53 protein-coding genes and 4 pseudogenes (2 of these 57 running past the window's edge) are annotated in these 57671 nt (G+C 30.1%); 18 read left to right on the plus strand and 39 right to left on the minus strand.

What is annotated here, in order from left to right:
* From AMN80_RS03580 to AMN80_RS03670, 19 genes and pseudogenes are all read right to left on the minus strand, one after another.
* Positions 1-3671 carry the 5' portion of a type ISP restriction/modification enzyme gene (locus AMN80_RS03580; protein ID WP_075520613.1) on the minus strand. Its footprint begins 1156 nt before the window's first position, so only the first 3671 of its 4827 coding nucleotides appear in the window; it begins with the start codon at positions 3669-3671; the stop codon falls past the left edge of the window.
* Positions 3672-4040: 369 nt separating this feature from the next.
* The gene (locus tag AMN80_RS05665) at positions 4041-4556 is read right to left on the minus strand and encodes a type IV pilin protein (RefSeq protein ID WP_075520614.1); all 516 of its coding nucleotides are present in this window, start codon (positions 4554-4556) and stop codon (positions 4041-4043) included.
* Complete coding sequence (locus tag AMN80_RS05670; RefSeq protein WP_082256552.1) at positions 4535-5014, minus strand: prepilin-type N-terminal cleavage/methylation domain-containing protein; 480 nt, start codon at positions 5012-5014, stop codon at positions 4535-4537. The genes AMN80_RS05665 and AMN80_RS05670 overlap by 22 nt, the downstream gene beginning before the upstream one ends.
* Complete coding sequence (locus AMN80_RS05675; RefSeq protein ID WP_306452533.1) at positions 5015-5557, minus strand: type IV pilin protein; 543 nt, start codon at positions 5555-5557, stop codon at positions 5015-5017.
* 432 nt (positions 5558-5989) lie between these two features.
* Positions 5990-6062 (minus strand): annotated as a pseudogene (locus AMN80_RS05730) (type IV pilin protein); the annotation flags it as partial.
* The gene (locus AMN80_RS05685; protein ID WP_075520615.1) at positions 6059-6574 is read right to left on the minus strand and encodes a type IV pilin protein; all 516 of its coding nucleotides are present in this window, start codon (positions 6572-6574) and stop codon (positions 6059-6061) included. The gene AMN80_RS05685 and the pseudogene AMN80_RS05730, both read right to left, overlap by 4 nt.
* Before the next feature lie 21 nt (positions 6575-6595).
* Entirely contained in the window at positions 6596-7084 is a 489-nt protein-coding gene (locus tag AMN80_RS05690) for a pilin (protein ID WP_082256554.1), read from the minus strand.
* A 470-nt stretch (positions 7085-7554) separates the two neighbouring features.
* Positions 7555-7627 (minus strand): annotated as a pseudogene (locus AMN80_RS05735) (type IV pilin protein); the annotation flags it as partial.
* Positions 7628-7634: 7 nt separating this feature from the next.
* The gene (locus AMN80_RS05700; protein WP_075520616.1) at positions 7635-8108 is read right to left on the minus strand and encodes a pilin; all 474 of its coding nucleotides are present in this window, start codon (positions 8106-8108) and stop codon (positions 7635-7637) included.
* A 442-nt stretch (positions 8109-8550) separates the two neighbouring features.
* Positions 8551-8623 (minus strand): annotated as a pseudogene (locus AMN80_RS05740) (type IV pilin protein); the annotation flags it as partial.
* A gap of 1 nt (position 8624) precedes the next feature.
* Positions 8625-9137, minus strand: coding sequence for a type IV pilin protein (locus AMN80_RS05635; RefSeq protein WP_075520617.1), 513 nt, complete (start codon positions 9135-9137; stop codon positions 8625-8627).
* Positions 9121-9639 carry a type IV pilin protein gene (locus AMN80_RS05710; RefSeq protein WP_075520618.1) on the minus strand — a complete coding sequence of 173 codons (519 nt, stop codon included), beginning with the start codon at positions 9637-9639 and terminating at the stop codon, positions 9121-9123. Before AMN80_RS05710 ends, AMN80_RS05635 begins: the two co-directional genes overlap by 17 nt.
* Before the next feature lie 23 nt (positions 9640-9662).
* Complete coding sequence (locus tag AMN80_RS03640; RefSeq protein ID WP_075520619.1) at positions 9663-10271, minus strand: hypothetical protein; 609 nt, start codon at positions 10269-10271, stop codon at positions 9663-9665.
* Positions 10272-10295: 24 nt separating this feature from the next.
* The gene (locus AMN80_RS03645; protein WP_075520620.1) at positions 10296-10598 is read right to left on the minus strand and encodes a hypothetical protein; all 303 of its coding nucleotides are present in this window, start codon (positions 10596-10598) and stop codon (positions 10296-10298) included.
* A gap of 14 nt (positions 10599-10612) precedes the next feature.
* On the minus strand, positions 10613-10978 hold the full coding sequence (locus AMN80_RS03650; protein WP_075520621.1) for a hypothetical protein: 366 nt from the start codon (positions 10976-10978) through the stop codon (positions 10613-10615).
* A gap of 51 nt (positions 10979-11029) precedes the next feature.
* Positions 11030-13933, minus strand: a complete 2904-nt coding sequence (locus AMN80_RS03655; protein WP_075520622.1) for an Ig-like domain-containing protein — start codon at positions 13931-13933, stop codon at positions 11030-11032.
* Between the two features lie 119 nt (positions 13934-14052).
* Positions 14053-16242: an autotransporter outer membrane beta-barrel domain-containing protein gene (locus tag AMN80_RS03660; protein WP_075520623.1), complete on the minus strand. Its 2190-nt coding sequence runs from the start codon at positions 16240-16242 to the stop codon at positions 14053-14055.
* 102 nt (positions 16243-16344) lie between these two features.
* Positions 16345-19032 (minus strand): phosphoenolpyruvate carboxylase, encoded by a 2688-nt coding sequence (ppc, locus tag AMN80_RS03665; RefSeq protein WP_075520624.1) that lies wholly within the window; start codon positions 19030-19032, stop codon positions 16345-16347.
* 26 nt (positions 19033-19058) lie between these two features.
* Entirely contained in the window at positions 19059-19784 is a 726-nt protein-coding gene (locus AMN80_RS03670; RefSeq protein WP_075520625.1) for a proteasome-type protease, read from the minus strand.
* Positions 19785-19902: 118 nt separating this feature from the next.
* Between AMN80_RS03670 and AMN80_RS03675 the strand changes: the two genes are divergently transcribed.
* The 4 genes from AMN80_RS03675 to AMN80_RS03690 are packed head-to-tail and all read left to right on the plus strand — an operon-like array spanning position 19903 to position 25119.
* On the plus strand, positions 19903-21348 hold the full coding sequence (locus AMN80_RS03675) for a circularly permuted type 2 ATP-grasp protein (RefSeq protein ID WP_075520626.1): 1446 nt from the start codon (positions 19903-19905) through the stop codon (positions 21346-21348).
* Complete coding sequence (locus AMN80_RS03680) at positions 21348-22148, plus strand: HAD-IIB family hydrolase (protein WP_075520627.1); 801 nt, start codon at positions 21348-21350, stop codon at positions 22146-22148. Before AMN80_RS03675 ends, AMN80_RS03680 begins: the two co-directional genes overlap by 1 nt.
* 17 nt (positions 22149-22165) lie before the next feature.
* Positions 22166-23386: a glycosyltransferase family protein gene (locus tag AMN80_RS03685; RefSeq protein WP_075520628.1), complete on the plus strand. Its 1221-nt coding sequence runs from the start codon at positions 22166-22168 to the stop codon at positions 23384-23386.
* Positions 23386-25119 carry an alpha-amylase family glycosyl hydrolase gene (locus AMN80_RS03690; RefSeq protein ID WP_075520629.1) on the plus strand — a complete coding sequence of 578 codons (1734 nt, stop codon included), beginning with the start codon at positions 23386-23388 and terminating at the stop codon, positions 25117-25119. Before AMN80_RS03685 ends, AMN80_RS03690 begins: the two co-directional genes overlap by 1 nt.
* Here the strand turns inward: AMN80_RS03690 and AMN80_RS03695 are convergent.
* Genes AMN80_RS03695 through AMN80_RS03710 form a run of 4 tightly spaced genes read right to left on the minus strand, consistent with a single transcriptional unit; the run spans position 25116 to position 27265 of the window.
* The gene (locus tag AMN80_RS03695; protein WP_075520630.1) at positions 25116-25427 is read right to left on the minus strand and encodes an AzlD domain-containing protein; all 312 of its coding nucleotides are present in this window, start codon (positions 25425-25427) and stop codon (positions 25116-25118) included. The two genes, AMN80_RS03690 and AMN80_RS03695, sit on opposite strands and share 4 nt — an antisense overlap.
* Complete coding sequence (locus AMN80_RS03700; protein WP_075520631.1) at positions 25424-26110, minus strand: AzlC family ABC transporter permease; 687 nt, start codon at positions 26108-26110, stop codon at positions 25424-25426. Before AMN80_RS03700 ends, AMN80_RS03695 begins: the two co-directional genes overlap by 4 nt.
* Positions 26111-26515 carry a gamma-glutamylcyclotransferase family protein gene (locus AMN80_RS03705; RefSeq protein ID WP_075520632.1) on the minus strand — a complete coding sequence of 135 codons (405 nt, stop codon included), beginning with the start codon at positions 26513-26515 and terminating at the stop codon, positions 26111-26113.
* A 6-nt stretch (positions 26516-26521) separates the two neighbouring features.
* Positions 26522-27265: a competence/damage-inducible protein A gene (locus tag AMN80_RS03710; RefSeq protein ID WP_075520633.1), complete on the minus strand. Its 744-nt coding sequence runs from the start codon at positions 27263-27265 to the stop codon at positions 26522-26524.
* A gap of 22 nt (positions 27266-27287) precedes the next feature.
* Between AMN80_RS03710 and sfsA the strand changes: the two genes are divergently transcribed.
* From sfsA to grxD, 9 genes are read left to right on the plus strand one after another with little or no spacing between them, the layout of a single operon-like run.
* Positions 27288-27974, plus strand: a complete 687-nt coding sequence (sfsA, locus tag AMN80_RS03715; RefSeq protein WP_075520634.1) for a DNA/RNA nuclease SfsA — start codon at positions 27288-27290, stop codon at positions 27972-27974.
* Positions 27967-28737 (plus strand): type I methionyl aminopeptidase, encoded by a 771-nt coding sequence (gene map, locus AMN80_RS03720; RefSeq protein WP_075520635.1) that lies wholly within the window; start codon positions 27967-27969, stop codon positions 28735-28737. Before sfsA ends, map begins: the two co-directional genes overlap by 8 nt.
* Entirely contained in the window at positions 28737-30029 is a 1293-nt protein-coding gene (purB, locus tag AMN80_RS03725; protein WP_075520636.1) for an adenylosuccinate lyase, read from the plus strand. The genes map and purB overlap by 1 nt, the downstream gene beginning before the upstream one ends.
* Positions 30029-30817, plus strand: coding sequence for a phosphoribosylaminoimidazolesuccinocarboxamide synthase (gene purC / locus AMN80_RS03730; protein ID WP_075520637.1), 789 nt, complete (start codon positions 30029-30031; stop codon positions 30815-30817). Before purB ends, purC begins: the two co-directional genes overlap by 1 nt.
* Positions 30814-31047: a phosphoribosylformylglycinamidine synthase subunit PurS gene (purS, locus tag AMN80_RS03735; protein WP_075520638.1), complete on the plus strand. Its 234-nt coding sequence runs from the start codon at positions 30814-30816 to the stop codon at positions 31045-31047. Before purC ends, purS begins: the two co-directional genes overlap by 4 nt.
* 1 nt (position 31048) lies before the next feature.
* A complete protein-coding gene (gene purQ / locus AMN80_RS03740; protein WP_075520639.1) occupies positions 31049-31732 on the plus strand; it encodes a phosphoribosylformylglycinamidine synthase I in 684 nt (227 codons plus the stop codon).
* Positions 31729-33924 carry a phosphoribosylformylglycinamidine synthase subunit PurL gene (gene purL / locus AMN80_RS03745; RefSeq protein WP_428844243.1) on the plus strand — a complete coding sequence of 732 codons (2196 nt, stop codon included), beginning with the start codon at positions 31729-31731 and terminating at the stop codon, positions 33922-33924. The genes purQ and purL overlap by 4 nt, the downstream gene beginning before the upstream one ends.
* Entirely contained in the window at positions 33924-34169 is a 246-nt protein-coding gene (locus AMN80_RS03750) for a BolA/IbaG family iron-sulfur metabolism protein (protein ID WP_075520640.1), read from the plus strand. Before purL ends, AMN80_RS03750 begins: the two co-directional genes overlap by 1 nt.
* Positions 34153-34485 (plus strand): Grx4 family monothiol glutaredoxin, encoded by a 333-nt coding sequence (gene grxD / locus AMN80_RS03755; protein ID WP_075520641.1) that lies wholly within the window; start codon positions 34153-34155, stop codon positions 34483-34485. The genes AMN80_RS03750 and grxD overlap by 17 nt, the downstream gene beginning before the upstream one ends.
* A 5-nt stretch (positions 34486-34490) precedes the next feature.
* Here grxD and AMN80_RS05480 read toward each other — a convergent pair.
* From AMN80_RS05480 to AMN80_RS03805, 11 genes and pseudogenes are all read right to left on the minus strand, one after another.
* Positions 34491-34562, minus strand: a pseudogene (locus tag AMN80_RS05480) (30S ribosomal protein S4); the annotation flags it as partial.
* A gap of 15 nt (positions 34563-34577) precedes the next feature.
* The gene (locus AMN80_RS03760; protein WP_075520642.1) at positions 34578-37016 is read right to left on the minus strand and encodes an autotransporter domain-containing protein; all 2439 of its coding nucleotides are present in this window, start codon (positions 37014-37016) and stop codon (positions 34578-34580) included.
* 64 nt (positions 37017-37080) lie between these two features.
* A complete protein-coding gene (rpsD, locus tag AMN80_RS03765; protein WP_075520643.1) occupies positions 37081-37698 on the minus strand; it encodes a 30S ribosomal protein S4 in 618 nt (205 codons plus the stop codon).
* Positions 37699-37738: 40 nt separating this feature from the next.
* Positions 37739-38452 carry an RNA methyltransferase gene (locus AMN80_RS03770; protein ID WP_075520644.1) on the minus strand — a complete coding sequence of 238 codons (714 nt, stop codon included), beginning with the start codon at positions 38450-38452 and terminating at the stop codon, positions 37739-37741.
* A gap of 3 nt (positions 38453-38455) precedes the next feature.
* On the minus strand, positions 38456-39316 hold the full coding sequence (locus AMN80_RS03775) for an urea carboxylase-associated family protein (RefSeq protein WP_075520645.1): 861 nt from the start codon (positions 39314-39316) through the stop codon (positions 38456-38458).
* On the minus strand, positions 39317-40918 hold the full coding sequence (gene cimA / locus AMN80_RS03780) for a citramalate synthase (protein ID WP_075520646.1): 1602 nt from the start codon (positions 40916-40918) through the stop codon (positions 39317-39319).
* Positions 40915-42276, minus strand: coding sequence for a cysteine--tRNA ligase (cysS, locus tag AMN80_RS03785; RefSeq protein ID WP_075520647.1), 1362 nt, complete (start codon positions 42274-42276; stop codon positions 40915-40917). Before cysS ends, cimA begins: the two co-directional genes overlap by 4 nt.
* A gap of 45 nt (positions 42277-42321) precedes the next feature.
* Positions 42322-43059: an NAD(+) synthase gene (nadE, locus tag AMN80_RS03790; RefSeq protein ID WP_075520648.1), complete on the minus strand. Its 738-nt coding sequence runs from the start codon at positions 43057-43059 to the stop codon at positions 42322-42324.
* Between the two features lie 37 nt (positions 43060-43096).
* Entirely contained in the window at positions 43097-44476 is a 1380-nt protein-coding gene (locus AMN80_RS03795; protein ID WP_075520649.1) for a class II 3-deoxy-7-phosphoheptulonate synthase, read from the minus strand.
* Between the two features lie 65 nt (positions 44477-44541).
* Positions 44542-46362, minus strand: a complete 1821-nt coding sequence (gene glmS / locus AMN80_RS03800) for a glutamine--fructose-6-phosphate transaminase (isomerizing) (RefSeq protein WP_075520650.1) — start codon at positions 46360-46362, stop codon at positions 44542-44544.
* A 3-nt stretch (positions 46363-46365) separates the two neighbouring features.
* Entirely contained in the window at positions 46366-46974 is a 609-nt protein-coding gene (locus AMN80_RS03805; RefSeq protein WP_075520651.1) for a DapH/DapD/GlmU-related protein, read from the minus strand.
* A gap of 69 nt (positions 46975-47043) precedes the next feature.
* On the opposite strand from AMN80_RS03805, the gene AMN80_RS03810 reads away from it, so the two are divergent.
* Genes AMN80_RS03810 through AMN80_RS03825 form a run of 4 tightly spaced genes read left to right on the plus strand, consistent with a single transcriptional unit; the run spans position 47044 to position 51248 of the window.
* Positions 47044-47739, plus strand: coding sequence for an HAD family hydrolase (locus tag AMN80_RS03810; RefSeq protein WP_075520652.1), 696 nt, complete (start codon positions 47044-47046; stop codon positions 47737-47739).
* Positions 47726-49228 carry an MmgE/PrpD family protein gene (locus AMN80_RS03815; RefSeq protein WP_075520653.1) on the plus strand — a complete coding sequence of 501 codons (1503 nt, stop codon included), beginning with the start codon at positions 47726-47728 and terminating at the stop codon, positions 49226-49228. The genes AMN80_RS03810 and AMN80_RS03815 overlap by 14 nt, the downstream gene beginning before the upstream one ends.
* Positions 49228-50124, plus strand: a complete 897-nt coding sequence (gene prpB, locus AMN80_RS03820; protein WP_075520654.1) for a methylisocitrate lyase — start codon at positions 49228-49230, stop codon at positions 50122-50124. Before AMN80_RS03815 ends, prpB begins: the two co-directional genes overlap by 1 nt.
* The gene (locus AMN80_RS03825; protein ID WP_075520655.1) at positions 50124-51248 is read left to right on the plus strand and encodes a bifunctional 2-methylcitrate synthase/citrate synthase; all 1125 of its coding nucleotides are present in this window, start codon (positions 50124-50126) and stop codon (positions 51246-51248) included. Before prpB ends, AMN80_RS03825 begins: the two co-directional genes overlap by 1 nt.
* Before the next feature lie 3 nt (positions 51249-51251).
* On the opposite strand, the gene AMN80_RS03830 is transcribed toward AMN80_RS03825, so the two are convergent.
* The 3 genes from AMN80_RS03830 to AMN80_RS03840 are packed head-to-tail and all read right to left on the minus strand — an operon-like array spanning position 51252 to position 54818.
* Positions 51252-51875, minus strand: coding sequence for a class I SAM-dependent methyltransferase (locus AMN80_RS03830; RefSeq protein WP_075520750.1), 624 nt, complete (start codon positions 51873-51875; stop codon positions 51252-51254).
* A gap of 1 nt (position 51876) precedes the next feature.
* On the minus strand, positions 51877-52887 hold the full coding sequence (locus tag AMN80_RS03835) for a ribonucleotide-diphosphate reductase subunit beta (RefSeq protein WP_075520656.1): 1011 nt from the start codon (positions 52885-52887) through the stop codon (positions 51877-51879).
* The gene (locus AMN80_RS03840; protein ID WP_075520657.1) at positions 52878-54818 is read right to left on the minus strand and encodes a ribonucleoside-diphosphate reductase subunit alpha; all 1941 of its coding nucleotides are present in this window, start codon (positions 54816-54818) and stop codon (positions 52878-52880) included. Before AMN80_RS03840 ends, AMN80_RS03835 begins: the two co-directional genes overlap by 10 nt.
* A gap of 156 nt (positions 54819-54974) precedes the next feature.
* Between AMN80_RS03840 and AMN80_RS03845 the strand changes: the two genes are divergently transcribed.
* Positions 54975-56423: a phosphomannomutase/phosphoglucomutase gene (locus AMN80_RS03845; protein ID WP_075520751.1), complete on the plus strand. Its 1449-nt coding sequence runs from the start codon at positions 54975-54977 to the stop codon at positions 56421-56423.
* Here AMN80_RS03845 and AMN80_RS03850 read toward each other — a convergent pair.
* Both AMN80_RS03850 and AMN80_RS03855 read right to left on the minus strand, forming a co-directional pair.
* Positions 56420-57253: a sulfite exporter TauE/SafE family protein gene (locus AMN80_RS03850; protein ID WP_256997984.1), complete on the minus strand. Its 834-nt coding sequence runs from the start codon at positions 57251-57253 to the stop codon at positions 56420-56422. The two genes, AMN80_RS03845 and AMN80_RS03850, sit on opposite strands and share 4 nt — an antisense overlap.
* Before the next feature lie 14 nt (positions 57254-57267).
* Positions 57268-57671: the final stretch of a sulfite exporter TauE/SafE family protein gene (locus AMN80_RS03855; protein ID WP_075520658.1), read on the minus strand. It continues 433 nt past the right edge of the window; the window shows 404 of its 837 coding nt (coding positions 434-837); its start codon lies beyond the right edge, outside the window — the gene reads right to left on this strand; it ends in the stop codon at positions 57268-57270.

Consider the following 57671-nt stretch of genomic DNA (forward strand, 5'->3'; position numbering starts at 1 on the left):
AAAAGATAATTTTTAAAATCTACATCATTTTTGTTAATTGAAATATATTTATCAAATTCTTTGTTGGTTTGGTTAATCCAATCATTATTTTTATCAGGTGTAATTGATACAAAAAGATTCTTATCTTCGATATTCTTTATAGATTTTAAATTAAATATTTTATTTAATTTTTGTTCTTTTGTTAAATAATCTCCAATATCATAATATTTAATATCAGCTTTTTTATTTTGTTTATTTTTATTTTTAACAAGAATTGTAATTGCGACTGGTGTCCTCGAACCCTCACCAAAAACATTACCTTTTTCCTTACGTCTTATTTCACCTTGAGTTCTCGCATTTCCTCTCAGATTAAATATATAAATACTGCTAAATTCTTCTTCAAAACATTTTCTTAATCCATCTGTTGCATTAGCATCTATCCAACTTGCATTGGTAACAAATCCTATAATACCCTCATCTTTTATTCTATCTGATGCCCATCTAAATGCCCTTATATAACTATCATATATCTTATTTTTATTTGAAGAATTTGAGTTCTTCACATAGGTTTCATAGATTTTTGAATCTAAATTTCTATAAGAAACGTTTGCAGCATCATCACTAAAAGATTTTTGACCAGCTGAATATGGTGGATTACCAATTATCACTCTAATATCTCTTTTTTTTTGATTAGTTCTTCTGTTAGAATTATCAGGTAGTAAATCAGCTATTAAATCTCTATCTTGTTCATACAACTGAAAAGTATCAGTCAACACTGACCCACTAAAAGGTCGATACGAGTTCTCTTTAATTATTTCTTGGTAAACAGACTCGATATTAATACCAGCGATATAGTATGCTAATAGAACAATTTCATTACAATGTATTTCGTTTATGAATTTATGTTTTAAATTTTTCTTATCAATCAATTTCGATTGAATTAATCTTGTTATAAAGGTTCCAGTTCCTGCAAACGGATCCAAAATATGTATATTTTTTTCAGATAAAGATGAATTAAAATCTCGAATAAGTACATCATTAATAGATTTTAATATAAAATCTACTACTTCAACTGGAGTATAAACTATTCCAAGTTTATTAGTTGTTATTGGAAATGCATTTTTGAAAAATCTTTCATACAACTCATTAATTAATGTTGTTCTTCCTTTGGATGTTACTATATCTGAAGCTCTTCTTTTTACGCTGTCATAAAATTTTTCAAGTGATTTTGTCTCAACTTTTATATTATAATCATAAATATTTGTTAAAACATTGTGAATTGCTTTTGAAACTGCATTATCTTTTACGAATTCATTTCCTTGAAATAATGTATCAAAAACGGGTTTTGTTATTATATGTTGAGCCAGCATTTCAATTGCATCATTTTCAGATATTTCAGGATTCAAATCGTCTCTAATTTCTCTTAGAAACAGTTCAAATGTTTTCCTTTCTTTAGACTTTTTATTTACTAAAATTGAATTTAATCTTGAAATATGTGTCTGAGCTATTTTGGCGATATCATTTGCCCAATTTTCCCAATAATCTCTTGTTCCGCATTTATCAACTATTTTTGCCTTAATTGCTTTGGATAAATCATTTATTTCAAAAGATAATTGATTTGTTTCTAAATCATCATCTTTTTTATTTTCAATATTTATAAGATTATCATCAGTATCTGGTATTACTTTTGCTGAGGTTTTAATGTCATCAATTTCAGCAGTTAAGGACTCAAGTTCATCATTATAGTTAATTATATCTATTTTATCTGAAACATCTTCGCCTAACTTTATTTTGTTAATTGTACTATCTAGTCTTTCATCATGTGCTCTAAGAGCATTTAAAATTTGCCATACAACACTGTATTTCTCGTTATTATCAAGAGCTCTTTCAGGTGTTACACCTGGTGCGATTGTGACAGGTATCACCACATAACCAATATCTTTTCCCTCTGCTTTTCTCATTACCCTTCCAACAGACTGAACAACATCTACTTGACTTTTTTTGGGGTGAAGAAACATTATTGCATCAAGAGATGGTACATCTACTCCTTCAGATAAACACCTAACATTTGATAAAATCCTACATTGATCATCTGGAATTTCTTCTTTAAGCCAATTTAAATGTTCTGTTCTCCTATCAGCATTAAAGGTTCCATCAATATGTTTTACATCAATATTAAGTTCTATTTTTTCATTTTTGTTCTTGTAGGTATAATCTTTAATTACATTTTTAAATTCACTTTCAAAAATTTTGGAAATTTCTATATTTTGGGAAAAGGCTAGAGCTCTTTTTATTGGGCTATGATTATTATTATCAAAACCAACTTTAGCTAAGGCTTTATAGCAACCAATAATTTTTGTAGCATCGTCAAGTCTAAGCTCTGAGCCGTCTTCAAATGATTTTTGAAGATCTCTACTTACCTTTGTTTCATCTATTGCAAGAATAACTACTTTATAGTCTGATAAAAGATTATTTTCTACAGCCCAATTAAATCCTCTAAAAAAAAGTGTTTCACCATAAATTTTTTTATCATCCATTGAAGCTAACGCAATATCCTCTCCTTTTGCTTTAGATTTAGCTTTCTCTCCATAAATTTTTGGTGTAGCAGTCATGTAAAGTCTTTTTTTTCCTTTAATAACTGCATTGTCATGAATTTTTACAAAATTAGATTCATCTTCATCAAATAAAGTCGCACCTGTAGTTCTGTGAGCTTCATCACAAATAATTAAATCAAAGTCTGGGATATCAAATTGTTTTTGAGCTTTTTCTATAACATCAATTGATTGGTAGGTCGAAAAAATAACTATCATTTTATTTTTTTCACAATTTTTAATTTGTTTTGATAAATCCTCTGAATTTGTTGTCGCTGGAAATGCAAGATCATTCAATGATATTTCAATTTTATCATCTGATGGTTTTCTTTTTCCCACTTTCACATCTGAACAAGCTGAAAAAGCATAAAAATCATCAATAGAATCGTTTTTCCATTCTCTTACAGTTTGAGACATGAGTGCTAAAGATGGAACAATATATAAAATCAATTTATTTTTTGATTTTAATTTTTCAGCGATATTTAAGGCTGTGAAAGTTTTTCCAGTACCACAAGCCATAATAAGTTTACCACGATCTTTTTTATTTAAACCAGATAACACAGCATCCACTGCTTTAATTTGATGGTCCCGTAATTCTTTTTTTTTGTTTAATACAACTTTTTCATCTTTTAAATATGATAACCAATCAATCCGACTCTCTTGTAATTCATTCAATTGAATTCTTTGATATTTTTTGTCTAAATTATTAAATACTTTTTTTGCATTTATTCCTATATCTTGAGAAGAAGTATCTATAAGAATTAGTCTTTCAAAATCATCAGTTGAAGAAGCTGAAATAAAAGAGTCTATATCTGATTTAGAAATAGTATGTTCAGATTGATAACACTTACATTGAATTGCACAAAATTTATCACTTCCATTTATTTTTGCTACTAAATCTATTCCGATGTCTGATTTAGAATAATTTTTGTTTGCTTTTGACCAATCTTTATAATGCCAAATTTTTGAAAATTGTTGTTTTTGTAATGGATCATTTTCAAAAAAAATTTTACACATTTTTTCAAAAACATCCCCTAGATCTTTATCATTTTTAGCTTTTTTTCGGATAATTTTAATAGCTTCTGAAAAATTTGAGTCCATGAAACTATATTATATCTTTAGGTACTGGTTTGGTACTGGTTTTAAAGATCAATATACTGAGATTCTTTATGAAAATGTTTACAAATTATAAAGATGCTAATGTTTAAAAGAATTTAAGACTACGTTAGACTACCACGGACTGACTCACTTGTGAATCCCTCGGCTTTTAAGTCCTTTGTGTCTACCAATTTCACCACGAGGGCATCTGTTATTTTCATTAGTGTTTATGCCAATATTTATAATTGAACAAGGCTAATAAGTAAATTTTTTTTATTTTATCTCCCTAGGTACAAGTCTAGTACAAGTTCTCCTATAAAATCCTATATCTAAAAAGTTCTATTAGAGTGAAGGCTTTGTTATTCATTTTTATTAATTTGTAATTGCTATATAGCCACTCTCTATATATCCTACATCTTTACCTTTGCATGGTTCTAAAAAGCACGTTCCAACTTCCATTGTTGTTGGACCATGATCTCTCAAATTAACAACTCCTCCAGACCCTGTACTTTGATAGTTATATGGTTGACATGTACCGTTACGTGATGAACAAACTGCAGGCAAAGATGGGTTGACTGGATTTTTTAGTTTATTTTTTAAAGCTTTTTCAGCTGCATTTATTATTACCGGAACAGGCGTTGATGTATTTAAGTTACTACAAATTAAGTTTCCATCCATTGCTGAGGTGTCACCTAGATCACATTTTTTTGTTTCTGACATAATGTATTTAATAATATTTGCTTGTTGAGCTTTAACAGCATTCTTTTTTGCACTTGCAGTATATCCATTATAAGCAACCACCCCTACTGCAGCAAGAATACCGATGATTGCTACTACGACTAAAAGTTCTATTAGAGTAAAGCCTTTTAATTTACGTATATTATGCATTGGTCTACATTTTTGGTGTTTGGTGTGGTTTGAGCAGGACATGTGCTGTCCCAACAAGTTCTAACATGTATTTCTTTTTTACTGTATTTACCTATGCCTATATCACCTGGTACATCATTATTATGAAACAAAGTAACTGCTGAGCTTTTATTATCGTAAGCGTTTTTTGCAAAATTAGAAAGGTCTGTTGCTACTGCTCTTGCTACTCTGTCAGAGTTATTTCCAACAGACAAGTCACTACAATTTAAATTTTTATCAAATATAGACTTCTCACCTAAATCACATCTTCTAATTTCAGCTGCAATGTATTTACAGACTGCACTATGATTAGACTTTGAAGTATTTTTTTTGGCACTACTCGTATATCCATTATAGGCAACTACACCTACCGCAGCAAGAATACCAATGATAGCTACCACGACTAAAAGTTCTATAAGTGTGAAGCCTTTTTGTTTCATTTAAAAATTTGGATCAATAATTGCAAAATCTTGCATTTGTTTATTATCCCACCACCACATTACTTTAAATTTGCCAGAGTTACCGGAACAATATGGATTTCTTGGACAGACAACCATAGTAACTTCTCCATCATCCTCACCATCTCCAGCACCTACTCCTTTAGAACCTTTCATTTTGACAGCACAATTTCCGGAGGGATGATTATATGATCTTCCGCTATAACTTTTTGCGTCTGTATCTAGTGGATTTGCTAAACCATATTTATGGGTTAAAGTTATAGCAGCACAACTCCACTGCTTATTTTTAAATATATCATTACAAGGAACTCCTGGATCACCAAATATTCTAGTCGATGTATCAATTCCACACTTTGCAAATTCACCCTGCATATAACTAACAGTTGTTCTAAAATTTTGTTTTACAACCGCTTTTTTTGCTGAAGATGTATATCCATTGTAAGCAACTACTCCCACTGCAGCAAGAATACCGATGATTGCTACTACGACTAAGAGTTCTATTAGGGTGAAGCCTTTTTGATTCATATTAAAATCCTGTTGGCACTTGTAACTGATCTAAAGTTTTTTTAGTTCCGCTTTCATCATAAGAGGCATCTATTAAAAAACAGGGGTCAGTTTTACATTGGTTCCATCCTACTAAAACAATTTCACCAGCATTTCTAGTCGGGCCACTATTTAATAGACCACTTGGGTTGCTAGGAGTTGTATTATAAGGATTTTTAATTTTAGTTTGGAAAACGTCTATGAAATATTGTGCCCAAACATTGCTGTTTAAATTTCCAGCACCTCCAGTTGAACACGAAGTTATATGTTTGCTTACAGTTGGGCCTTCGGTAAGATTTGTTCCCATCTGACATTTAGCAATTTCAGCCATTGCATATTTTTGAATCATTTTTTGATTACTCTCCATCGTTTTCTTTTTAGCGCTAGCAGTATACCCATTATAAGCAACTACTCCCACTGCAGCTAGAATACCTATGATTGCTACTACGACTAAAAGTTCTATTAGGGTGAAGCCTTTTTGTTTCATTGAACTTTGAACTTTGTGATCATACTTTCACTTGGTGAAATATTTGTACCAACTATTATTTCATCATTCTGTTGTCTTGTAATACAAGTTCCACCACCACTTCCATTGTTATTATAAACAGTGTTTCCACTAACAGAGCACACGCTGGTAGCATACCATTGTTGCTCGTAAACATTCTTATATCCTATTGCTTTAAAGTGGTAATCAAATGCCTCAACAACACTATAACTATTATTGCCTTTGGTAATATTGTTAACTTTTGAACATAAATCTGATTGATTGACTACATTTCCTGAAGATATTTTTTTTAAAATCAATGGTTCTGAAACAGTACATTTCATGATTTCAGTTTGGATAAATTTTGCTATTGTCTTATGTTGATTTTTAGCTGCATTTTTTTTTGCACTTGATGTATACCCATTATAAGCAACCACTCCTACTGCAGCTAGGATACCTATGATAGCTACAACGACTAAGAGTTCTATTAATGTGAAGCCTTTTTGTTTTATCATTTTTATCAAATAATAATTAAGTTAACACCAGCTTTCTAAATTAAAAAAAACATTTTTATATACCAGGCTTTGATTATAGTCTTTAGAAACAAAGGTTCTAATACTAATTTGGCATGGTCTATTTCCAGGACTAAGATCTACTGTAATTGCCTCTTCAAGATATCCTCCAGTTATTTCCATGCAGCCTCTATGATCTCTGTAAAGGTTTTCACAAATATGATTGTTAACATGTTCTCGTAATTTATTTGCAAAATCACTTTTGTTTGTCGAATTACATTTATATGTAACTTTTGCACCGGAAGCATTTTTGAATTCAATCTCATCTTTTAATTCACAACTTGCTTTTTGTGCATATAAATATTTGATTACAGTGTCGTGACTTTGCTTTAAAACAGTATCTTTTGCTTTAGCTGTATACCCATTATAAGCAACCACTCCTACTGCAGCTAGAATACCGATGATAGCTACAACAACTAAGAGTTCTATTAGGGTGAAGCCTTTTTGTTTCATTTTAATTTATTCGGGTACAGTTATAATTTCAGTAATTATATCATTAGATCCAGATCCATATCTAGTTGAGATTTTATAACCTTTACCAGTACCTCCATCAAAATTCATATAGGTGTAGCCAACTTTATTTGGGGGTGGTATTGAATAACTAGATACAAAAGCATTACCATTATCTTCAAATGGATTTTTGATCATTGAATAATACTCAAAAGGACATTTGGCGGTGTCAAAGTATGCTCCTGGATTACTTTTAGGACTTCCTATTGATTTCAAACTATTACAATTTTTATTGGTTGAGCAATTCGTGCTTGGATTTGACTGAAAAGTTTTATTAGTGATCGAGTCAAATTCAACATCAAGGTTATAACATTTGTTTATTTCATTAATAATATAATTTTTAACTGTATTATGATTCTTTTTTACTACGCTAATCTTAGCACTAGCTGTATACCCATTATAAGCAACTACTCCCACTGCAGCTAGAATACCGATGATTGCTACTACGACTAGAAGTTCTATTAGGGTGAAGCCTTTTTGTTTCATTTCTAAATCAATCCATGTAAACATAACTGATAGTTCTGTTATTAGCATTACTACATGGAGTCTCGTGACATGTAGCAATTAATACATTGTTCCATGCATTCTGACCCATTAATGTTCTTCCAAGATTAGCATCGTTATTATAATCGTACCAACTAATATTAATAGCGCTCTCATCAGTATTGAAGGGATTCTTAAAAGCTGCGGATATACCTGCTCCAGGTTTGTGAATAGCCTGAATAATTTGACTTGAATTTGTTATTGGACAAGATAATTGACCTGACATTGCAGTTCTTTCTCCTAAATTACATTTTTGAATTTCAGCGGACATAAATTTTACTATTGATGAATGATTTGATTTGGCCGAAGATTTTTTAGCACTACTCGTATACCCATTATAAGCAACTACACCTACTGCAGCTAAGATACCAATAATGGCTACAACAACTAAGAGTTCTATTAGGGTGAAGCCTTTTTGTTTCATTAATAACCAATCCTTTTTTGAAATCTGTTAGCTGAGTCCGAACACGGTGTTTTAAAACAACCATTAAATACTAGATCTCCTCTATTATTGTCCCAACACGCAGTTACTTGACCAACATATTGATCTTTAGTTGTATTTATAAAACACTGAGTTGTAAAAAAATTTCCTTGCGGTTTATAAATATTTAAGATCGGTTGACCAAATCCATAATTATTATTTGCTCCAAAATAGTTTGATATTATTCCTGCTACTCTTGCAACATCACTACTTGAGGAACTTAATAGTACATGACATTGTGTTTTATTCCACATAGCACTTTCATTACCACCTTTTACCTCACATAAGGCTTTTTCATTTAACCAAGTTTTATAAATCACATCCATATTTGCTTTTGATGTATTGGCTTTGGCGCTTGTTGTATACCCATTATAAGCAACAACTCCTACTGCAGCTAGAATACCTATGATTGCTACAACGACTAAGAGTTCAATTAGCGTAAAGCCCTTTTGTTTCATTTTAAGGAATTATATTTAATCTTGTATGATTTGCACTATCTTTACAAGGAGTAGTATGACAACAATATAAATCTATTCCTGTATTGTTATCACTTATAAACACATAACCCAGATGATTGTCGTTAATTGTTCCCCAATTATTAAATACAACCAAGGATTTTTCCTGCTTAAAAGGATTTTTCATTGTGCAAAAAGAACATCTGGAATAACCAACGTAATTAATAAATGCATTTTTCGCAATTCTTCCAGGATTTTGTACTCTTAGAGGACAGAGAAAGTTTAAACTATTGGTTTGATCAAATATATAATCTGTCATCCCTGTGTTACATTTCATAGTTTCAAGACGTATAAATTTTTCAATTGATTTACATGTAGATTTTATGTTTGAGGATTTGGCACTATTTGTATATCCATTATATGCAACAACCCCTACTGCAGCAAGAATACCGATGATTGCTACTACGACTAAGAGTTCTATTAGGGTGAAGCCTTTTTGTTTAATTACACCAACCATCTTTAGCTATTGTTACATTATAGTATTCTTTATGAGTTTTTACCCAAAGAGCTATTTTTTTTTTTGAAGCGCCTGAATAACATTCTGTTTCATCAAATCTCATCCTCCCATCAGTATCATTTCTACCGTTTCTAGCAGTGTGTACAACAACAACATCCTTATCATAAGGATTTGTGTAACCTTGATCTAAAAAATATTGCATAAAAACAGCATTTAAAGAATTAATTCCCGAGGCATTATTTGTTACATTGCAGTTAATAGTTCTTTTATCACTTAACTTTAACGTAGCTGTGCCCTCAACATCACAAAGTTTAAGTGATTGATTTATAAATTTGACTGCTTGTTCATGTTGTTGAAGCGTAGCATTTCTTTTAGCACTAGCCGTATAACCATTATAAGCAACTACTCCTACCGCAGCTAAGATACCGATAATAGCTACAACAACTAAAAGTTCTATTAATGTAAAAGCCTTGAGGTTATCTCTTTCAATTGCTTGCGACATTAGCAGTTTGATATAAGTTTAATTTAAAACTTTATTCTAAATGCTATAGAATTGTATTTACTATCAAATTCGTCAGCATTATAAGCGTCACCATCTGATGTGGTTCCGCTACCACCCTCAACTTCTCCAAAATTAGAATGTTTAAATACTAACTCATAATTGTCAGAACCTAATCCTAATATTAATTGATATGCAAAATTAAAAGTGTTCTGGTCACCATTGAATGTGTTACTTCCAGACCTATAACTAGTATCTACCATTGAATAACCAAAACCAGCACCTCCCCCTATGATACCATAAAACTCACTTTCACCTGGTGTTGCCATAGCATTAAACATTGAAGCAATGGTTGACACATCGACAGTAACATCTGATGTTAATTTTTGTGATACTTCGCTATAGTAATTTGTCTCAATTTCAGTACTTATACCATTAGATCTTTGTCCAAAAGCAATTCCTAAAACAAATCCATTCTCTTCAGGGTCTTTAAAATAAGTTGTGCCACCAGAGTCGTGCGGATCTTCAGCAATATGCTTTGTGTAGCCTAAGGACATCATAGAGTAATTTTCTGCTACAGATACATTTATAGCTGAAAAAAATATTGCAAAAATCGTAATTAACAGTCTACGCATAGATCTATAATATCATAAATTATCTTATCTTTTAAATACTTTTTCAAAGATATTATAAAAAAAGGCAATTAAAAAACCTGCTATAAAACCATGAACAAAACCCCATAAACCAGCTAAAATTGTACTTACAGGGTCAATAGCCCAACCAGGATAAGGTAAACCAAATATTCCTCTAAATATAACAACAGAATTTACAATATTTTCGTGCCAGTTGGAATTATACCCATCTTTTAAAATATACATTGCAAAAAAACCAGTTGAAATTATTGCAATCATCCAAGCTAAACCAATAGCTATACCTAATGCAAACTTAGAAAATTTATTCATAAATTTAAATTTTTTTATTTTACAGGTACTACAAAGTTAGGTGTATATGTTCTATGTTTATCAGTTATAGAGTCTGTAATTCCTAAGTCTATAAGAACACTTCCAGCAAGTTTTGCATCTTCAATTTCGCTTGGTATACTTCCAAAAGAGGTCTTGCCACTTTCGGTTTTGCAATCGTATCTTAAAGCGTCATCTGAACGTCTTACCATTTGTGTTCCAGGTACTTCAACTTCATACTGGGCTCTTTTATTAGAAAGTTTACAAGTTCCAGAGCTACCATCGCTAAATGAGAGTGTAACCGGAACGTCAGGGTCGTTAACTATTGATGCACAGGATGTTAAAAACACTAAAAGTAAAATTGAAGCTAGATGTTTTGCCATTTCATATCATACCACAAATGTAAGTGGTCTGTACATGTTTATTTCAACAATTTAAAACTTTTTAGATAGTGAAATATTAGCATTTTTATCAGATGAGTCCTTAAATGCTTGTCTTGCATTGAAATTTAGATGCAATCCATTAACATTTCTTGTTACATCAACTACAGCGGCTAAATCATTGTTTCCACCAATATTAAATGAATAATCTGTTTTTCTCATTGATCTATAATTAAAACCAAATCTTAAAGCGTCTGTTCTTTCACTCTCATTTCCTTGTATTCGTTTATAGCTTGATGTTAGTTTAATGTTATCTCTAGCCTCAAAATAAAACCCTATTTCTGATGATGCTAAATGTGTAGAACTTACACCTTGTACAAATGTGTATGTCGTTGCTGTATCAGAGGCATAATTCATTTTTACATCAGAAGAGTTACTAAAATCTAAACTATATTCAATTACTCCAAATGGTTTTAATGAACTATCAGAAAACTTAATTACATCATTAATCTCCATTCCAATTGATCCAAGTGCACTTTCAAAAGTCTGTTTAGAATAAGATAATGCGTCTGTTCCTGTTTCAGTATAAGAATCTAATTCAGTATAACCTAAATCAAGCCTTACAATTGGTGTTGCACTAAATTCACCTTGACCATAAGTTTTACCATAATTAATTGATCCAAATAATTGATTACCATTTCTTGAACCTGTTAATGTATTTCCAGAACTTTTTCTAACACTATCAGACTCGATTATTCCAAATCCAATTAGACCTTGCATAAAGTTATTATCATTGAAAGGTTTCGTTCTATATATAGTTAGGCTTAGACTTTCAGTATCAATACCAGTGCCATCACTTCCTATATCAGCATCACTCAATCCATATTGAATAGCAAAACCTAAAAGATCACTCTCATTAATTTTTTTATCAAAACCAAAAGCCACATTTTGACTATCAGTTTCTTTTGGAGAGTTTTCTGAACTACCACCATCACCAATTCTAGAAACACTTATAGAACCTTCGCTCCACAACGACCAATCATCAGGTACAAAATTTGGTTGTGTATAAGTTGATATTGGTATTGTTTCCATCAAAGAAGCCAAAAGAGTATTATCAAAATCTAATTTAATATTATTATTGGTAAAGTTATTGTTAGTTCTATTTTGTCTTAAATAATTTAGTCTGCTTGTAACAATACCAACTGACGTAGTAAATGATGTTTTAACTTGTTCTGTAAGTGATTTAATTGAACCAGTTACTTTTTTATCTGTTGTAGGATCAGTTTTTGAATTTGATGTAAAACTTAGGGCAGTTGTTGAGCTAATTCCTGCATAAGAATTACTTGAGGCATCATCAAAAGCTGTTGCATCTATTAAAACATAATATTCTACACCTGGGTCAAAATCAGATGAAGGATTAACTGTTATTTGACTTGAGCCTGACCCTGTAACCTGACCACTTGTTACATCAATTTGCTCGACAGTACTATCATCGGATGTCTTTTTAATTGTAATATTTCCGCTTTCTGCATCAACACTTTCATTAAAATTTAAAATAATGTTGGCATCGAGCTCTACATCTGTTGCATCATCTGCAGGAATTGAAGATGAAAGTGTAGGATTAGCATTATCAACTGAGGTAAAACTTAATGCTGTTGTGGAACTTATTCCAGCATAAGCATTATTTGCGCCATCTTCAAATGCAGTTGCGTCAATTAATAAATAATATTCAGTGGAACTATCAAAATCACTAGAGGGATTTATTGTAATTTGATCCCCACCTGCTTGACCCATTGGACCTTGGGCCCCATTACCTGTAACCTGACCACTTGTAACACCTATTTGTTCAACTGTACTATTATCAGATGTTTTTTTAATAGTTACATTTCCAGATGTTGCACTAACACTCTCACTGAATGTAAGAACGATATTAGCATTGACTGCAACTCCAGTAGCATTATCAGCCGGTACTGAAGAAGAAAGAGTTGGCGCGATATTATCCTCTGTTGTAAAACTTAATGCCGTTGTAGAGCTTATACCTGCATAAGAATTACCTGTTGCATCATCAAAAGCTGTTGCATCTATTAACACATAATATTCTGTCGATCCTGTTAAATCAGATGATGGGTTGACAGTTATTTGAGTTGAACCTGATCCAGTAACTTGACCCCCTGTAACATCAATTGTTTCAACCGTACTATTATCAGATGTTTTTTTTATAGTTATATTTCCACTCTCTGCATCAACATTTTCACTAAAATTTAAAACTATATTATCTGAAACTGAAACATCAGTTGCATCATCAGCTGGAGTTGATGAGCTTAAAGTCGGAGTAGCATCTGCTGTTCCAAAATATTCAATTTCATTAATTTGGTGCATACCACCACTCACAACTGAGGTAGCGTAATATCTAAAATAAGAGTAAGGAGCAGGAGTATCAAAGTCATCGCCACCGCCAGTCCATTTGATTACTTGATATCTAGTTGAGCCCCATGGAGAGGTTCCATTATTACTATATGAATAAATATCAGTCCAATCACTACCATTGTTTGAACCTTGTATTTTAAAAATATCTGGATCTCTACTTGCAACATCATTACCAGATGTAATTGTAAAATGAGTTAAGACATAGGCTTGAGAAAATCCTACCGATATCCATTGTGTTGGTCCGTTACAACACCACTTATCACTACTACTACCAACCTTATTGTCAAATACGTTGTAAGAACCTTCCGCATGCCAATATTTTTCAGAACTTGCATCTATAGACGACCAATTCCAATTTGTATTAGAACCATCAACACCATTATTTTCAGGATCTGTGAGGTCTCCACCAAGTAAAGCACTAGTACCAGTGCCTAAAACCGTATAAGCTTGCGCTTGATTATTCCAACACCCCAAAATTACTAAAAAAAAAATAATTTTGATAAAATTGCTTATTGAGTCTTTAATGTCCATTTTAGGCTATTTTTAATTTAAAATGACACTTATGTAAAATTATAAACTGCGAGCGAAGGTATAAGAAAAATGTATATGTGTTATGAGTATTTGAGATAAGGCCAGTTATTACTATCTATTTAAAAGGTATTAGATAATTGGAGATTTAAACCATAACCAGGATTTTCATCCATGAAAGAGTAATTGGTATCCAGTTTTAAATCAAAGTAGTTGTAATGTTTAAGATAACTTAAGTTAGCTGTATTATTGGTTAGCGGGTCAAAGTTAAAAGCAATATCGGTATTATTCTCTCTTAGATATCCAAACTTAAAGAAAAGACTTTGAAGATGACTGCTTTCATCAAGTCCTTGAAGTCTTTCAAAATTTAGTCCAAACGTGTGACCGCTCTCAGATACACTTTCCATCCCAAAATTTACTTTAAGATTATGTAATGAGTGTCTTTTAACGGATTTACGTTGAGATGTAAGATCACTGTGACTTTTCACTGTATATCCAATATTAGATGATAAATCTTGTATGTATTCAATACTTCCATTTCTAAATAAATTAAAATTGGTTTTTTCAACTAATTTATCAAATTTTAGACCAGCAGTTATGTTTCCGGTATTAAAAACTAAAGTGTCGTAAATATCTTGAACAGAAGATGTATTGAAATCTGTATAACTTGAAAGACTAGTAATTCCGAACATAAATCCACCTGTTGGTCTGATATTAAATTCTCCGTAACCACTGTCACTATTCATATTTATAGCAGTAAATAGTTGCTTACCATTTCGGTTACCAGTTACTTGGTCAGATGAATTTAGTTGATCAATTTTTAAAAAACTTAATCCTAAAAGTGTGTTTAAATTTAATTTACTGTCTAATTGGTTTGTGCTGTATAAATTTAAAGTTAATGTTTCTGAGTCTAATTTAAAACCATCAGATGTTTTGTTATAAGTATTTCCTTGGCCATATCTAATTGCAGCACCTACAAATTTATTATTTTTAAGTTTTTTATCTACTCCAAACATTAAACCACCAACTTTAAGTGTTTGCGGTGTTGTTGTTGCTTTATCACCTGTCCTACCAATTGAAATATCTCCGTGAGACCAAAAAGATAAATTCTTAAAATTACTTCTTGTTTCTTTTTTCTTTTTTACAGAAGCTTTTGTATATTTTTGATTGAAAGTATTTTTTAGAGTATCACTTAATGCAGATAAAATAGGATTATTTATATTCAGATTAATATTATTAGTATTAAGATTATTGTTACCTTCGTTACGTCTTAACCAATCAAATCTTTTAAATATAACAGAAGAGTTTTGATGTATTACTTGTTTAGCAACATCAACTTGAGCACTAGTATTAGAAACAGTATCTTCTTCACAAATTACAATTCCGTAAGGGCAACTTAGGTCGTACTCATGAACTCTATCACGAGCACCAACTGCGCCATCTTGGTAAGTAACTTGGTAAAGTTTCATTCCATCTTCGGAGAAACCCATACCGAGAGGAGTACCATTAGTTCCATCAGCTCCTAAACTTTCGAATACTTGTTGAACTTTTCCTGCAAACTTTGCTGTCGTTATATCAAATCCTGTGCTTAGTTTATAAACATAGATGAATCTCGCAGCTGCTCCAGTGCTAGATTCGATTACATACATTCTTGTTCCATCATCATCAAATGAAAAATCTTGAAGGATTGTTGATGCAACACTAATTGTAAAACTATTTCCTTCAGTAACTGTGCTGGTGTCATAGGGTGTAGATAAATTAAACTCAATTATTCTTCTACCTGAAGAATTAACCCAAACATCAATTAGAAACATTTTTGTTCCATCATTATTAAATTTAACAGATCTGTTGTTGCCTATATCTGGATCTGGACCAGTTTTAAAATGAAAACCATCATCAGCGATAGTAGTTGCACTTGAAAAATCATAGGGGATTGAAAGCGAATTGGCATTGAAACCACCTCCATCATTGATAGCAAAAACTTTTGTTCCATCGTTATTAAACTCAAAACCTTGTGGTTGCGTTATGTTGTCAACGCCTCCATTAGTAGCTAATGTTACTTTACTATCAAAATCGATTGTAGAAATATTAAAAGGGGTATCAACATCGTATTGTATCAAAACATTTTGTCCAGAACGAAAATCAGAAAAAAAAATTTTAGTTCCAGCTGGATTAAATCGTACATCAGATGGAGATTTTACAATATTATTTAAACTAACTGTTCTTAACAAAGTAGGTTTTACTTCTGCTTTCAAATTTGTAAATTGAAATAAAATTAAAGAAAATACAAAGATTTTTATTAATTTTTTCATGTAATTAATTTATAAAATTTACAAAAAGTTTTTATCAAAAAGAAAAAAAAAATCTATATTTCATAAGTTTAAAAAATGAGTAAAATACCCCTAATGTAGGCATTATCCTGTATTTTTTATAGCTGCCGATATTCCGGCAATACTAGTCATCAAAGCATCGTTTAAATAGTCTTTATTTTCTCTTTTATTATTTTTTTTTGATAGCTTCATCATTACAGTTGCCTGCAGAATATTTAACACTTCAGAATAAAGGTTTCTTATAATTGCTGGACTTCTAAAAATTTTTCTTTGTTGTAAAATTTCTCTCGGTGTAATCTTTTTATTAAGTGTTTTAAGTGCATCAAATTGAAATCTTAGTTTTTTTCCAACTCTTTTTAAATTTTCATCTGCTAAATTTTCTTCATAAATTTTGGAAATTTCAGGATCTACCTTAGAGATTACCATATCTAATAAGTCCATTGTAGAATTAAAGAAAGGCCAATTTTTTTCCATATCTATTAAAGTTTTTCTAAATTTTTTTATTGAGGAATATCTTAAAGCTTCAGCTGTACCTAACCATGCTGGCAACATTAATCTAATTTGTGTCCATGCAAATACCCAAGGTATTGCCCTTAAACTTTTTATACTATCTACTTGTTTTCTTTTAGATGGACGGGATCCAATTGAAAGTTTGCCCAATGCTAAATGAGGTGTAACAGTTTTAAAATATCTAATGAATTCCGAGTTTGATGTTAAATTTTTTCTATATGAGCTTTTAGATATATCAGACATATTTTCTATTAAATTTCTCCAATTATTTTTTGGTTCTGGTGGTGGAATTAATGTTGCAAGCATTACCGAACTTATGTAGCTACATAAATTATATTTAGCTAATGGCTCATAACCATACTTTTGTTGAATTACTTCACCTTGATCAGTAATTCTAATTTTACCATTAACAGATCCAGGAGGTTGAGATCTTAGTGTTGCTTGAATTGGTCCTCCCCCTCTTCCTGCAGAACCTCCTCTTCCATGAAAGAAAGATACATTAATTTTAAATTTTTTTGATAGAGCTAAAATTTCTTCTTGTAATTTATATTGATGCCAGCTTGCACATAATTTACCTGCATCCTTACTTGAGTCTGAGTAGCCAATCATAATTTCTTGATTATGTTTAATTAAATTTCGATACCATCTTAATTTATATAAAGAGGACATAATCTTTCCTCCATTTATTAAATCGTCTAAGGTTTCAAATAAAGGTACAACTCTCAATTTATCTTTTATATTTGCTTCTTTTTGTAAAAGAATAACTGAAAGAATATCTGATGCTGAGGATGTCATTGATATAATATAGGCTCCTAAACATTCTTTTGGTTGACGTGCTAATTCTTTAAAAGTTAACCAAACTTCTAAGTTTTCTTTATCTTTAAATTGAAAATTCTTAAAAAAGTTTTTACCTTTTATTTTTTTTGATAAAAACTTTATTTTCTCTTCCTCTGTCCAAGAATTATAATTCTTTTTAAATTTTCTTTTTACAATTTCAGTAATAAGTTTTGTATGTCTTGAAGATTCTTGTCTAATGTCTAATCTTGCTAAGTTAATTCCAAAACATTTTGCCCTTCGCATTAAATCTAATAATTCACCACTTGCTATATTTTCATTTTGTGTTTCTTCTAAAGACTCTCTAACTACTCTTAATGGTTTTAAAATACTTTCCCTAGAGGAAATTAAATCTTTTTGGTTCAGTGGTTTTTTATTAACTAAATGTTGCTCAATCATTCTATGGGTTTTTCTCATTTTATCTCTAAGGGGTCTTAAATAAACTCTATAGGGTTCATATGAAAAGCCAGTATATTTTAAAATCTTTTTTGAACATTTTTGCATTGAAAAAGATCTAATTAATTTTGTTAAGGATTTTTCATAAAGTTTTGCAGCTTCCCATCTAGATAAGAGTAAAACCTCTTTTGTAACTTCTGATGTAACAAATGGATTTCCATCCCTATCACCTCCCATCCATGAACCAAATTCAATTGGATTAAAATTCTTAGGTAAGTTTCTGTTCATATTTTTCACAAATATTTCATTTAATCTTCTGTAAACTTTTGGAATTGTTTCCCATAAACTATCTTCAATAATTGCCAAACCCCATCTTGCCTCATCAAAAGGCGAAGGCTTAAATCTCTTAAGTTCATCAGTGTTCCAAATAATAGTTATTTCATCGAACATTTTTTTATCTAAAACTTTTAATTTAGATGGATAATTTTTAAGTAAATTTCTTTGTTCTAATATTTCAGTTAAAGTATGGTATTTCTGAATTAAAGTTCTTCTTTTAACTTCAGTTGGGTGTGCAGTTAAAACTATTCCAATATTAAGCTTTTTAGCAAGGTCATAAATTTTATTATTAGAAATATTTTTATTTTTGAAAAAATTTTCAAATATTTCCTCAATAAAAATATTCTTATTTTTTTTATTTTTATCGGAGTTTTCATATTGATCTAATGTTCTTGAGGCATCAACAGACTCTGCTAAATTATATAAATTCATAAAGTGACTGTAAGCTCTACTTAATTTGAGTAGATCTTTAGGATTTTGTTTTTTTATTTCTTTAGATAAACTTTTAAAAGGGTTTTTGAGATTTTTATTAGCAATATTTGCTTTAGAAATAAGTCTTGTTTTTTCAACTAATTTAAAAAATTTAACTCCTTCCTGTTCCTTTATAACTTTTCCTAATATATTACCAAGGTATCTAACATCATCTCTTAAGCTTTTTGTTGGAATTCTTTCATAATAGAGATCTCTTTTTATCATTTAAAAGTTATTTTATTAAAACTCAATTATTTTTCCCAATCAAATCTTGGAAAAGAGTCAAAAATTTTAAATATACCCTCGGACCATTCTTTAGAAACTTTTGAAAATTCTTGATCATTAAGGTTTAAACATTTTTGAGATGCAATTTTATATTGATCTTTTTTATAAACAACAAAGTCTATAGGAGGTCCAACTGTTAAGTCACTTTTTAATGTAGAATCCATTGATATTAAAGCGCATCTTGATGCATCTCCAATAGATACATCAGGAGTTATAACTCTATCCAAAATTGGTTTTCCGTATTTAACTTCTCCAATTACTAAATACGGTTTACTATCAGCAGGCTTAATATAATTTCCTTGAGGATAAATTAAAAAAAGTTCCATTGGTTTACCCTTAATTTGACCACCAACAATAAATGTTGATCCTAATAAAACAGTGTCGGTGTTCATGCCCTTTGGTGATGAATGTTTTAAGTTCAATGCACCAATATATTTTGCCACTTGATCAAAATCTTCACATGTGTTTAAATTTTTTTTTCCTGAATTGTCTTCAAGATCTTTTTCAATTGACTTATAAACAGCTTGTGAAGTTCCTAAATTACCAGAAGTAACTATTAAAACAGTTCTATCACCAACATCGTAAGTGAACATTTTTGAGTAAATATTAACATTATCTAGTCCTGCATTAGTTCTAGAATCTGAAGCTACAACAATTCCATCTTTTGTTTTTATACCAATACAATATGTCATTGTTTTTTTGATAATTAGTTATATATATACCTCGACTTATATATATACCCCAAATTCTCATAACAGGTATATATAATTTGCACTTAAAATTAGAAAAATATTTATAATAATATACTAAATGACTAGTCTTTGGAAAAACTATGATGCTAAATCATCTTATGATGAATACCTAACACCTGAAAGAAAGTTAAGAAAAGAAGCCAAAATTATTTCAAGTATTTTAGATAGACACGGTAAGAAAAAACTTCAAGAAATAGATAGAAACTGTATGAGCACTATAGACTCGAGAGGAATAAATTTTAAAGTTTATTCTGCTGATAAAAAGGCTGCAGAAGAAAAAAAGTGGCCATTAGATATTATCCCTAGAATTGTTTTAAAAACAAAATGGAATAAAGTTAAAAAAGGATTAATTCAAAGATCAAAGGCATTAAATTTATTCATTGATGATGTTTATAATAAAAAAAAGATATTTAAGGACAAAATCATTCCAGAAGACATAGTATTTAAATCAAAAAATTATTTAAAACAATGTGAGGGCTTTAGTCCTAAAAGGAAAATTTGGTCTCATATATCTGGTATTGATTTAATAAGAAATATTAATGGTGATTTTTTAGTACTTGAAGACAATTTACAAGTCCCATCAGGTGTATCTTACATGCTTGAAAATAGAATGGTGATGAGCCAAGTATTTCCTCAAATATTTACAAGATATAGAGTTTCTCCAATTGGTCACTATTGTAATAGACTTTATCATTGTATGCATGATGCCATACCTTACCAAACAAAAAATCCTCACATGGTTGTTTTAACACCTGGAATTTATAATTCTGCATACTTTGAACATTCCTTTTTAGCTCAACAAATGGGAGTAGCTCTTGTTGAAGGAAAAGATCTTTATGTTGAAAATGATAAAGTTTTCATGAAAACTATAGGTGGTGGTATTCGAGTGGATTGTATTTATAGAAGGCTCAATGATACTTATTTAGATCCAAAATCATTTTTTAAAGGATCCTTAATAGGTGTCCCAGGTTTATTTAAAGCTTATAGAAAAGGAAATGTTGCGATATTAAATGCCCCTGGAACCGGTTTTGCAGATGATAAATTAATTTATTCTTATGTTCCAGAAATAATAAAATATTATTTAGGAGAAGAGCCAAAACTTAAACAAGTTGAAACATTTAGATGTTTTGAAAAACTACAAAGAGATCATGTAATAGAAAATATTGGAAAGATGGTTGTTAAACCAGCAGATGGATCTGGCGGGTATGGTATTATGATTGGGCCTAAAGCTAAAATAAAAGAAAGAGAAATATTTCAGAAGAGGATTAAAGACAACCCGAGAAATTATATTGCGCAACCATTAGAAGTATTGTCAACAACTCCTACTCTTCAAGGTGATTTGTTTGAACCACGACACCAAGATTTAAGACCTTTTATATTATCTGGAAAAGAAACCTATGTAACAATGGGTGGCTTAACGCGTGTTGCTCTTAGAAAAGGTAGTACTATAGTAAATAGTTCGAGAGGTGGCGGTTCTAAAGATACGCTTGTTGTTGATATTTAATGGATGCAAACCATAAAGTTTTAATATTTACTGATTTGGATGGAAGTTTATTAGATAGGGACACTTTTAAGTTCGATAAAATTTCAAAATATATTAAAGATTTAATTTCTAAAAACATTTCTATAATTCCTAATTCAAGTAAAACAAAAAAAGAAATAGAAAGCTTTAATAAAGAGTTAGATGAGGATTTGCCTTTTATAGTTGAAAATGGTGCTGGTATTTATAATCTTAACTTAATCAATTCCAGTTTTCCTGAAAAAATTAGTTTAAGCAGAGAGATTAGTGAAATTTTAGATATTTTTGATAATAAAATTTCAAAAAAATATAAATCCAAATGCAAATTTATTAAAAATTTAACAAGTGATAAACAATTAAAAATTTTCGGGCAATCAAAAGAAAAAGTTAAATTAGCAATGAATAGAGAATACTCTATACCTTTATTATATGATGGTTCAAAAGCAGAAAAAGTAGATCTTATTAAATCTGTAAATAATGCTGGCCTTTCATTACAGGAGGGGGGTAGAGTGATTAATCTTTGTGATAAAATAAGTAAATCTCAAGCGATGAAACATGTTGTTAAAATATTTAAGAAAATAAGCAAAGAAAAACTAATCACAATTGGAGTTGGGGATAATTTCAATGATCTAGATATGCTTAAAAATAGCGATATACCTTGTTTAGTTTTTAATGACAAATTTACAATGGAAAAAATAAATATAGATAATTGTCTAGTATCAAAAAAACCTGCACCAGAGGGATGGGAGGAGGTAGTCAAATTGGCTCTGGATAAAATAAAATAATGTTACTAGAATGAGTTATGGGTGATTTTTCTCAAAATGGTATCGTCTCAACACTTCATGATTTTGGAACAAAATCCACAACTGAAATTGAAAAAGATTTACTAAATTTTTCTAAAGAAAGAAAAATGGAGTTAATTCTCCCATGTTTATATTCAGAGCTAGAGGGTTCTGCTCTGCCTAATATTATAGATCAAATAAGTAAGACAAAATACTTAAACCACGTAATTATAGGTTTAGATAAAGCCTCAGAGAGCCAGGCAAAAAAAGCTTGGAAATTTTTTAAAAAAATAAATGTTCCTTTCACAATTTTATGGAACGATGGACCTAAGCTTAAAAAATTAGATAACGAGTTAAAGAAGAAAAATTTAGCACCAAACCAAATGGGTAAAGGTAGAAATGTTTGGTATTGTATAGGAATGTGTATAGCCAGGGATACAGCAAGATCTGTTGCATTACACGATTGTGATATTAAAACTTATGATAGAAGAATGTTGGCAAAATTATTTTATCCAGTTGTAAACCCATTGTTTAACTTTGAATTTTGTAAAGGTTATTATCCAAGAATTGCAAATAATAAAATGAATGGAAGAGTGGCAAGACTTTTGGTTGGGCCCTTGTTAACAGCATTAGAAAAGACAATAGGCCAAAGTGAATATTTAAATTTTATGAAATCATTTAAATATCCTTTAGCAGGTGAATTTTCATTCAGACGTAATGTATTGCCAGAATTAAGAATTTCATCAGATTGGGGTATAGAAGTTGGAATTTTATCAGAAATGCAAAGAAGTTTTTCACCAAATAATATTTGTCAAGTTGATTTAGCAGACGCTTATGATCATAAACATCAAGATCTCTCTATAGATGATGAAACTAAAGGACTATCAAAAATGTCCATTGATATTATAAAAACATTTATAAAAAAATTAGCCACTCAAGGAAACTCATTTAGTAGAGAAACTTTCAGGTCTTTAAAAGCAACCTATTACAGATCAGCATTAGACTTGATTGATATTTATAGAAGTGATGCTGAAATGAATGGATTAAAATTTGACTCTCACAAAGAAGAGGAAGCTGTTGAATTATTTGCAGTAAATATTATGAAAGCAGGAGAAGCTTTTTATATAAATCCAATGGACACGCCATTTATTCCAACTTGGAGTAGAGTGAAAAGTGCAATACCTGATTTTCTTGTAAGATTAAATGAAGCTGTTAGTGAAGATAATAAAAAATTTATTTAATGTTATCAAGCACAGTAAAAAGTCAAATAAATTCTAAGCTTAAAAATATTTATAGTAAAAAATTTAAAAATAAAGACTTGAAAATATTTTCTGGTGAAATTTTTGAATTGATCAAAATTTCTAATAAAAAAATATTAAAAGCTAAAACTAAAAAATTGAAAATATCCGAAGATACTACGGTTGTGATTTGTTATGGTGATAGTGTTTATGATAATGGAAAAATAAATTCAATTAAATCATTTAAAAGTTTTTATAATAAAAATTTATCAAAGTATTTTAATACAATACATTTTTTACCATTTTATCCCTCAAGTAGTGACAGTGGATTTGCTGTTAAAGATCATTATAAAATTGATAGTAAATTAGGTTCTTGGGCAGATATAAATAATTTTTCAAAAAAAAATAATATTATGGCTGATATTGTTATAAATCATGCCTCGTCAAAAGGTCTATGGTTTAAAAATTTTTTAAAAGATAAATCGCCAGGAAAAGATTACTTTTTAAAAGTAAATAATAAATTTGATGTTTCTAAAGTTGTAAGACCACGGGAAAATAAATTACTTAAGAAAATTCATGTTTTTAATAAACGTGATTTTATATGGAGAACATTTAGCTCTGACCAAATAGATCTAAATTTTAAAAATCCAAAAGTATTAATGCGATTTATAAAAATTATGATTAACTTAGCATGTCATGGAGTTTCAATTTTTAGACTAGATGCGATTGCCTATTTATGGAAAGAAAGCGGTACTAAATGTATAAATCTCAAGCAAACACATGAAATAATTAAATTACTAAGGATTATATGTAACTCTTTGCAAAATTCCCCTTATTTAATTACCGAAACTAATTTACCTGAAAAAGAAAACTTAAGTTATTTTGGAAAGAAGAATGACGAAGCTAACTGGATATATAATTTTACATTACCTCCCCTTCTAATTCATGCTTTTCTTTTTGAAGATAGTTCGAAATTAAATCAATGGATAAAAAAATTACCGTCAACAAATTTAAAAAATAATTATTTTAATTTTATTGCTTCACACGATGGTATAGGAATGAGACCTGCTGAAGGTTATTTAAACAAGGGTACCCTTAATAACTTATTTAAAAGATTGAGGAAAAATGGAGCTCAACTTTCTTATAGAAAAATAAATAAAACACAAAAAAAAGTTTATGAAGTCAATATAACTCTCTTTAACGCTTTCAAAAATACAGATTTTGATAAAAAAGGATTATATTCTTTAGAAAGATATGTATCTGCACATGCAATAATGTTTTCTATTGAAGGAGTGCCGGCTGTTTACTTTAATTCAATATTTGGCAAAGCTAATGACGAATATAAATATGTCATATCAAATAATAAAAGAGACCTTAACAGATATAAATGGAATAAATCTAAATTAGAAAAATTTTTAAAAGATAACAAATCCAAACAAAAAATTTATTACGATCATATCACTAATTTATTAAAGATAAGAATAAAACAGAAAGCCTTTCATCCAAACGCCTCCATGCGGTGTATATCTTTTGGTAAAAAAATACTCGCCTTTAAAAGAATTAGTTTAGATAAAAAACAAACTATTATTTGTATTACAAATATGTCTTCAAAATCACAAAGTGTTTTATTAGCTAATAATGAAAATAAATATAAAAACCTATTAAGTAAAAATATTAATATTATTAATAAAAGATTAATCTTAAATCCTTTTGAAACAGTTTGGCTATCTAATTAGAAAACAAAAATAACAATCCAATATGAAGATAGCCCCGATACAATTGTTAAAATAACATTCCTTGTAAAAAATCCAATTACTAAAGCAGTTATTGCTCCAAATATTTTTGGATCACTTATTGTAACAAGAGTACCAAAATCATCTAATAAAACCCCAGGAAATATTATTGATGGGAAAACTACAGATGGTACATAATTTAAAATCTTTCTTAAATTGTCACTAATCATTTCTTTTCTAATTAAAGTAACCATACTCATTCTTGTAAAATAAGTTAAAATTCCAGCTATAAAAATTGAAGTCCAAGTCATTTTTTAAATTTATTAATTATCATTGCTGTAAAAAGTCCAATCAATGGTGAAATTATTATGTAGGTTTTAAAAGGAGCGTTATAAAAAAAAGTTGCTGCTAATCCTGAAATAATCATAACAAAAACATGATCTAACTTTCTTAATTCGTTTACTATTATGGCTATAAATGTAAGTGGTATTGCAAATTTTAATCCAAGTTCCTCAGGTACAATAGATCCTAAGTAAATTCCCATTATTGTTGAAACTTGCCAAATAAACCAAAGTATTATTCCAGAACCAATTAAATGATAATGATTAAATTCCCCAGTTGGATTTTTTTTAAAATATTGATTTGAAACAGCAAATCCTTGATCGACTATAAAATAAGAAATAAAAAGTTTTTTAATTAAAGATAATTTTTGTAAGTATTCAGATAATACTGCACCATACAAAAAGTGTCTTGAATTTATTACTCCAACAGAAGCAATCGCAATTAATGAAGATGCACCGCCAGATAGAAGTTGAAGAAAAACTATTTGCGAAGCACCACCAAAAATTATTAATGAAGTCGCATAGGTGAATAAGGGACTAAAACCCAGTTCAATACCAATTGCACCAAATATTATTCCAAAAGGAAAAACTGATAATAAATGGGGTGCAACATCTTTTATTCCAATTTTGAAAATTTCGTACTTTGAACGCATTTAAAAATTTCTAAGTGCTTTTTCTAAATATTTGAAATCTAATTTACAGTCTTTGTATCCTTGTTTGATTACATCAAGATACCTTTTGCTTGGGTAAATGAATAAACTCTTTTTAACCATGGTATAGGCCATAATTTTTTGACTATCATTATCAAAATATATTTTTTTATATAAGATTGGAAAATCCTCATATATATCAAGTTTTTTTTCATCTGATTTAGATATTTCGTAAAGCCCGCCTTGTATTGAATAATTTTTTTTTCTCTCTATATCTGCAACACCATATTTGCTTCTAAATGTAAGTCTAAAATCTTTGATTTCAAATTTCTTTATATATTTAGAGTCCCTGCATCTTTTTTTCATTTGAAAATGATTTAGGTTACTTCCGTAAGCAAAATATAACATTTTGATTTAAACTATTTGAATTTCTTTATCTTTAACAAATTTTATTATTTCTGATTTACAAAATTCAATTTTGTTTTTATCTGTTGATCTAAGCACTATTGCAACACCAAGCTTGCCAGCCTTAAAAAAGGGATAGCTGCCAATCTCAACATCAGTATTTTTATTTTGTACATCAGTTAAAGATTTTGCGATTTCACTTTCAACAGTTCGTAAATTTATTGTTTCACTTAAGATAGGTTCGCCACCTGCAATTTTATTTGTTAAACTACCAAGCATCGACTGCATTATCGATGGTACTCCTGGTAAACAAAAAACATTTTCCACATTAAAACCTGGAGATCCACTTGATGGGTTATATATCAAATTTGCTGTTACAGGCATTTTTGCCATTTTTTTACGACCTTCATTAAACTCGCCTGGTTTATAATAACTTTCTAAAATTGAATATGCCTCTTTATGAAAACCATACTCTATATTGAAAGCTTTTGAAATTGACTCTGCTGTAATGTCATCATGTGTTGGTCCAATTCCTCCAGTAGTAAATACATAGTCATAAGATTTACGGTATTGATTGACAGTATTTATAATTGTTTGTTCATCATCTGGTATAATTTTTACTTCTTTAACTTTAACTCCCAAAGAATTTAGCCATGTGGCAAGCGTACTTGTATTGATATCTTTAGTTCTGCCAGACAGTACTTCGTTACCAATAATTATAATTCCAGCAATTATTTCTTTCTTATTTGGCATATACAAATATAAATTAAATATTATGAAATTTACCAATACTTTAATTAAAGGCAAATTAATCAAGCGATATAAAAGATTTTTTACAGATATAAAAGTAAATAATTCAATAGTTACGGCTCATTGTCCTAACACAGGTTCCATGAAAGGTCTTTTAGATAAAAATAATACGGTATTTTTGTCTAAAAGTGATGATCCAAAAAGAAAGTTGAAATTTACTTTGGAAATTATAGAAGCTAATAAAAAACTAGTTGGAGTAAATACTCACAGGGCAAATAAAATTGTTGCTGATGGATTAAACAAGGGATTGATAAACGAATTTAAATCCATAAAAAATATTAAACCTGAATTTAAATTTTCAAGTGATACTAGGTTCGATTTTTTATGTGATAAAAATATAATTGAAGTAAAAAATGTTACTCTTTTAAGAGATCAAAAAGTAGCTGAATTTCCTGACGCTGTTACTGAAAGAGGCGCTAAGCATCTAAAAAAGTTAATTGATGCTTTAAAACAAGGCTATAAACCATTTGTCTTATTTTTAACTCAAATACAAGGTATTAATAACTTTAAAATAGCTAAAGATATAGATTTAAATTATTACAAAAATTATTTAATAGCTAAAAAGAGTGGCGTAAAGTTTTTAGCCTATAGATGTTTATTAAGTAGCAAAGAAATTAAAATTGAAAAAAAAATAAATATTATTGATGAATAATTATTCTGAAAAATTTGAAAAAATGAGAAAAGCTGGGTCACTTGCATCTAATACCCTAGACATGATTACAGGTTACATTAAACCTGGTTTAAGCACTAATAAAATAGATGAATTGTGTTATGAATTTATCAAAGATAATGGTGGCCACTCAGCCCCACTTTATTATCGTGGTTTTAATAAATCTATATGCACATCATTAAATCATGTTGTTTGTCATGGAATACCAGGTGAGAGAGTTTTGGAAGATGGAGATATATTAAATATCGATGTGACTGCAATACTTCACAATCATTACGGTGATACAAGTCGAATGTTTACAGTAGGAAAACCCTCAGTCAAATCAATGAATTTAATTAATGTAACTTATGAGTCTTTAATGAAATCAATTGAAATTTTAAAACCTGGGAAAAAATTAGGTGACATTGGTCATGAAATACAAACTCATGTGGAAAAAGCAGGTTTTAGTGTTGTAAGAGATTTTTGTGGACATGGTATAGGCGATGTATTTCACCAAAGTCCAAATATATTACATTATGGAAAAAAGAATACAGGACCTGAATTACAACCTGGGATGACATTCACAATAGAGCCAATGATTAATGCTGGCAAATATGAGGTTAAAATTTTAAATGATGGATGGACAGCCGTAACTAAAGATAAGACCTTATCTGCGCAATTCGAACATACAGTTGGTATAACTGATAATGGATATGAAATTTTTACAGAATCTGTTAAAAACTTAAAGAGGCCTCCTTATAATTAATGATATCTAGATACTCAAGAAAAGAACTCACAAGTATTTGGTCTGAAGAGAATAAGTATAAAATTTGGCTTGATGTAGAGATAGCTGCAGCGCAAGCAATGGAAAAGCTTGGTCAAATACCTAGGGGTGTATCATCAATTGTAAGAAAAAAAGCAAGAATTAATGTTAAAAGGATTCATCAAATTGAAAGTCAAGTTAAACACGATGTAATTGCTTTTTTAACTTCTGTTACTGAAAAAGCCGGTATAAATGCAAGATATCTCCATCAAGGTATGACTTCATCTGATGTTTTGGATACTAGTTTTAATATTCAATTAGTTCAGTCTGGTAAAATAATTCTTAAAGACTTAGATCAAATTTTAAAAGTTTTAAAAAAACAAGCGAAAAAATATAAACATACTCCTTGTATGGGTAGAAGCCACGGTATTCATGCAGAACCAATTACATTTGGTTTAAAGTTAGCATCTTATTATGCAGAATTTAAAAGAAACAAAAAAAGATTAGAATTAGCAATTGATGAAGTGTCTACATGTGCAATATCTGGTGCTGTTGGTACTTTTGCAAATATTAATCCAAGCGTTGAAAAACATGTTGCAAAAAAATTAGGTTTAAAAATTGAACCGGTTTCAACTCAAGTAATTCCTCGGGACAGACATGCATTTTATTTTTCAGTTCTTGGTATAATAGCAGGATCTATTGAGAGAGTTGCAACCGAAATAAGACATTTACAAAGAACTGAAGTTTATGAATTACAAGAATTTTTTTCAAAGAAACAAAAAGGCTCATCTGCTATGCCACATAAAAAAAATCCAATATTAAGTGAAAATTTAACAGGCTTGGCAAGAATGGTTAGAAGCTCTGTTGTCCCAGCGCTAGAAAATATAGCCTTATGGCATGAAAGAGATATTTCACACTCAAGTGTTGAGAGAAACATAGGGCCAGATGCAAATATAACTTTAGACTTTGCATTGGTAAGACTTTCAAACGTACTGGACAACATGATCGTCTATCCAAAAAAAATGCTCCAAAATTTGAATATCACAAAGGGCCTAATCTTTTCTCAAGAACTAATGTTAGAGCTTACGAAAACTGGTTTATCAAGAGAAAAGTCATACAGAATCGTACAAAATTATGCAAAAAAATGCTTTGCTGAAAATTTAGATCTGATTAATGTTGTACAGTCTGACAAATATATAATGAGTAAAATTCCATCTAAAAAACTTAAAACTATTTTCAGTTATTCTAAACATTTTAAAAATGTAAATTTAATTTTTAGAAGAGTATTTAAATAATGAAAAAAGGTAAAAAACTTTACGAGGGTAAAGCCAAAATAATTTATGCAACTTCTGACAAAAATTATGTAATTCAATATTTTAAGGATGATGCCACTGCTTTCAATAATCAGAAAAAATCTGTGATAGATGGCAAAGGTGTATTAAACAATAGAATATCTGAACATATATTAAAGAATTTATCTCAAATCGGTATTAAAAATCATTTAGTGAAAAGATTAAATATGAGAGAACAATTAATAAAGTTTGTGGATATTTTACCAATTGAATTTATCGTAAGAAATATAGCAACAGGCTCTCTTACTAAAAGACTTGGTATAGTTGAAGGAACAGTCTTAAATGACCCATTGATTGAATATTGCTTGAAAAATGATGAGTTGGGAGATCCTTTGATTTCAAGAGAACATATTTATGCGTTTAATTGGGCAAAAAAGAATGAAATAGAAAAAATTAATAAGCAACTTCTAAGAATTAATGATTTTTTAATCGGTTTATTTAGAGGCGTCGGTATCAAACTTGTAGATTTTAAAGTTGAATTTGGAAAGGTAAGAAATTCAAGTAGAAACGAAATTATTCTTGCAGACGAGATAAGTCCTGATACATGCAGATTGTGGGATGCTAAGAGCGAAAAAAGATTAGATAAAGATAGATTCAGAAAAGATCTTGGAAATTTAATTCAAGCTTACAAAGAAGTCGCATCAAGACTTGGTATTTTATATGAAGAATCAAATATAAGAGAAGTAAATTTCAAAAAAGCAAAAGCTATTAAATTAAAAAAAAATAAATGAAAATCAAAGTTATTGTTACACCAAAAAATGGTGTTCTAGATCCACAAGGTAAAGCTATACAACAAACATTAAATAGTATGAATTTCATAGATGTAAGTGAAGTTAGACAAGGAAAATACTTTGAAATTGAAACAGATTTAAAAGATGAGAAAGATGCAAAAAAAAATGTTGAAGATATGTGTAAAAAACTCTTAGCAAATCTTGTGATTGAGGATTACAAAATCTTATAAAATGAAGTCATCTGTTATTATATTTCCAGGATCCAACTGTGATAGAGATATGGATGTGGCTCTTAAAAAATTTGGATTTAAAAATAAAATGGTATGGCACAATGATAATGTAATACCAAAATCAGATTTAGTTGTGTTGCCAGGTGGTTTTTCATATGGAGATTATTTGCGATGTGGAAGTATTGCAGCAAAGTCAAACATAATAAATTCAGTTATAGAATTTGCTAATAAAGGTGGTCTGGTTATTGGTATTTGCAATGGTTTCCAAATTTTAATAGAAACTGGTCTTGTTAATGGAGCTTTATTAAGAAATAAATATTTAAAATTTATTTGCAAAAATGTTTTTGTAAAAGCAAATAAAACACAAAATAAATATTTTAATAAAATTAAAAAAGATATCCTAGAACTACATATAGCTCATAATGATGGTAATTATTTTTGTTCCGAAGATGATTTAAAATTAATACAAGATAATGATCAAATTGCTGTTGAATATTGTGACATTAATGGTGAGGTGTCTGAAAAGTCCAATCCTAATGGGTCAATGAAAAATATAGCTGGTGTATTTAATAAAAAGAAAAATATTTTGGGTATGATGCCTCATCCAGAGCGTGTTATTGATAACTGTTTATCAAGTAATGATGGATCTTATTTTTTTGAAAATCTTTTGAGTAATATGAAATGATTAAGGTGAACGAAAAAATTGCAATAGATCATGGTCTTAAAAAAGATGAGTATAAAAGAATATGTGAGCTTTTAAAAAGAAATCCAAACATAACAGAATTAGGAATTTTCTCTGCCATGTGGAATGAACATTGCTCATATAAATCATCAAAAAAGCATCTTAAAAAACTTAATACAAAAGGAAAAAAAGTTATTCAAGGTCCAGGAGAAAATGCCGGAGTAATTGATATAGGTGATGATGATGCAATAGTTTTTAAAATTGAAAGTCATAATCACCCTTCCTTTATTGAACCTTATCAGGGAGCAGCTACTGGTGTTGGAGGAATTCTAAGAGATGTTTTTACAATGGGAGCACGTCCAATTGCTAATTTAAATTCTATACATTTTGGTTCCCCATCTAACAAAAAAACAAAAAGTCTTTTGAGGGGAGTGGTACAGGGAATTGGTGGGTATGGTAATTGTATAGGTGTACCAACTATTGCTGGTCAAACAAGTTTTGACGAGTCTTACAATGGCAATATTCTTGTTAATGCAATGACACTAGGTCTAGTGAAAAAAGATAAAATTTTTTACTCCAAGGCTGCTGGATTAAACAAGCCAGTTATTTATGTTGGATCAAAAACAGGAAGAGATGGAATTCATGGTGCAAGTATGGCTTCAGCAAAATTTGATGACAAAATTGAGGAAAAAAAACCTACAGTCCAAGTAGGTGACCCATTTACAGAAAAATTATTATTAGAGGCATGTCTTGAGCTAATGAGAGACGACTCAATTATTGCAATCCAAGATATGGGTGCAGCTGGGTTAACGTCTTCAAGCGTTGAGATGGCCTCAAAAGGAAAACTTGGTATTGAATTACATTTAGATAAGGTTCCATGTCGTGAGGAGAATATGTCTCCCTACGAAATTATGTTATCAGAAAGTCAAGAAAGAATGTTGATAGTACTTGAAAATGGTAAAGAAAATAAAGCAAAAGAAATTTTTGACAAATGGAATTTAGATTTTTCTGTAATTGGAAAAACTACAAACTCAAAAAATATTGAGCTGTATTTTAATAAAGATAAAGTTGCAAATATTCCTATTGATTTACTTTCTGAAGAAGCTCCTGAATACGACAGAAAATGGAAAAAAAGTAAATTGCCTCAAAAAATAAAGTTTAAAAAAAAAGATTTTAAAAATTTAAAAATTACTGAAGTTCTTAAGAAAATAATTTCAAGTCCAAATGTTTGTTCAAAAGAATGGATTTGGGAACAGTATGATCATACAGTAATGGGTGACACTATTCAAAAACCTGGTGGTGACGCTGGTGTTGTAAGAGTTCATGGAACTGAAAAAGCTATTGCTGCAACAGTAGACTCTTCAGCTTCTTATTGTTATGCACATCCTTTAAGTGGTGGTAAACAAATAGTATGCGAAACATGGAGAAACTTAATATCTGTAGGCGCTGAGCCAATTGCAATAACAAATTGTTTAAATTTTGGGAATCCGGAAAAATCTGAAAATATGGGTGAGTTTGTAGAATGTGTAGAAGGTTTAAATGAAGCAAGTAAATACCTAGACTTTCCAGTCGTTTCTGGAAATGTTTCTTTTTATAATGAGACTAAAGACAAAGGTATTAAACCAACGCCTGCTATTGGTGGAGTGGGGTTAATTAAAAATTATAAAGATATGATAACAATGGATTTAAAAGAAACTGGAAATATAATTCTTGTTGTTGGTAAAACTGAGGGTCATTTAGATCAAAGTATCTTTGCTAAAGAAATCTTAAATGAAAAAAAAGGACCACCTCCAGAAATAAATCTTTTTAATGAAAAAAATAATGGTGAAACTGTTTTAAAATTAATTAAAGATAAGTTCATAATGTCAGCTCATGATGTTTCTCTTGGAGGGATAATGACAGGAATTGCAAAGATGTGCATTAAGGGAAAAAAAGGAGTTAAATTTTATAAATTTAAAGGATTAATAGATAAATTTGAATACTTTTTTTCTGAAGATCAAGGAAGGTACATTGTTGAAGTAAAAAAAGAAAACTTTGAAAAAGTAAAAAAAATACTTGAAAAAAATTCAAATCATTATGATTTAATAGGTGAGGTAATCGGGGATAATATATCTATAAATAATGAGCCAACTTTATCAGTAGACAAATTAACAGAATTCAATAAAAATTGGCTAAATAAGTATATGGTAAACTAATGGCGATGAATTTAAAAGAAATTGAAAGTATGATTAAAGAGGCTTTGCCAGATGCTATAATTGATATTCAAGATTTAGCTGGTGATGGAAACCACTATTCAGCTACAATTACCTCTTCAGCATTTAATGGTAAAAGTAAAATTGAGCAACACAAAATGATTTATAATTCTTTAAAAGGTAAAATGGGAAATGAATTGCATGCTCTTGCATTAAAAACAAAGGAAAAAAATGGACCAACAAACTAAAGAATTAATTGAAAACAATATTAACACAAATGAAGTCTGTTTATTTATGAAGGGAACACCAGATGCACCTGAGTGTGGTTTTTCAATGGCAGTTGCAAATATGTTAAAAATTTTAGAAGTAAGTTTTAAAAGTGTTAATGTGCTTAGTGATCAAAGTATAAGAGAGGGTATAAAAAAATTTAGTGAATGGCCTACTGTTCCGCAATTATATGTTAAAAAGGAATTTGTTGGCGGGTGTGATATTGTTAAAGAGATGTTTGAAAACGGGGAACTCAAAAAGCTTTTTGAAGACAAACAGATTAAATATAAAAAATAATTATATCTAGAGTAATATTCAATAACTAAGTTAGGTTCCATAACTACTGGATATGGGACTTCTTCAAATATTGGTGTTCAGTTTAAAAAGACTTAAAACTTTTTTGCCAATTCTATTGTTGCGCCATAGTCATCTATTTCGCTAAGTAAATTATAGTTTGAACTTAATTTTACATCAAAACCGTTTATATCTTGATTAAAATTAATCCTTGCAGTTTCATTTTCCAGCTCTAAAACAAACTCTTCATTTCTATGAGTAACATATCCAGTTAAAAAATATAAAGTATCACTATGACTATTTTCAGTTTGGAATCTCTCATAAAAAAACATCATTGAAAGACCCGTTTCATTTAATATATCAAAACCAATTTTACCTTTAATACTCTCATCGTCCTCTTGATCAATAGATTTAGTATATTTTGTGTTGGAGTCTGACACATAGTTTAAAGAAACATCGGAACTTGGGCTAAGATCATAGCCAAAGTCTAAAGCCATGGACGGTCTTAAAATGAAATCCTTTTTCAAAATTTCATTACTTACAATAAAACCTCCCGATATACCTAGAGTCTCAACAGTTTGTTTGTCGTACTGAAGGGCATTAATTCCTTTTTCACTATAATCATCTAAAGTTGTATAGCTAATATCTAGTTTAAAGTTTGGGGATATGTCTCTATTATCTTTTTTAAAAGTATTTATATAGTGCAAAGACCCAAAAACTTGATTTCCATCTCTATCACCATTTAAAGTATTGTTGCCATCTTTTCTTATATTTTTGAAATCGAGCATACTTAACCCTAAAATTCCCTCTAAATATTTATTTTTTCCAATGTTGAGTGTTCTATAAGTTGAAAAACTGTATGCATCAATATCTGTAGATGTGCCCTTATTACTCACATCTACATCCTCATCGGTGTAAGTAATAGTGTAACCTTGTACGGTTTTTTCATCAGTTTTTTTATCAAATCCTAATGTTATTGCATTTGAAGAAATATCCTTTCTTGATGAATTTTTAGTGCTACCAACTCCTCCAACACTTACACTACCCTCACTCCAAAATAACCAATTTTCGTTTATATTTTTTTGAGGTTTGTTATAATTGATTGATTGAAAAAGTACTTCTGAAAGTTTTTTTAGTTTAGGGTCAACAAAATTTAGGTTAATACTTTGAGGTTTTAAATCTTCTTCCAAGCTATAACCTCTAATCCAATTAAGTCTATTGAAAATTGGGCTGATTACATGCGAAAGTATTTTTTTAGGTGCACTAGTTTGAGCTTCGATCAATCCTACTACATCTTTATTATTTAATGGATTTGATCTTGTGGTTCCAGTTGAAAAATTATAAGTAGTTTTATCAGTACTTGGTATCCCGGCATAATTATTTCTTGAAATATCTATGATTGCAGTTGCATCTATCTGAACGTAATAATCTGAATTTATCTCTAAATCAGATGATGGATTCAAAGTTATTTGAGTATTACTTGTTAAAGTTGCATCAGTTTCCACATTAAAAGTTTGCACAACACTATCGTCACTAGCTTTTTTTAAAGTAATATTTCCACTTCCAATTTTAATAATTTCACTGAAATTTAAGACTATATTTGTGGAACAATCTACATCTGTTTCATTATCACTTGGTGAAGATGAACTTAATGTTGGGGCAGTTCCTGGAAAATCACTATTATCCCAACTAGGGCTATTAATAAGCGTTCCGTCATTGTTATTTATCTCTCCAAATAATGTGGATGATCCTGTTCCATTATTTTCCCCATTTACCTCATCATCCATTGACCAATATTCACTTAAAGATCCTGAGGAGGCATAATCACCATAATTCTCGCCTGCATATAAAGTTTCTCCCCCATTATATAATTGTACTATTTCAGCGTCAGAGAGTGTTGAACTCCATATACCCACCTCGTCTATTTTTCCGTTAAAATGATATTTTACTTTATTGTCAGCATTATTTGGAATATGAGGATATTTGTTAGTTCTACCAGCACCTATGTACAATCTTTGATTTGTGTTTTCAACAATTGGAACTCTGGCATTATTTCCATTTGCTATCATAACACCATCAACATAAAGTTTCATTACGTTCGTAGACTCTTGAAATGTTACGGTCTGCATTTGCCAGGTTCCAATATTTATGTCTGTGGTGGAATTCACTTGTGCCCAGGTATCATCATCAGCTCCATCACCTGCCCAAAAAGACCATTCTTCATCAGCTGCTATATAAACCATGAAGCCACCTCCTTCATCGCCATTAATCGTGTCTGTTCGAGATGTCACTGCTGACTGATAATCACTTGAAGCTCCTGTTTTTACCCAAACATTAACTGAAAAATCACCTGTTGGGTTCATTGACGCGTCAAAAGGAAAGTCTACATAATTTGTTGATCCATCAAAACTCAATGAATAATCAGCTGAAAAAGCATAATTTTTATAACCTAGAAAAGAAACTAAAAATAAAATTGTAAAATTATTTTTATAATTACAAAAAAATTTTAAATATATATTTGAAAATAATTTCATTTAATTCAAATATAAACTAAATACTTAAATTATTAACCAATATTTTATATTAAAAAAAATAATTTTATCTAGAGTAATATTCAATAACTAAGTTAGGTTCCATGACTACTGGATAAGGAACTTCTTCGAATTTTGGCGTTCTAACAAATTTAATTTTTCTATTTTTCTCATCAACTTGTAGATATTCGGGCGTTTCTCTCTCTTTACTTGCTAATGCTATATCTATTATAGCTAATTGTTTAGATTTATCTCTTATTTCTACAGTGTCCTCATCTCTTAACTGGTAGCTTGATATATTAACTTTCTTACCATTAACTCTTACGTGACCATGATTGATAAATTGTCTTGATGAAAAAATTGTTGTTGAAAATTTAGCTCTGTAAACAACTGAGTCTAATCTTCTCTCTAATAAACCTATTAAGTTTTCAGCAGTATCACCTTTCTTCATAATAGCTTTTCTATACACATTTCTAAATTGTCTCTCGTTTAAATTTCCGTAATAAGATTTTAGTTTTTGTTTTGCCTGAAGTTGAATACCATAATCTGATGGTTTAGAATTTTTGGTCTGGCCATGCTGTCCAGGAGGATAAGCTCTTTTGTTGAATGGACTTTTGGGTCTTCCCCAAAGGTTGACTTTTAATCTTCTATCAACTTTATGTTTAGATTTTAATCTTTTCGTCATTAATTATTGGGTCTTATAAAGATACATAAAATTTTGTCAATCAGCGTTTTTTTCCTAAACTTGCAAATACACTTGATAAAATACGAGTTTCTTTATCAGATAATTCCATCTTGTAAAAAATATTTCTTAAATTTTCAAGCATTATAGGTTTCTTTTCTTTTTGTTTAAAAAAATTTATTTGATTGAGATGTTTTATACAAAGATTAGTCATTGCTAAAATTTCTTTTTTAGAAGCTGCTTTAAACTTTTTGGTTTTTTTTGGTTTAAATTTCTCTTTAGATAATAGATTTGAAATGTATTGAGCTATAATTATAAGGCTATGAGATAAATTTAATGATTTAAAATTTTTATCAGTAGAAATACTTAGAGTATAATTTGTATAGGTTATTTCATTATTTGATAAACCAGATGCCTCTGAGCCAAACAAAAATCCAACTTTTTTTTTGAAATTTATTTTTTTTAAATCTTTTAATTCTATATGTTTAATATTCTTATTTCTAATTCTTGCAGTTGTTGCAATCAAAATATCAATCCGACCAATTACGTTTTCAAGATTTTCATATACTTTACTTTTTTTAATAATATCTTTTGCTCCAACTGATGTGGCTATTATTTTGTCATTAGGAAATAAAGGCTTAGGGTCTATTAATACAAGTTTATTAAAACCAAAATTTTTTATGCCTCTTGCGCATGCGCCTATGTTTTCTGAAAGCTGAGGCTTATGTAAAATAAACGTAACATTGCCTTTAGCCATAAGTTATTTAATTCCGTGATTTCTATTATAACTAGATGTTTTTGAAAAACTTATCCCGTCTAAATATTTTTTATCAACATCCCAAATAGATACTTTTAAAGGATAGCATTTAGCAACATCAGATGAATGTTCTGAACCACAATCTCCACCTGGGCATGCAGATAGAGCGCCTAATAAATTTGTTTCTGCAAAAAACTCCAAATAATCTCCAGGTCTTACTGGGCTTGATTTCATAAAATATTGTTTTGTATCATTAGTAAAACCAGTGAGCATAAAAACATTCAATACATCATGAACTATCTTTTCAGCTTCATCTAATTTGATATTTTTTTCTTTTACCAAAGCTCTAGTTAAATTTGAGTGACAACAGTAATGGTAATCTTTATCTGAAATTAGCTTAGATGTGTAAGGATCACATCTTGTGCCAATAACATCATGGACTGAACCTCCATCTTTATCATAACCATACCAGTCTAAAGTATCCCATGTTATTGTAGCTAAAGACCTAAGATAAGGAAAGCTACTAAACATTTTATCACCTACTGAAATATGGGTTCCATATAAAGCTCTAGTTTTGCCAGAATAAAATTTTTCATCTAAATTTTCAGCATTAAATATATTTAGATCACCAACCTGCGGGCCTTCAACGCTTTCTATCCTAAAAAAATTACCTGATTTAACATTAAATGTTTTAGCATCTCTTGGTGGTACTATAACTTCATCAATTTGTTTAAGGTGTTTTCTCGCTTCATGTAATATTTTAAGATTGTTGTTTATTTTATCATTTGGATAACAAACAACAGGCTTAGCACCTACTCTACTTTTAATATCTGTAGGTTTCTCAGAAAACTTTTTAATTTTCATCTATTTGCTTGCGGGAGCTTTGTCTTTGAACAATTTAAAATCAAGACTATCGATTAAAGCTTTAAAAGATGCATCAATTATGTTTGGTGAGACACCTATAGTGAACCAATTCTTTCCTTGGGAGTCAGTGCTCTCAATCGATACTCTAGTAGTAGCTTCTGTACCTGTATTTAGAATTCTAACCTTATAATCAACAAGTTTAAGATCTTTTAAATATTTGGAATATTTTTCTAATTTTGTTACATTTTTTCTTATGGCATTATCAAGTGCGTGAACAGGTCCATTGCCCTCACCTTCACAAATAATTTGCTCACCATCAACTTCTAGTTTTGCTTTTGCTTTAGAAATAATTTGTTCTTGCTTGTTTTTTGATACTGATACATCGTATTCTTTAATAGAAATATATCTTGGTATTTCGCCCATAACTCTTCGAGCTAATAACTCAAAAGATGCATCAGCACCATCATAGCTGTAGCCTATAAACTCTCTATCTTTTACTTCCTCAAGTAATTTTTTTATTTTTGGATCATTTTCCTCAATCTCAATTCCAATAGTTTTTAGTCTTGATAGTATATTGGATTTACCTGACTGATCTGAGACGACAATATTTCTATTATTACCTACATCATCTGGATTTATATGTTCATAAGTTTTGGGATTCTTTTGAACTGCTGACACGTGTAAACCACCTTTATGAGAAAATGCTGCAGCTCCAACATAAGGTAAATGTTTGTTTGGCTTTCTATTTAATATCTCATCAAGCAATCTAGAACATTGAGTTATATGTTTTATATTTTTTTCTTTAATGTTTATTTCAAATTTATCTGATAATTCTTTTTTAAGATGAAATGTTGGTATAATTGACATTAAGTTTGCGTTACCACATCTTTCACCTAAACCATTTATTGTTCCTTGAATTTGTCTTGCTCCAGATAATACAGCTGCAATTGAGTTTGCTACTGCATTACCCGTATCATTATGCGCGTGTATTCCTAAGTTTTCGCCAGGTATATGTTCTGATACTTCTTTGACTATTTTAGTTACCTCATGAGGAAGTGTTCCTCCATTTGTGTCACAAAGCACAATCCATTTAGCTCCATTGTCATAAGCAGCTTTAACACATGCTAATGCATACTTTGGATTAGCTTTATAACCATCAAAAAAATGTTCAGCATCAAACATAAACTCTTTATTATTTTTAACAAAATGTTTTGTAGTTTCTTTTATGTTTTCTAAGTTTTCTTCGTTTGAAATTCCTAATGCCACATCAACATGGAAATCCCATGACTTTCCTACTACACAGACTGCATTTGTATTTGAATTAAGTATTGCAGACAATCCAGGATCATTTTCAGCACTCCTACCTGCTTTCTTGGTCATTCCAAAAGCTGTAAAAGTAGAATTTTTAAGATCTAAACCTTTTTGAAAAAATTCAGTATCAGATGGATTAGCACCTGGCCAGCCACCCTCAATATAATCAACACCTAAATTATCTAACGCATGAGCTATTTTTGTTTTCTCATCAATAGAAAAATGGACACCTTGAGTTTGTGCACCATCTCTTAATGTCGTATCAAATATATAAAGTCTTTCTTTACTCATTTTAATTTCCAGGTTGTTTTATCATCTTTATCTTCAATTAAAACACCTTTGTCTAAAAGTTCATTTCTTATTTTGTCAGCTAATTCGTAATTTTTATTATCTCTTGCTATGTTCCTCTCTTTAATTTTTTGTAAAATTTCTTTTTCCGAAATATTCAAATTGCTTTTTTTAAATTCAAGCCATTTTGACTTAGGCTCAATAAGAAGACCTATAAAGTTACAAGCTGTTGTAAATATTTCTTTATCATTGTCAGAGCCTTTTGCTGCCTTATCATAAAGTTTGTGAATATTGCTTATGTATCCAGGTGTATTTAGATCATCATATAGAGGACTCAAATCTTTTTCATTTATTAATACTTTTCCGTTTGGTGACTTATAACACTCATACCACTTATCTAAAGTTTTTTGAGACTGTATAAGTAAATTATCATTCCAATCTAGTGGTTGTTTATAATGAGTTGAGATCAATGCTAGCCTTAAAACTTGTCCATTATATTTAGAATGAAAGTCTTTTATTTTAAAAACATTACCTTGCGATTTTGCCATCTTTTCATTTGAAATTGTGATAAATCCATTGTGTACCCAATAATTAGAAAATGATTTATTTCCATTAGCACATCTTGACTGTGCAATTTCATTTTCATGGTGGGGAAAAATTAGATCTCTTCCGCCCCCATGTATATCAAAAGTATCACCTAAAAATTTTTTTGACATTGCCGAACACTCTAGGTGCCAGCCAGGCCTACCTCTACCCCAAGGAGAATTCCAACCTGGTTCATCATCATTAGATGGTTTCCATAAAACAAAATCCTCAGGATTTTTTTTATTTTTAGAAACTTCTACTCTGGCACCCGCTAATAACTCATCAATATTTTTATTTGATAATTTACCGTAATCCTTAAATGTCGAAACATCAAAATAAACATTAGAATTATTTTCATATGCATTTCCTTTTTTTAAAAGAGTATTTATCATATCAATCATTAATGAAATATTTTCAGTTGCTTTCGGTTCAAAAGAGGGTTTTTCACATTTAAGATACTCACAATCTTGATTAAAACTTTTAGTAATATTTTCAGAAAGTTTATTTATTGATATTTTTTTTTGTTTTGAACTTTCTATAATTTTATCATCGATATCTGTAATATTTCTTACGTAAGTAACTGATGATTTGCCATACTTACACTTTAAAACTTTAAACAATATGTCAAAAATTACTAGTGGTCTTGCGTTTCCAATGTGTGGATCATCATATACAGTTGGTCCACATACATACATTCCAATTTTTTTCTCATTAATTGGTTTAAATATTTCTTTTTTTCCAGCAAGTGTATTGCTTAAATATATATCTTTGTTCATTGTATAAGGAATATACTTTTAATTTAGATTTGTGAATCTAATTGATTAATTAGGAATCTTGCATACTGGAATTGGCTCCATTTTATGCAAATTTGTTTTTCTTATTTGAATGTATTTATCTCTATTTTTTGAATTTTCGTTGTCCATGGCCTCCTCTATCTCTTTATAAGATAACCCAAGTTGACCCTCATCTGTTCTACCATCATCCCATAATCCATCAGTTGGTGCAGCATTAATTATATCGTCAAGAATTTTTAGTTCTCTTCCAAGTTCCCAAACTTCTGTCTTATTGCAGTCAGCTATTGGAGAAATATCAACACCACCATCACCATATTTAGTATAAAAACCTACACCAAAATCCTCAACTTTGTTTCCTGTTCCAACAACGATTCCATTATTTGCAGCAGCAACTTGATAGAGTGTCGTCATTCTCAATCTAGCTCTAGAATTGGCCATTCCATGTATACTATCAAATTTACCTAAGGTGTTTTCAAAAGTTTTAAATAAACTATCTAGCTCTAAAGTGTGACCCTGCACATTTTTGAAATTTGTTTTTAACCATTCTTGATGTCTTAGACTTAAATCATGTTGAGTATCTTTTTGCTTTATTGGCATAGATAAAACTATAGTTTTTAGGCCTGTCATTGCACTTAATGTGCTTGATACAGATGAATCTATACCTCCAGATATACCAATTACCAATGACTCAGCCTTTTTTGGCATTGAATTTACGTAACTTAAAATCCAATTTTTTATAAAAATCGCTTTTTTAGATGTGTCCATGATTTAAATATAGTGTAAAAATTAAATATTTAAATGACTAAGATGCCGCTTTAATTGCATTTCTTGCATAATTGGAATTCTTTTTAATCTCATCAGAAATTAAAAAAGCTAATTCCAAAGCTTGGTCTGCGTTTAATCTTGGGTCACAATGAGTATGATATCTGCTTGATAAATCTTGATCAGATATATTTTTAGCACCGCCGGTACATTCTGTCACATTTTGACCTGTCATTTCTATATGAAGTCCACCAGCATAAGATCCTTCACTTTGGTGAACCTCAAAAACATTTTTTACCTCTTTAACAACATTATTAAATGGTCTTGTTTTAAAACCAGTTGTTGAGACTAAAGTATTGCCGTGCATCGGATCGCATGACCACACAACATTTAATCCCTCTTTTTTTATTCCTCTTATTAATTTCGGCAAAAACTTTTCAACTTTATCATGCCCATATCTCGATATAAGGGTAATTTTTCCTTTTTCATTTTTTGGATTTATAGCTTCACATATTTTAGCAATTTCATCAGCTTTTGAAGTTGGTCCACATTTAATACCGATTGGATTTTCAATCCCTCTGCAGAATTCAACATGGCCACCATCTAATTGTCTAGTTCTATCTCCAATCCAAACAAAGTGAGCTGAAGTATTATGATATTCACCTGTTGTTGAGTCAGTTCTTGTCATACTTTCTTCATAAGGTAAGTGAAGAGCTTCATGTGAAGTCCAAAAATTAACTGTGTATAGTCTTCTATTAAATTCTGGTGTTATTCCACAAGCAGCCATAAATCCAAGAGCATCAGCAATTTTGTCTTCTAATTCTTTAAATTTTTTAACTTGAGGACTATTTTTAATATAACCTAAATTCCATAAGTGGACTTTTTTTAAATCTGCAAAACCTCCGTGCGAAAAAGCTCTCAATAAATTTAATGTCGCTGCGGATTGTGAATAAGCTCTGAACAATCTCTTTGGATCTGGTCTTCTAGCCTTCTCATTAAATTCAATTGAATTTATATTGTCTCCTAAATAGCTAGGTAATTCTTTTCCACCTTGTTTTTCAGTTGGTGCACTTCTTGGTTTAGAGAATTGGCCCGCAATTCTACCAAGCTTAACAACTGGCAAAGATGCTGAATATGTTAAAACAAGTGACATTTGCAAAATAACTTTAAAAGTATCTCTTATATTATCAGGATGAAATTCTGCAAAACTTTCTGCACAGTCTCCTCCTTGAAGTAAAAATGCCTTACCATCTACAACTTCAGCAAGTTGATCTTTTAAATGTCTGGTCTCTCCAGCAAAAACTAATGGTGGTGATGACTTTAATTTATTCAACACCATGTTAAGTTCTTTCTCATCATCGTAAGATGGAATGTGCTTAACTGGATATTTTCTCCAAGAATTAACTTTCCAATTTTTCATATTTCAACCTTAAGATGAATATATATCCAAATTATGTCAAATTAGAATAGATAATATAAAAAAAATTACTCTACAGTTACTGATTTTGCTAGGTTTCTGGGTTTATCAATGTCGTAACCTTTTTTTAGAGCAGTATAGTAAGCTAATTTTTGAAGTGGAATTGTTATTAAAAAAGGCAACAAATCATCTTCTGTATTCTCAACTTCAATTTTTTGCCAAATATTTTCTGAGAATATCTCATCAGTGCTTTTGTTTGTTATTAATAAAACTTTAGCACCTCTTGCTATAACCTCTTGCATATTGGACATTGTTTTTTTGTAATATTCATCTCTTGGAGCAATAACTACAACTGGCATACCATCTTCTATTAATGCTAAAGGACCATGTTTCATTTCACCAGCTGGATAACCTTCTGCATGAATATAGGATAATTCTTTTAATTTAAGTGCGCCTTCAAGTGCTATTGGATATGAGTAACCTCTACCTAAAAACATAGAACCTTTTATATTTGTAAAACTATTTGATATGGTTTGAATATCGTTTTCAGATTTTAAAGAAAGCTCTATATTTTTTGATAAATTTAATAAGCTTTTGATTTTTGAAATATAATCTTTTTTCTTAATATCATCATTAAGTTTACCCATTTTAAGACATAATAAATAAAGTACTAACATTTGTCCTAAAAAAGCTTTTGTTGAGGCAACACCAATTTCTGGACCACAATGTATCGGTAAAACAAATTTTGAGTCTCTTGCAATTGAGCTTTCTACTACATTTACAACAGAACATGTTTTCACATTATTTTTATTACATAAATCTAAAGCTGCATAAGTATCAGCTGTTTCTCCAGATTGAGAAACAAAGACGTACAAAGTCTCTTTTTTAAATCTATTTTTTCTGTAACGAAATTCTGATGCAATATCTATATGAACATCAAAAGAGGTAAGTTGTTCAAACCAATATTTTGCAATTAAACAAGAATGATAAGCAGTCCCACAACCTACTAATGTAATTGATGATATATCTTTTATTTTCCAGGGAAAATTAAAAATACTTATTTCATTATTTTTTTTATCAATATATTCATTTATGCAATTTTTAATTGTTAGTGGCTGTTCGTCAATCTCTTTAGCCATAAAGTGTTTGTAATCACCTTTATTATAATTTTGTTCATCAGTTGTTAATGAAAGGATCTTCTTATTTATTTTTTTTCCTTGTTCGTTAAAGAAGCTTACTTCTGTTTTTTTGATAATACAAAATTCACCATCATCTAAGTAGGTAATTTTATTAGTCATAGATTTTAATGCATAAGAATCTGAACCTAGGTAATTTTCACCTGGACCATAACCAACTGCTAGGGGTGAGCCTCTTCTTGCACCAACAATTAAGTCTGGTTCATCTTTAAAAATTATTCCTAATGCAAAACTACCATGAAGTTTTTTTAAAACTTTTGTTAATGTGTCTATTAAATTATTTTTTTTTAAATATTCTGTAATTAAATGTACAATCACCTCTGTGTCTGTTTGAGATTTAAATTTATGTCCCTTTTTAACTAAAAATTTTTTTAATAGAGTTGAGTTTTCTATAATGCCGTTATGAACTACTGAAACGTTGTCTGATGAGTGAGGGTGAGCATTTAAAGTGCTAGGTATACCATGAGTAGCCCATCTAACATGACCTATTCCTAAATTTCCTAGCAATTTATTTTTAATAATATTTTTTTCAAGATTGTCTACTCTTCCCTCACACTTTACTTCTTGAATATATCCGCTATTTAATGTTGCAATACCAGCTGAGTCATATCCTCTATATTCTAATTTTCTGAGTGAGTTTAAAATAGTTGATGTGACTTCTTTATTACTATTAATTCCTATAATACCGCACATAATTTATTTTCTTCTTTTATACTTAGATTGTAATTGAGCTGATCTGGTTAAAGCCAAATTTCCGTCTTTAACATTTTGAGTAATTACAGATCCTGCACCAATAGTAGAGTTTCGTCCTATTTTAACTGGTGCAACTAGACATGAATTTGAACCAACAAATGAATTATCCCCAATTAAAGTTTTACTTTTTCTAATTCCATCATAGTTACATGTAATTGTTCCAGCACCAATATTTGCTGAGTTTCCAATAATTGTATCACCAATGTAACTTAAATGACTAACTTTTGAATTTTTCATAATTTTACTTTTTTTAACTTCTACAAAATTTCCTACTTTTGAATTCTTTTCTAAAATTGTTCCAGGTCTCAACCTACAAAATGGACCAACAGATACGTTTTCATTAATTACGACACCTTCAATATGAGAAAAAGATAATATTTTTACGTTATTTTTGATTTTTACTTTTGAGCCAATTACAACGAAAGGCTCAATCGTCACATTTTTTCCAATTTTAGTATCTTTAGAAAAATAAACTGTATTTGGGTCTATCATTTTAACACCCTGTTTAATAAATTTATTTCTAATTTTTTTTTGTAAATTTATTTGTTTCATTGATTTTTTCTTATAGTTAAGTATCTATGTTAATTAATTCACAAATTATTTCTTAATAATACTTTTAGAATGAGTCAAAATTATATAGTTTTGTTAGATTTAGATGGCACTTTAGTTGATACAGCTCCAGACCTGATGATGGCACATAACTACGTAATGAAAAAATTTGGATATGAGTCAAAGACTACTGAAGAGATAAGAAATTTAGTCGGCAAAGGTGCCGGTGTGCTTATTGGAAGATCAATTTGGGGTAGTGCTAAAAAAGAATTTAGCAAAATAACTGATCAAAAAATTAAAGATGAGATGGTCAAAGAATTTATTGACTATTATGGAAAAAATATAGTGGTTGAAAGTAAACTATTAAACGGTGTTTTGGATTTTTTAAAATGGAGTAAAAAAAATAACATTTCATTAGCTGTTTGTACAAATAAACAAGAACATCTGGCTATAGATCTTTTAAAAAAAATTAATGTTTATGATTATTTTGACTATGTTGCAGGGAGTAATACTTTTGATTACTGTAAGCCAGATCCGAGGCACATAACAAATATAATCGATATATTGCAAGGAAATATTAAAAAATCATTAATGATAGGAGATAGTGAAGTTGATAGTATGGCAGCAAGCTCTGCTGATATTCCTTTTATTTTGGTTGAAGATGGTTACACTGATAAAAATATAAACCAAATACCTCATAAACACTTAATAAAAGATTTTGTTGGTATTGAAAAAATTGTTTCGAATTATTTAAATGATAATACATAAGTTAAAAGTTTATCCATCTAAAGTTAAACTCTCTAAAAAAAAACAATTAGCATGGAAATTAGCTGAGTTAGCTAGTGATAATGCAAAACTTAATAAGGATTCTGTTGAAATGGTAATTAATAGAATAATAGACAATGCATCAGTAGCTATTGCCTCTTTGAATAGAAAGGCAGTTATTGCTTCAAGAGAAATGGCTATGAAACATCCAAGAAAAAATGGTGCTACTATATTCGGAATAAATTCCAATGAAAAATTTGATTGTGAATGGGCGGCGTGGTCAAATGGAACTGCTGTAAGAGAATTAGATTTTCATGATACTTTTCTGGCTGCAGATTATAGTCACCCAGGTGATAATATACCTGCCTTGATCGCAGTCGCACAGCAAAAGAAAATTTCAGGTTTAAATTTAATAAAGGGTATTATTACAGCATATGAAGTACAAGTTAATCTTGTTAAAGGAATATGTTTGCATAAACATAAAGTAGATCACATTGCTCATTTAGGTCCAAGTGTAGCAGCAGGTCTAGGGACAATGCTTAGATTAAACACAGAAACTATTTACCAAGCGATACAGCAGGCGCTGCATACAACTATATCAACTCGACAATCTAGAAAAGGTGAAATATCAAGTTGGAAAGCTTTCGCCCCTGCTCATGCAGGTAAACTCGGTATTGAAGCAGTAGATCGAGCCATGAGAGGAGAAGGAGCTCCAAGCCCAATATATGAAGGTGAAGATAGTGTTGTTGCAAGAATTTTAGATGGAAAAAAAGCTGTATATAAAATTCCTTTACCAAAAAAAAAGGAAGAAAAGAGAGCAATTTTAGAAACTTACACTAAAGAATATTCCGCAGAGTATCAGGCGCAGGCATTGATTGATCTTGCAAAAAAACTAAACCGAAGAATTAAAAATCTTAATGACATTAAAAAAATAGACATACACACAAGTCATCATACTCATAATGTTATAGGAACTGGGGCTAATGATCCTCAAAAGATGGATCCAAATGCAAGCAGAGAAACTTTAGATCACTCTATAATGTATATTTTTGCTGTTGCTTTAGAAGACGCTAATTGGCATCATGTAAAGTCTTACAGCAAAGCACGAGCTAAAAGAAAAAGTACTCTAAAAATATGGAGATCTATAAAAACTCATGAAGACAAGAAATGGACTAAACGATACCATGATCCTAACCCAAAAAATAAGGCGTTTGGTGCTAAAGTTATTATTACGTTAAAAAATAATAAAAAAATAATAGAAGAGCAAGGCGTGGCTGATGCTCACCCTTACGGATCAAGACCGTTTAAAAGACCAAACTATATTAAAAAATTCTTAACTTTAACTAAAGGAGTAATTGCTAAAAAAGAATCTGACAGATTTTTAAAAGATGTTCAAAATTTAAAAAAATTAAAATCTAATCAATTAAATAAATTAAACATTGTAATTAATAAAAAAAATATTAAAAAAAATAATAAAATTGGAATTTTTTAATGCACTTTGTAAAAAAAAAAATTAAGGAAAAAAGAAAAGATTTTGTAAAAAAATTGAAAAGCGGAAAAATATTAAGAGTTCCAGGAGCGTATAATCCTTTGACCGCTAAAGTAATTGAAGAAATAGGTTATGATGCTGTTTATGTATCTGGTGGGGTTATGTCTAACGACCTTGGGTATCCAGATATTGGACTGACTACATTAGATGATGTTAGTAATAGGTCAAAACAAATAGCAAGAGTTACTAACTTACCTACAATTGTTGACATTGATACAGGTTTTAAATCGTGTAAAAAAACTATAAACACTTTTGAAAAATTTGGGGTAGCGGCTGTTCATATTGAAGATCAGGTAGAGAGAAAAAGATGTGGTCATCTTGATAATAAAGAACTTATTTCTACAAAAAAAATGGTAAATAAAATTAAAGAATGTGTTAAAGCAAAAAAAGATAAGAATTTTAAAATTATCGCAAGATCAGATGCAAAGGGTGTTGAAGGTATAGATAAAATGATTGAAAGATGTAAAGCCTATATTGATGCTGGGGCAGAAATAATATTTCCTGAGGCATTAAAAGATAAAAAAGAATTTGAAAAAGTTAGAAAAAATCTCAATTCATATTTACTCGCCAATATGACTGAGTTTGGAAAATCAGACTTAATAAACTATAAAGAATTAGAAAATTTAGGCTATAACATCGTGATTTATCCAGTTACTACACAAAGACTAGCCATGAAAAGTGTCGAAGAAGGTCTAAAGGTCATTTTTAAGGATGGACATCAAAAAAACGTTATTGATAAAATGCAAACTAGAAGTAGATTGTACGATTTAGTTGATTATAAAAAATATAATTCACTAGATAAAAAAATTTATAATTTTAATACAGACGGACACAAATAATGACAGAAGATATTAAAAAAGGTTTATTAGGAATTGTTGTTGATGAAACAGAAGTTTCTAAAGTAATGCCAGAAATTAATTCTCTTACATACCGAGGTTATGCTGCTCAAGATTTATGTGCAAAATGTAAATTTGAGGAAGTAGCATATTTAATTCTAAATGGTGAACTGCCAGATAGTAAACAGCTAAAAAACTTTGAAAAAATCGAAAGAAAAGAGAGAAAATTATCTAAATCTCTTCTTGATAGTATTAAAAATTTTCCAAAAAAATCCCATCCTATGGATGTAGCAAGAACAGCAGTGAGTATTATGGGTCTTGAGGATAAAGAAACTAAAGATAATTCACCTAAAGCCAATATGAGAAAAGTCATGAGAATTTTTGCAAAAACTCCAACTGCTTTAGCAGCGTTTTATAGACTTAGAAAAGGTAAAAAAATAATAAGCCCGAAAAGCAATCTATCATTTTCAGAAAATTTCTTTTACATGTGTTTTGGAAAAGTTCCAAACAAAGAGATAGTAAAAGCGTTTGATGTATCTTTAATTTTGTATGCTGAGCATAGTTTTAACGTGTCAACTTTTACAGCTAGAACTATCACAAGTAGTTTATCAGATATTCATGGTGCAATTACAGGTGCTATAGCTAGTTTAAAGGGGCCATTGCATGGGGGTGCAAATGAAGAGGTCATGCACATGATGAACAAAATTAAGAAACCTGAAAACGCACTTAAATGGATTAATAACGCTTTAGATAAGAAAGCTGTTGTGATGGGGTTTGGTCATAGAGTTTACAAGAGTGGAGACTCCAGGGTACCCACGATGAGGGAGTATTTCGCAAAAGTTGCAAAAGTTAAAAAAGACAGAAAATTTGAAAAAATATATGACATTGTAGAAAAAGTTATGATTGATAGAAAAAATATCTATCCAAATGTAGACTACCCCACAGGACCTACTTATCATTTAATGGGATTCGATACAGACTTTTTCACACCTATTTTTGTCATATCTAGAATTACTGGCTGGTCAGCGCATATTCTTGAACAACATGCTGCAAACAAGTTAATAAGACCACTTGCAAGCTATAAAGGTAGCTCCTATCGTAAAGTTGTACCGTTAAACCAAAGATAATTATTATAAATTAAATTGAGCAAATCTCTCGTGAACAATTTCAAAATTAACATTTTGCTCTTTTGAAAAATCTTTTATTGCTTCCCTCACGCCCAAAGCCTGACTCAAATTCCAATCATCACACAGGATAGTTCCTTTTTTACTAATTATTTTAAAGCTTTGCTCTAGATCATTTTTTACTGTTTTGTAATCATGTCCACCATCAATAAAAATAAAGTCTATATTTTTTAAACTAACTTCATGTAATATTTGATTAGTATCACCCTGAATAATCTTTATATTTTTTTTAAACTTTGACAAAAGATCTTCAACTGCAATTATACTATATGGATTTTGTCTCTTTATATATTTAAAATAAAATGTTTTAATTGGATTGTTAAAAGTTTTAGATGGAACAACCTCATTTTTGTAATTGTCACTGTCATCAAAAATATCTATACCAATATAATTAAAATTATCCCCATGGTTTTTAAACATTAATTCACATACGTTCCTTGCAGTAACACCGTGAAATATTCCTATCTCAAGGAAAGTTTTTGGGTTCTTCTTCTGGATAATATCCAAAAAAAGATCCCCAATATTTTTTTGTTTTAAGCTAGTTTTTCTAAAATATTTTTTATATTTCAAATTAAGAAAAAGCTTCAACCCAGCTTCCTTGTGTCGAGGCTTTTGAATACTCTGTAGCTCTTCCTTCAAAGAAGTTCATATGTTCAACAGCATTTAACATGGTGTCTAACCAAGTTAACGGGTTTTTCTCTACATCATAAATTGGTTCTAAACCTAATTGAACCAATCTTCTGTTTCCAATAAATCTGATGTAATCTTTAACCTCTTGAGCTGTTAATCCTTCCATTGGACCCATTTCAAAAGCTAAATCTATAAATGCATCCTCATGCTCAACTATTGTTCTACATGCATCATAAATTTCTTTTTTAAGTTTTGGTGTCCAAATTTCTGGGTTTTCTTTGATGAACTCTTTAAATATTCTTATCATTGAATTGCAATGAAGAGTTTCATCTCTAACTGACCAAGTTACAATCTGACCCATACCTTTAAGTTTATTGTGTCTTGGAAAGTTTAATAAAATTGCAAAACTTGCAAATAATTGCAGACCTTCAGTAAAAGCACTAAAAACTGCTACCGTTTTAGCAATGTCCTCTTTTGAATTAACATTAAAACCTTGCATATAATCATATTTGTCTTTCATTTCTTTATATTTCATGAAAGCTGAATATTCAGATTCCGGCATACCAATTGTATCTAATAAATGTGAGTAAGCTGCAACATGAACGGTTTCCATAGACGCAAATGCAGTCATCATCATTAAAACTTCAGTAGGTTTAAAAACCGTAGTATAGTGTCTAAGATAACAATTATTTACTTCGACGTCTGCCTGGGTAAAAAATCTGAAAATTTGAGTTACCAGGTTTTTCTCTGGCTGAGATAAATTCTTTTGCCAATCTCTGACATCGTCCCCTAATGGTACTTCCTCTGGTAACCAGTGAATTCTTTGTTGAGTTAACCATGCATCATAACACCATGGATATCTAAATGGCTTATAAACAGGGTTTTCAACTAATAATCCCATTTTTTTTGGTTGAATAATTTTTTCGCTTTCCTCTTTTTTCACTACTGACATGATAAACACTCCTCGTATTTGTTTTCCTCTGATTGTTGTTGGTTTTTTGATTTGTAAACGTTAGCTGTAATGTCAGTTGATTTTGCATCATTGACATTTTCAGCTCTTTGGATTGATTTTGACCTGCAATAGTAAAGACTTTTAAGACCCTTTTTCCACGCCTGGAAATGAATTTGATGTAAGTCTTTTTTATGGACATCAGCAGGTAAAAATAAGTTAATAGATTGCGCTTGAGATATATGTGGGGTTCTATCCGCACTCAAGTCTACAAGCCACCTTTGATCTAATTCGAAAGCTGTTTTAAATACATCTTTCTCCTCTTTAGTTAAAAAATCAAGATGTGAAACTGAACCTTGATTTGTTGTAATACTTGACCAAATTTCGTCATTATCTTTGCCATGTTTTTCTAATATTTTTTTTAAGTATTTGTTTCTAACATTAAAAGATCCAGAAAGAGTTTTATGAGTATAACTATTTGCTGCTATAGGCTCGACACCTGGAGATGTTCCTCCACATATAATTGATATTGATGCTGTTGGAGCAATTGCTGTTTTATTTGAAAATCTTTCTTTAAAGCCATATTCTTCAGCGTCTGGACATGGACCTCTTTCCTCAGCTAAATCTTTTGAAGATTTATCCACTTTATTTTGTATATTTTCGAATATTTTTTTGTTCCAAACTTTACTCATTACCGATTCCAATGGAATCATCTTTTTTTGAAAATATGAATGAAGACCCATTACACCAAGTCCAACACTTCTCTCTTTTGTTGCAGAGTAAACTGCATCACTGAATTCCTCTGGTGCATTTTTAATAAAGTCAGTCAAAACATTATCTAAAAATCTCATTACATCGTCTAAAAATTTTTCGTCATCTTTCCATTCATCGTACTTTTCGACATTTAAAGATGACAAACAACAAACTGCTGTTCGGTCTCTACCTTCTTTATCTATTCCTGTTGGTAAAGTTATTTCGCTACACAAATTAGATGTTTTAACGGTTAATCCAGCTAATTTATGATGCTGAGGTATTTGTCTATTCACAGTATCTATATAAATAATATATGGTTCACCAGTTTCTATTCTTGCGGTCAATAACCTTATCCATAAATTTCTGGCAGATACAGTTTGCTGAACCGCTCCATCTTTTGGACTTTTGAGTGCCCATTGCTCGTCAAGCTCAACAGCTCTCATAAATGCATCTGATACAAGTACGCCGTGATGCAAATTAAGAGATTTTCTATTCGGGTCTCCACCAGTCGGTCTTCTCATCTCAATAAATTCTTCGATCTCAGGGTGATCGATTGGTAAATAACATGCAGCAGAACCTCTTCTTAATGACCCTTGACTTATTGCCATTGTAAGAGAGTCCATAACTTTTATGAATGGAATAATTCCTGATGTTTTGCCTACTCTACCAATTTTTTCACCTATAGATCTTAAGTTGCCCCAATAACTTCCTATACCACCACCTCTTGCTGCTAACCAAACATTTTCGCTCCAAAGTCCAAGAATTCCTTGTAAGCTATCATTTGCTTCGTTTAAAAAACAAGATATTGGCAAACCTCTTGTAGTGCCACCATTTGATAAAACTGGTGTTGCTGGCATAAACCATAGGTTACTTATATAATTATATAATCTTTGTGCATGTAGATTATCATCTGCGTAATGACTAGCTACTCTAGCAAACAAGTCTTGGAAGGATTCATTCTCACCAAGATATCTGTCAGTTAGAGTTGCCCTACCAAAATCTGTTAGGTTGTTGTCTCTACTTCGGTCAATTTTAATTGTTATGCCTTTTGAATTTTGAAATAGTTCAGTATTATTATTTAAAGTGAATAAATCAGGACCTTTAGTTTTATTATTGATTTCAACTCTTGGTTTAAATTCAGAGACAGCTTTCTTGATAGCCTGAGATAATACTTTATTCATTAAACTCCCTATTTTAACTTAATGTTATAGTAAAACAACTATATGTTGTGTGTAGATTTCTTAAATACACTATATAAATTAGAAATCAATAGAACATTTATAGAACATGAAAAAAAATATGCAATAAAAAAATTAAAGAAATATACAAATATCAACATGAAAAAAGAGAAAAAAATAGATCCCTTTGGTTTTAGGGAATATGACGCTAGATGGTTATTTCCAGAAAGTATTAACGAATTGGGAATCGAGTCTGTTGGAAAGGGATTCGGAACACAGGTAATTAACTCAAAAAAAAATCCAACTGTTATAGTTGGTCATGATTATAGATCATATAGTGAAAATGTTAAAAAAAATTTCGTAAATGGGCTTTTATCTACTGGCTGCAATGTAAAAGATATAGGTTTATGTCTTTCACCTACTGTTTATTTTTCACAATTTAAATTGAATTCAGATGCTGTTGCGATGATAACAGCAAGCCATAATGAAAATGGATGGACAGGTATTAAAATGGGTATTGAGAGAGGACTAACACACTGCAAGGATGAAATGTCAGAATTAAAAGATATTGTTTTAAAAGAAAAATTTATTGATGGTTCAGGAAAATATCAGGAAGTGAAAAATTTTAATAAAGTTTATATCGAAGAATTATCGAAAAATAAATTAAAAAAAAAATTAAAGGTAGTTGCTGCCTGCGGTAATGGTACAGCTGGTATATTTGCGCCTGAAATTTTAAGAGGCATCGGATGTGAAGTAATAGAGTTAGATTGTAATTTAGATTATACTTTTCCCAGATATAATCCAAATCCAGAAGACATGGAAATGCTTCATGAAATCGCAAAATGTGTAAAACAAAATAATGCAGATGTGGGTTTTGGTTTTGATGGTGATGGAGACAGAGTTGGCGTTATAGATAATAGCGGTAACGAAATTTTCGCAGATAAAATTGGATTATTAATTGCAAGAAATATTTCAAATCAACATAAAAACTCAAAATTTATAGTTGATGTAAAATCAACTGGTTTATTTATGAATGATGAAATTTTAAATAAAAATAACTGCAAAACAATTTATTGGAAAACTGGTCATTCATACATTAAGAGAAAAGTGAATGAAGATAAAGCGATTGCTGGATTTGAAAAGAGTGGACATTTCTTTTTTAATCAACCACTTGGTTATGGTTTTGATGATGGCATCAATTCAGCTATTCAAGTTTGTAACCTTTTGGATAATCAAAATGAAAAGTTAGATATTTTAATAAAAAGTTTACCTAAAACCTTTCAAAGTCCAACAATGGGTCCGTTTTGCAAAGATGAAGAAAAATATGGTGTCATTGATGGGATGATTGATAAAATTAATAAACTAAAAGACAATGAATTTAAAATTAAAGGACTAAAAATTAATGATATACTTACAGTCAATGGAATAAGATTCTCATTAGAAGATGGATCTTGGGGATTGATTAGAGCTTCTTCAAACAAGCCCTCTTTAGTTGTAGTTACTGAAAGCCCAACATCTGATGAATTAAAAAAAGAGATCTTTTATTTTATTGATAAGTTGTTGCAAGAAACTGGAAAAATTGGCGAATACGATCAAAAAATTAATTAAATATTAAAATACCTGTATATAAAAATTGTTCCTACAGCATAAAGAAAAACTCCAAAAAGTCTTTGAGCTTTAATTTTGTTCATTTTATAAACTGTATTTGCTCCAAATCTTGCCATAAAAGTTGTAATTGGGACAAATAATAAAAAAGCTGGAATATTAACAAATCCAATACTAAAAGGTAAATTTGCATTAAAGTAAAAACCTGAAATTAAAAAACCAACTGAACCGGTTATAGATATAAATAATCCTATTGTTGCGGCACTCCCTATGCATTTACTTATTGGATAACCTAAATATCGAAGTAAAGGAACATTCATCATAGCGCCAGTAATACCCATGGGTGCAGATATAAATCCTGAAATTAAACCAAAGACAGCCTTAGGATAAAAAGCTCTATTTACATTAACTCTCTTAACTTGTTCGTGCGCAAGCATTAAGTATGCTCCAAAAACATAAACAACTACTGAAAAAAAAAGAACAAGACTTTTTGTACTCATATATGCAGCAAAAACTGTTCCCATAAGAACACCTAAAACAACAAATAACCCAAAGGTTTTTACTACATTTATATCAACCAATTTATTTTTATAATGGGTAAAGACAGATGCTGAAGATGTGAATATTGTTATCGTAAAAGCTGTACCAACTGTTAAATGCATTAAAAAATCTTTTTCAATATTTAATGTTTCAAATATGAAAAAAAGACATGGAACAGAAATCAATCCACCACCTATTCCAAATAATCCAGCAAAGAAACCAACGGCAGTTGCTGCAAAAACTATAAGTAAGATAAAATACCAGTATTCATTTATTAAAATTGATAAGGACAATTGAACCTTGTTAGTTAATTTATATTAAAATATTCAACGAAGGACCTAACAGAAACTAATAATAAAAAACAGCCAAATATTTTACTTAATAACTTTTTATTAATTTTGTAAACAACTTTGGCTCCAATTCGGGCCATTACCATTGTTACAGGTACAAATACAAGAAAACCTAATAAATTAATGTAACCAAAACTGAATGGTGATTTTACATTATCAATTATTTCTCCACCTGTTATCATTGTAATTGAACCAGTCAAAGCTATTAAAAAACCAACTGCTGCAGCTGTCCCAATTGACTTTCTAATGTCATATCCAAAAGTTCGCATAAATGGTACCATTAAAGAACCTCCACCAATACCTAAAGGGACTGAAATAAATCCTATCAATATTCCTGAAATTTTTTTTATTAATTCTGAGA

It is taken from the genome of Candidatus Pelagibacter communis, assembly GCF_001179985.1.
Taxonomy (GTDB): domain Bacteria; phylum Pseudomonadota; class Alphaproteobacteria; order Pelagibacterales; family Pelagibacteraceae; genus Pelagibacter; species Pelagibacter ubique_J.

Excerpts from the sequence above, each read along its gene's own strand:
- AMN80_RS05665 (WP_075520614.1), bottom strand. The coding sequence starts at position 4,556 with ATGCATAATATACGTAAATTAAAAGGCTTTACTCTAATAGAACTTTTA.
- AMN80_RS05670 (WP_082256552.1), bottom strand. The coding sequence starts at position 5,014 with ATGAAACAAAAAGGCTTCACACTTATAGAACTTTTAGTCGTGGTAGCT.
- AMN80_RS05675 (WP_306452533.1), bottom strand. The coding sequence starts at position 5,557 with ATGAATCAAAAAGGCTTCACCCTAATAGAACTCTTAGTCGTAGTAGCA.
- AMN80_RS05685 (WP_075520615.1), bottom strand. The coding sequence starts at position 6,574 with ATGATAAAACAAAAAGGCTTCACATTAATAGAACTCTTAGTCGTTGTA.
- AMN80_RS05690 (WP_082256554.1), bottom strand. The coding sequence starts at position 7,084 with ATGAAACAAAAAGGCTTCACCCTAATAGAACTCTTAGTTGTTGTAGCT.
- AMN80_RS05700 (WP_075520616.1), bottom strand. The coding sequence starts at position 8,108 with ATGAAACAAAAAGGCTTCACCCTAATAGAACTCTTAGTTGTTGTAGCC.
- AMN80_RS05635 (WP_075520617.1), bottom strand. The coding sequence starts at position 9,137 with ATGGTTGGTGTAATTAAACAAAAAGGCTTCACCCTAATAGAACTCTTA.
- AMN80_RS05710 (WP_075520618.1), bottom strand. The coding sequence starts at position 9,639 with ATGTCGCAAGCAATTGAAAGAGATAACCTCAAGGCTTTTACATTAATA.
- AMN80_RS03640 (WP_075520619.1), bottom strand. The coding sequence starts at position 10,271 with ATGCGTAGACTGTTAATTACGATTTTTGCAATATTTTTTTCAGCTATA.
- AMN80_RS03645 (WP_075520620.1), bottom strand. The coding sequence starts at position 10,598 with ATGAATAAATTTTCTAAGTTTGCATTAGGTATAGCTATTGGTTTAGCT.
- AMN80_RS03650 (WP_075520621.1), bottom strand. The coding sequence starts at position 10,978 with ATGGCAAAACATCTAGCTTCAATTTTACTTTTAGTGTTTTTAACATCC.
- AMN80_RS03655 (WP_075520622.1), bottom strand. The coding sequence starts at position 13,933 with ATGGACATTAAAGACTCAATAAGCAATTTTATCAAAATTATTTTTTTT.
- AMN80_RS03660 (WP_075520623.1), bottom strand. The coding sequence starts at position 16,242 with ATGAAAAAATTAATAAAAATCTTTGTATTTTCTTTAATTTTATTTCAA.
- ppc (WP_075520624.1), bottom strand. The coding sequence starts at position 19,032 with ATGATAAAAAGAGATCTCTATTATGAAAGAATTCCAACAAAAAGCTTA.
- AMN80_RS03670 (WP_075520625.1), bottom strand. The coding sequence starts at position 19,784 with ATGACATATTGTATTGGTATAAAAACAAAAGATGGAATTGTTGTAGCT.
- AMN80_RS03675 (WP_075520626.1), top strand. The coding sequence starts at position 19,903 with ATGACTAGTCTTTGGAAAAACTATGATGCTAAATCATCTTATGATGAA.
- AMN80_RS03680 (WP_075520627.1), top strand. The coding sequence starts at position 21,348 with ATGGATGCAAACCATAAAGTTTTAATATTTACTGATTTGGATGGAAGT.
- AMN80_RS03685 (WP_075520628.1), top strand. The coding sequence starts at position 22,166 with ATGGGTGATTTTTCTCAAAATGGTATCGTCTCAACACTTCATGATTTT.
- AMN80_RS03690 (WP_075520629.1), top strand. The coding sequence starts at position 23,386 with ATGTTATCAAGCACAGTAAAAAGTCAAATAAATTCTAAGCTTAAAAAT.
- AMN80_RS03695 (WP_075520630.1), bottom strand. The coding sequence starts at position 25,427 with ATGACTTGGACTTCAATTTTTATAGCTGGAATTTTAACTTATTTTACA.
- AMN80_RS03700 (WP_075520631.1), bottom strand. The coding sequence starts at position 26,110 with ATGCGTTCAAAGTACGAAATTTTCAAAATTGGAATAAAAGATGTTGCA.
- AMN80_RS03705 (WP_075520632.1), bottom strand. The coding sequence starts at position 26,515 with ATGTTATATTTTGCTTACGGAAGTAACCTAAATCATTTTCAAATGAAA.
- AMN80_RS03710 (WP_075520633.1), bottom strand. The coding sequence starts at position 27,265 with ATGCCAAATAAGAAAGAAATAATTGCTGGAATTATAATTATTGGTAAC.
- sfsA (WP_075520634.1), top strand. The coding sequence starts at position 27,288 with ATGAAATTTACCAATACTTTAATTAAAGGCAAATTAATCAAGCGATAT.
- map (WP_075520635.1), top strand. The coding sequence starts at position 27,967 with ATGAATAATTATTCTGAAAAATTTGAAAAAATGAGAAAAGCTGGGTCA.
- purB (WP_075520636.1), top strand. The coding sequence starts at position 28,737 with ATGATATCTAGATACTCAAGAAAAGAACTCACAAGTATTTGGTCTGAA.
- purC (WP_075520637.1), top strand. The coding sequence starts at position 30,029 with ATGAAAAAAGGTAAAAAACTTTACGAGGGTAAAGCCAAAATAATTTAT.
- purS (WP_075520638.1), top strand. The coding sequence starts at position 30,814 with ATGAAAATCAAAGTTATTGTTACACCAAAAAATGGTGTTCTAGATCCA.
- purQ (WP_075520639.1), top strand. The coding sequence starts at position 31,049 with ATGAAGTCATCTGTTATTATATTTCCAGGATCCAACTGTGATAGAGAT.
- purL (WP_428844243.1), top strand. The coding sequence starts at position 31,729 with ATGATTAAGGTGAACGAAAAAATTGCAATAGATCATGGTCTTAAAAAA.
- AMN80_RS03750 (WP_075520640.1), top strand. The coding sequence starts at position 33,924 with ATGGCGATGAATTTAAAAGAAATTGAAAGTATGATTAAAGAGGCTTTG.
- grxD (WP_075520641.1), top strand. The coding sequence starts at position 34,153 with ATGGACCAACAAACTAAAGAATTAATTGAAAACAATATTAACACAAAT.
- AMN80_RS03760 (WP_075520642.1), bottom strand. The coding sequence starts at position 37,016 with ATGAAATTATTTTCAAATATATATTTAAAATTTTTTTGTAATTATAAA.
- rpsD (WP_075520643.1), bottom strand. The coding sequence starts at position 37,698 with ATGACGAAAAGATTAAAATCTAAACATAAAGTTGATAGAAGATTAAAA.
- AMN80_RS03770 (WP_075520644.1), bottom strand. The coding sequence starts at position 38,452 with ATGGCTAAAGGCAATGTTACGTTTATTTTACATAAGCCTCAGCTTTCA.
- AMN80_RS03775 (WP_075520645.1), bottom strand. The coding sequence starts at position 39,316 with ATGAAAATTAAAAAGTTTTCTGAGAAACCTACAGATATTAAAAGTAGA.
- cimA (WP_075520646.1), bottom strand. The coding sequence starts at position 40,918 with ATGAGTAAAGAAAGACTTTATATATTTGATACGACATTAAGAGATGGT.
- cysS (WP_075520647.1), bottom strand. The coding sequence starts at position 42,276 with ATGAACAAAGATATATATTTAAGCAATACACTTGCTGGAAAAAAAGAA.
- nadE (WP_075520648.1), bottom strand. The coding sequence starts at position 43,059 with ATGGACACATCTAAAAAAGCGATTTTTATAAAAAATTGGATTTTAAGT.
- AMN80_RS03795 (WP_075520649.1), bottom strand. The coding sequence starts at position 44,476 with ATGAAAAATTGGAAAGTTAATTCTTGGAGAAAATATCCAGTTAAGCAC.
- glmS (WP_075520650.1), bottom strand. The coding sequence starts at position 46,362 with ATGTGCGGTATTATAGGAATTAATAGTAATAAAGAAGTCACATCAACT.
- AMN80_RS03805 (WP_075520651.1), bottom strand. The coding sequence starts at position 46,974 with ATGAAACAAATAAATTTACAAAAAAAAATTAGAAATAAATTTATTAAA.
- AMN80_RS03810 (WP_075520652.1), top strand. The coding sequence starts at position 47,044 with ATGAGTCAAAATTATATAGTTTTGTTAGATTTAGATGGCACTTTAGTT.
- AMN80_RS03815 (WP_075520653.1), top strand. The coding sequence starts at position 47,726 with ATGATAATACATAAGTTAAAAGTTTATCCATCTAAAGTTAAACTCTCT.
- prpB (WP_075520654.1), top strand. The coding sequence starts at position 49,228 with ATGCACTTTGTAAAAAAAAAAATTAAGGAAAAAAGAAAAGATTTTGTA.
- AMN80_RS03825 (WP_075520655.1), top strand. The coding sequence starts at position 50,124 with ATGACAGAAGATATTAAAAAAGGTTTATTAGGAATTGTTGTTGATGAA.
- AMN80_RS03835 (WP_075520656.1), bottom strand. The coding sequence starts at position 52,887 with ATGTCAGTAGTGAAAAAAGAGGAAAGCGAAAAAATTATTCAACCAAAA.
- AMN80_RS03840 (WP_075520657.1), bottom strand. The coding sequence starts at position 54,818 with ATGAATAAAGTATTATCTCAGGCTATCAAGAAAGCTGTCTCTGAATTT.
- AMN80_RS03845 (WP_075520751.1), top strand. The coding sequence starts at position 54,975 with ATGAAAAAAGAGAAAAAAATAGATCCCTTTGGTTTTAGGGAATATGAC.